General features: G+C 58.0%; 57 protein-coding genes and 1 tRNA gene (1 of these 58 running past the window's edge). 27 read left to right on the top strand and 31 right to left on the bottom strand.

The window, feature by feature from the left end:
- From Q1A75_RS15430 to Q1A75_RS15395, 8 genes are all read left to right on the top strand, one after another.
- Positions 1-93, top strand: partial view of an ABC transporter substrate-binding protein gene (locus Q1A75_RS15430; RefSeq protein WP_299547429.1) — the end only. It extends 1,107 nt beyond the left edge of the window; only the last 93 of its 1,200 coding nucleotides appear in the window; the start codon falls outside the window, past its left edge; it ends in the stop codon at positions 91-93.
- Positions 94-181: 88 nt separating this feature from the next.
- A complete protein-coding gene (locus tag Q1A75_RS15425; protein WP_299547426.1) occupies positions 182-964 on the top strand; it encodes an ABC transporter ATP-binding protein in 783 nt (260 codons plus the stop codon).
- Entirely contained in the window at positions 961-1,506 is a 546-nt protein-coding gene (locus Q1A75_RS15420; RefSeq protein WP_299547423.1) for a hypothetical protein, read from the top strand. Before Q1A75_RS15425 ends, Q1A75_RS15420 begins: the two co-directional genes overlap by 4 nt.
- A gap of 109 nt (positions 1,507-1,615) precedes the next feature.
- Positions 1,616-2,335 (top strand): ABC transporter ATP-binding protein, encoded by a 720-nt coding sequence (locus Q1A75_RS15415; RefSeq protein WP_299547420.1) that lies wholly within the window; start codon positions 1,616-1,618, stop codon positions 2,333-2,335.
- Between the two features lie 144 nt (positions 2,336-2,479).
- Positions 2,480-2,737 (top strand): hypothetical protein, encoded by a 258-nt coding sequence (locus Q1A75_RS15410; RefSeq protein WP_299547417.1) that lies wholly within the window; start codon positions 2,480-2,482, stop codon positions 2,735-2,737.
- Positions 2,737-3,747 (top strand): branched-chain amino acid ABC transporter permease, encoded by a 1,011-nt coding sequence (locus Q1A75_RS15405; RefSeq protein ID WP_299547414.1) that lies wholly within the window; start codon positions 2,737-2,739, stop codon positions 3,745-3,747. The genes Q1A75_RS15410 and Q1A75_RS15405 overlap by 1 nt, the downstream gene beginning before the upstream one ends.
- Positions 3,744-5,048: a branched-chain amino acid ABC transporter permease gene (locus Q1A75_RS15400; protein WP_299547411.1), complete on the top strand. Its 1,305-nt coding sequence runs from the start codon at positions 3,744-3,746 to the stop codon at positions 5,046-5,048. The genes Q1A75_RS15405 and Q1A75_RS15400 overlap by 4 nt, the downstream gene beginning before the upstream one ends.
- Before the next feature lies 1 nt (position 5,049).
- The gene (locus Q1A75_RS15395) at positions 5,050-5,733 is read left to right on the top strand and encodes a DUF2306 domain-containing protein (protein WP_299547408.1); all 684 of its coding nucleotides are present in this window, start codon (positions 5,050-5,052) and stop codon (positions 5,731-5,733) included.
- Here the strand turns inward: Q1A75_RS15395 and Q1A75_RS15390 are convergent.
- Both Q1A75_RS15390 and Q1A75_RS15385 read right to left on the bottom strand, forming a co-directional pair.
- Positions 5,723-5,962 carry a Dabb family protein gene (locus Q1A75_RS15390; protein ID WP_366142211.1) on the bottom strand — a complete coding sequence of 80 codons (240 nt, stop codon included), beginning with the start codon at positions 5,960-5,962 and terminating at the stop codon, positions 5,723-5,725. The two genes, Q1A75_RS15395 and Q1A75_RS15390, sit on opposite strands and share 11 nt — an antisense overlap.
- A 120-nt stretch (positions 5,963-6,082) precedes the next feature.
- Complete coding sequence (locus Q1A75_RS15385) at positions 6,083-7,624, bottom strand: helicase HerA-like domain-containing protein (RefSeq protein WP_299547402.1); 1,542 nt, start codon at positions 7,622-7,624, stop codon at positions 6,083-6,085.
- Positions 7,625-8,041: 417 nt separating this feature from the next.
- On the opposite strand from Q1A75_RS15385, the gene Q1A75_RS15380 reads away from it, so the two are divergent.
- Positions 8,042-8,701 (top strand): invasion associated locus B family protein, encoded by a 660-nt coding sequence (locus tag Q1A75_RS15380; protein ID WP_299547399.1) that lies wholly within the window; start codon positions 8,042-8,044, stop codon positions 8,699-8,701.
- A 46-nt stretch (positions 8,702-8,747) separates the two neighbouring features.
- On the opposite strand, the gene Q1A75_RS15375 is transcribed toward Q1A75_RS15380, so the two are convergent.
- The 4 genes from Q1A75_RS15375 to Q1A75_RS15360 are packed head-to-tail and all read right to left on the bottom strand — an operon-like array spanning position 8,748 to position 12,958.
- Positions 8,748-9,956, bottom strand: a complete 1,209-nt coding sequence (locus Q1A75_RS15375; RefSeq protein WP_299547396.1) for a beta-ketoacyl-[acyl-carrier-protein] synthase family protein — start codon at positions 9,954-9,956, stop codon at positions 8,748-8,750.
- Entirely contained in the window at positions 9,956-10,216 is a 261-nt protein-coding gene (locus Q1A75_RS15370) for a phosphopantetheine-binding protein (RefSeq protein ID WP_299547393.1), read from the bottom strand. Before Q1A75_RS15370 ends, Q1A75_RS15375 begins: the two co-directional genes overlap by 1 nt.
- 33 nt (positions 10,217-10,249) lie before the next feature.
- Complete coding sequence (gene lpxD / locus Q1A75_RS15365; protein ID WP_299547390.1) at positions 10,250-11,341, bottom strand: UDP-3-O-(3-hydroxymyristoyl)glucosamine N-acyltransferase; 1,092 nt, start codon at positions 11,339-11,341, stop codon at positions 10,250-10,252.
- Between the two features lie 36 nt (positions 11,342-11,377).
- Positions 11,378-12,958: a L,D-transpeptidase family protein gene (locus Q1A75_RS15360; protein WP_299547472.1), complete on the bottom strand. Its 1,581-nt coding sequence runs from the start codon at positions 12,956-12,958 to the stop codon at positions 11,378-11,380.
- Positions 12,959-13,297: 339 nt separating this feature from the next.
- Here Q1A75_RS15360 and Q1A75_RS15355 point away from each other — a divergent pair, with 339 nt between their 5' ends.
- From Q1A75_RS15355 to Q1A75_RS15345, 3 genes are all read left to right on the top strand, one after another.
- Positions 13,298-13,867, top strand: a complete 570-nt coding sequence (locus Q1A75_RS15355) for a DUF882 domain-containing protein (protein WP_299547387.1) — start codon at positions 13,298-13,300, stop codon at positions 13,865-13,867.
- Between the two features lie 232 nt (positions 13,868-14,099).
- Complete coding sequence (locus Q1A75_RS15350; protein ID WP_299547384.1) at positions 14,100-16,058, top strand: bifunctional 2',3'-cyclic-nucleotide 2'-phosphodiesterase/3'-nucleotidase; 1,959 nt, start codon at positions 14,100-14,102, stop codon at positions 16,056-16,058.
- A gap of 79 nt (positions 16,059-16,137) precedes the next feature.
- A tRNA-Arg gene (locus Q1A75_RS15345) sits at positions 16,138-16,214 on the top strand.
- A 143-nt stretch (positions 16,215-16,357) separates the two neighbouring features.
- Here Q1A75_RS15345 and Q1A75_RS15340 read toward each other — a convergent pair.
- Genes Q1A75_RS15340 through Q1A75_RS15325 form a run of 4 tightly spaced genes read right to left on the bottom strand, consistent with a single transcriptional unit; the run spans position 16,358 to position 20,549 of the window.
- Entirely contained in the window at positions 16,358-17,332 is a 975-nt protein-coding gene (locus tag Q1A75_RS15340; protein WP_299547381.1) for a sugar-binding domain-containing protein, read from the bottom strand.
- Positions 17,333-17,334: 2 nt separating this feature from the next.
- Positions 17,335-18,000, bottom strand: coding sequence for a class II aldolase/adducin family protein (locus Q1A75_RS15335; protein ID WP_299547378.1), 666 nt, complete (start codon positions 17,998-18,000; stop codon positions 17,335-17,337).
- A complete protein-coding gene (locus tag Q1A75_RS15330; RefSeq protein WP_299547375.1) occupies positions 17,993-19,039 on the bottom strand; it encodes a zinc-binding dehydrogenase in 1,047 nt (348 codons plus the stop codon). The genes Q1A75_RS15335 and Q1A75_RS15330 overlap by 8 nt, the downstream gene beginning before the upstream one ends.
- Position 19,040: 1 nt before the next feature.
- Positions 19,041-20,549 (bottom strand): FGGY family carbohydrate kinase, encoded by a 1,509-nt coding sequence (locus Q1A75_RS15325; RefSeq protein ID WP_299547371.1) that lies wholly within the window; start codon positions 20,547-20,549, stop codon positions 19,041-19,043.
- A 112-nt stretch (positions 20,550-20,661) separates the two neighbouring features.
- On the opposite strand from Q1A75_RS15325, the gene Q1A75_RS15320 reads away from it, so the two are divergent.
- The 4 genes from Q1A75_RS15320 (at position 20,662) to Q1A75_RS15305 (ending at position 25,166) form a co-directional block, all read left to right on the top strand.
- Positions 20,662-21,633, top strand: a complete 972-nt coding sequence (locus Q1A75_RS15320) for a sugar ABC transporter substrate-binding protein (protein ID WP_299547368.1) — start codon at positions 20,662-20,664, stop codon at positions 21,631-21,633.
- Positions 21,634-21,700: 67 nt separating this feature from the next.
- The gene (locus Q1A75_RS15315; RefSeq protein WP_299547365.1) at positions 21,701-23,224 is read left to right on the top strand and encodes a sugar ABC transporter ATP-binding protein; all 1,524 of its coding nucleotides are present in this window, start codon (positions 21,701-21,703) and stop codon (positions 23,222-23,224) included.
- Complete coding sequence (locus Q1A75_RS15310) at positions 23,214-24,188, top strand: ABC transporter permease (protein WP_299547362.1); 975 nt, start codon at positions 23,214-23,216, stop codon at positions 24,186-24,188. The genes Q1A75_RS15315 and Q1A75_RS15310 overlap by 11 nt, the downstream gene beginning before the upstream one ends.
- Positions 24,189-24,191: 3 nt before the next feature.
- Positions 24,192-25,166, top strand: coding sequence for an ABC transporter permease (locus Q1A75_RS15305; RefSeq protein ID WP_299547359.1), 975 nt, complete (start codon positions 24,192-24,194; stop codon positions 25,164-25,166).
- Here Q1A75_RS15305 and Q1A75_RS15300 read toward each other — a convergent pair.
- Both Q1A75_RS15300 and Q1A75_RS15295 read right to left on the bottom strand, forming a co-directional pair.
- Positions 25,163-27,424, bottom strand: coding sequence for a molybdopterin-dependent oxidoreductase (locus Q1A75_RS15300; protein ID WP_299547356.1), 2,262 nt, complete (start codon positions 27,422-27,424; stop codon positions 25,163-25,165). The two genes, Q1A75_RS15305 and Q1A75_RS15300, sit on opposite strands and share 4 nt — an antisense overlap.
- A gap of 4 nt (positions 27,425-27,428) precedes the next feature.
- Positions 27,429-28,487, bottom strand: a complete 1,059-nt coding sequence (locus Q1A75_RS15295; protein WP_299547354.1) for an alcohol dehydrogenase catalytic domain-containing protein — start codon at positions 28,485-28,487, stop codon at positions 27,429-27,431.
- Between the two features lie 80 nt (positions 28,488-28,567).
- Between Q1A75_RS15295 and Q1A75_RS15290 the strand changes: the two genes are divergently transcribed.
- Complete coding sequence (locus Q1A75_RS15290) at positions 28,568-29,494, top strand: transketolase (RefSeq protein ID WP_299547351.1); 927 nt, start codon at positions 28,568-28,570, stop codon at positions 29,492-29,494.
- A gap of 11 nt (positions 29,495-29,505) precedes the next feature.
- A complete protein-coding gene (locus Q1A75_RS15285; protein WP_299547348.1) occupies positions 29,506-30,510 on the top strand; it encodes a transketolase C-terminal domain-containing protein in 1,005 nt (334 codons plus the stop codon).
- Positions 30,511-30,986: 476 nt separating this feature from the next.
- Here the strand turns inward: Q1A75_RS15285 and Q1A75_RS15280 are convergent, their stop codons facing one another.
- The 12 genes from Q1A75_RS15280 to Q1A75_RS15225 form a co-directional block, all read right to left on the bottom strand.
- Entirely contained in the window at positions 30,987-32,207 is a 1,221-nt protein-coding gene (locus tag Q1A75_RS15280) for a cysteine desulfurase (protein ID WP_299547345.1), read from the bottom strand.
- On the bottom strand, positions 32,200-32,805 hold the full coding sequence (locus Q1A75_RS15275; protein ID WP_299547343.1) for a Yip1 family protein: 606 nt from the start codon (positions 32,803-32,805) through the stop codon (positions 32,200-32,202). Before Q1A75_RS15275 ends, Q1A75_RS15280 begins: the two co-directional genes overlap by 8 nt.
- Positions 32,802-33,284: a YIP1 family protein gene (locus tag Q1A75_RS15270; protein WP_299547340.1), complete on the bottom strand. Its 483-nt coding sequence runs from the start codon at positions 33,282-33,284 to the stop codon at positions 32,802-32,804. Before Q1A75_RS15270 ends, Q1A75_RS15275 begins: the two co-directional genes overlap by 4 nt.
- Before the next feature lies 1 nt (position 33,285).
- A complete protein-coding gene (gene sufD / locus Q1A75_RS15265) occupies positions 33,286-34,560 on the bottom strand; it encodes a Fe-S cluster assembly protein SufD (RefSeq protein ID WP_299547338.1) in 1,275 nt (424 codons plus the stop codon).
- On the bottom strand, positions 34,560-35,315 hold the full coding sequence (sufC, locus tag Q1A75_RS15260; RefSeq protein WP_299547335.1) for a Fe-S cluster assembly ATPase SufC: 756 nt from the start codon (positions 35,313-35,315) through the stop codon (positions 34,560-34,562). The genes sufD and sufC overlap by 1 nt, the downstream gene beginning before the upstream one ends.
- Positions 35,316-35,347: 32 nt before the next feature.
- Positions 35,348-35,662, bottom strand: coding sequence for a heavy metal-binding domain-containing protein (locus Q1A75_RS15255; protein ID WP_299547332.1), 315 nt, complete (start codon positions 35,660-35,662; stop codon positions 35,348-35,350).
- 10 nt (positions 35,663-35,672) lie between these two features.
- Positions 35,673-36,005, bottom strand: coding sequence for a hypothetical protein (locus tag Q1A75_RS15250; protein WP_299547330.1), 333 nt, complete (start codon positions 36,003-36,005; stop codon positions 35,673-35,675).
- Positions 36,006-36,009: 4 nt separating this feature from the next.
- Positions 36,010-36,363, bottom strand: coding sequence for a hypothetical protein (locus Q1A75_RS15245; RefSeq protein WP_299547327.1), 354 nt, complete (start codon positions 36,361-36,363; stop codon positions 36,010-36,012).
- Positions 36,360-36,551: a hypothetical protein gene (locus Q1A75_RS15240; protein WP_299547324.1), complete on the bottom strand. Its 192-nt coding sequence runs from the start codon at positions 36,549-36,551 to the stop codon at positions 36,360-36,362. Before Q1A75_RS15240 ends, Q1A75_RS15245 begins: the two co-directional genes overlap by 4 nt.
- Before the next feature lie 3 nt (positions 36,552-36,554).
- Positions 36,555-38,078 carry a Fe-S cluster assembly protein SufB gene (sufB, locus tag Q1A75_RS15235; RefSeq protein ID WP_299547321.1) on the bottom strand — a complete coding sequence of 508 codons (1,524 nt, stop codon included), beginning with the start codon at positions 38,076-38,078 and terminating at the stop codon, positions 36,555-36,557.
- 19 nt (positions 38,079-38,097) lie between these two features.
- Complete coding sequence (locus Q1A75_RS15230) at positions 38,098-39,141, bottom strand: aminotransferase class V-fold PLP-dependent enzyme (protein ID WP_299547318.1); 1,044 nt, start codon at positions 39,139-39,141, stop codon at positions 38,098-38,100.
- Between the two features lie 63 nt (positions 39,142-39,204).
- On the bottom strand, positions 39,205-39,666 hold the full coding sequence (locus Q1A75_RS15225; RefSeq protein ID WP_299547469.1) for an Rrf2 family transcriptional regulator: 462 nt from the start codon (positions 39,664-39,666) through the stop codon (positions 39,205-39,207).
- Positions 39,667-39,823: 157 nt separating this feature from the next.
- Between Q1A75_RS15225 and Q1A75_RS15220 the strand changes: the two genes are divergently transcribed.
- From Q1A75_RS15220 to Q1A75_RS15205, 4 genes are all read left to right on the top strand, one after another.
- Positions 39,824-40,477 (top strand): alpha/beta hydrolase, encoded by a 654-nt coding sequence (locus tag Q1A75_RS15220; protein ID WP_299547315.1) that lies wholly within the window; start codon positions 39,824-39,826, stop codon positions 40,475-40,477.
- Positions 40,477-40,716, top strand: coding sequence for a hypothetical protein (locus Q1A75_RS15215; RefSeq protein WP_299547312.1), 240 nt, complete (start codon positions 40,477-40,479; stop codon positions 40,714-40,716). The genes Q1A75_RS15220 and Q1A75_RS15215 overlap by 1 nt, the downstream gene beginning before the upstream one ends.
- On the top strand, positions 40,713-41,291 hold the full coding sequence (locus Q1A75_RS15210) for an HD family hydrolase (RefSeq protein ID WP_299547310.1): 579 nt from the start codon (positions 40,713-40,715) through the stop codon (positions 41,289-41,291). Before Q1A75_RS15215 ends, Q1A75_RS15210 begins: the two co-directional genes overlap by 4 nt.
- A gap of 97 nt (positions 41,292-41,388) precedes the next feature.
- Entirely contained in the window at positions 41,389-42,603 is a 1,215-nt protein-coding gene (locus Q1A75_RS15205; protein ID WP_299547308.1) for an NADP-dependent isocitrate dehydrogenase, read from the top strand.
- Between the two features lie 39 nt (positions 42,604-42,642).
- Here the strand turns inward: Q1A75_RS15205 and Q1A75_RS15200 are convergent, their stop codons facing one another.
- Complete coding sequence (locus tag Q1A75_RS15200) at positions 42,643-42,849, bottom strand: DUF6356 family protein (protein WP_299547305.1); 207 nt, start codon at positions 42,847-42,849, stop codon at positions 42,643-42,645.
- A 112-nt stretch (positions 42,850-42,961) separates the two neighbouring features.
- On the opposite strand from Q1A75_RS15200, the gene Q1A75_RS15195 reads away from it, so the two are divergent.
- The 3 genes from Q1A75_RS15195 to typA are packed head-to-tail and all read left to right on the top strand — an operon-like array spanning position 42,962 to position 45,644.
- Positions 42,962-43,420 (top strand): Lrp/AsnC family transcriptional regulator, encoded by a 459-nt coding sequence (locus Q1A75_RS15195; RefSeq protein WP_299547301.1) that lies wholly within the window; start codon positions 42,962-42,964, stop codon positions 43,418-43,420.
- An 11-nt stretch (positions 43,421-43,431) separates the two neighbouring features.
- On the top strand, positions 43,432-43,767 hold the full coding sequence (locus Q1A75_RS15190) for an SMR family transporter (protein WP_299547298.1): 336 nt from the start codon (positions 43,432-43,434) through the stop codon (positions 43,765-43,767).
- 59 nt (positions 43,768-43,826) lie between these two features.
- The gene (typA, locus tag Q1A75_RS15185) at positions 43,827-45,644 is read left to right on the top strand and encodes a translational GTPase TypA (protein ID WP_299547295.1); all 1,818 of its coding nucleotides are present in this window, start codon (positions 43,827-43,829) and stop codon (positions 45,642-45,644) included.
- Positions 45,645-45,700: 56 nt separating this feature from the next.
- Here the strand turns inward: typA and Q1A75_RS15180 are convergent, their stop codons facing one another.
- The 3 genes from Q1A75_RS15180 to recA form a co-directional block, all read right to left on the bottom strand.
- Entirely contained in the window at positions 45,701-45,988 is a 288-nt protein-coding gene (locus Q1A75_RS15180) for a DUF1330 domain-containing protein (RefSeq protein ID WP_299547292.1), read from the bottom strand.
- A 1-nt stretch (position 45,989) separates the two neighbouring features.
- Positions 45,990-48,644, bottom strand: a complete 2,655-nt coding sequence (gene alaS, locus Q1A75_RS15175; RefSeq protein WP_299547289.1) for an alanine--tRNA ligase — start codon at positions 48,642-48,644, stop codon at positions 45,990-45,992.
- 155 nt (positions 48,645-48,799) lie between these two features.
- Positions 48,800-49,879, bottom strand: a complete 1,080-nt coding sequence (recA, locus tag Q1A75_RS15170; protein ID WP_299547286.1) for a recombinase RecA — start codon at positions 49,877-49,879, stop codon at positions 48,800-48,802.
- Positions 49,880-50,077: 198 nt separating this feature from the next.
- On the opposite strand from recA, the gene Q1A75_RS15165 reads away from it, so the two are divergent.
- A complete protein-coding gene (locus Q1A75_RS15165; protein ID WP_299547283.1) occupies positions 50,078-50,677 on the top strand; it encodes a gamma-glutamyl kinase in 600 nt (199 codons plus the stop codon).
- A 5-nt stretch (positions 50,678-50,682) separates the two neighbouring features.
- Here Q1A75_RS15165 and Q1A75_RS15160 read toward each other — a convergent pair whose 3' ends face one another.
- From Q1A75_RS15160 to guaB, 3 genes are all read right to left on the bottom strand, one after another.
- On the bottom strand, positions 50,683-52,887 hold the full coding sequence (locus Q1A75_RS15160) for an ATP-binding protein (RefSeq protein WP_299547467.1): 2,205 nt from the start codon (positions 52,885-52,887) through the stop codon (positions 50,683-50,685).
- 252 nt (positions 52,888-53,139) lie between these two features.
- Positions 53,140-54,300, bottom strand: coding sequence for an RsmB/NOP family class I SAM-dependent RNA methyltransferase (locus Q1A75_RS15155; RefSeq protein WP_299547280.1), 1,161 nt, complete (start codon positions 54,298-54,300; stop codon positions 53,140-53,142).
- Positions 54,301-54,344: 44 nt separating this feature from the next.
- Positions 54,345-55,793, bottom strand: a complete 1,449-nt coding sequence (gene guaB / locus Q1A75_RS15150) for an IMP dehydrogenase (RefSeq protein ID WP_299547277.1) — start codon at positions 55,791-55,793, stop codon at positions 54,345-54,347.
- Positions 55,794-55,908: 115 nt separating this feature from the next.
- On the opposite strand from guaB, the gene speB reads away from it, so the two are divergent.
- Positions 55,909-56,865 (top strand): agmatinase, encoded by a 957-nt coding sequence (gene speB / locus Q1A75_RS15145; protein ID WP_299547274.1) that lies wholly within the window; start codon positions 55,909-55,911, stop codon positions 56,863-56,865.
- The last annotated feature ends 116 nt before the right edge of the window (positions 56,866-56,981 follow it).

Genomic DNA, 56,981 nt, shown 5'->3' with positions numbered 1-56,981 from the left:
GCGGTCGAATTGATCGGTGCGGGCGAAAGCGCGGGCAACTACCGCCAGATCGTCATCGAGAGTGGCGAAATCACCACGGCCAAGTACCGCTAAACGGGCTTCAGAACCAATGGACAGCCCGGGTTCTCTCGGGCTGTTTCAATATCTTGAAGATCACTCTTAAAGTGACGCGGGGAAAGACATGATCGTCGTAGACGATATTCACAAACACTTCGGCGGGTTTCACGCGGTCGATGGTGCGTCGCTATCGATTCAACCCGGGTCAATTACTGGTCTAATTGGTCCGAACGGCGCCGGAAAAACCACTCTTTTCAATGTTATCGCTGGCGTTCTTCCACCAACGTCGGGACGCGTGACCATGGATGGCGATGACATCACTGGCCTGCCGCCCCACACGCTGTTCCACAAGGGTCTCCTGCGTACTTTCCAGATCGCGCATGAATTCAGTTCAATGTCCTGCCGCGAGAACCTTATGATGGTACCTGGCACGCAATCGGGCGAAACCCTTTGGAACACGTGGTTTGGACGCAAGCGGATCGCGGACGAGGAACGCGCACTCGCGGCCAAGGCTGACGAAGTGCTTGAGTTTCTGACCATCGAACACCTCGCCGACCACAAGGCCGGTCAGGTCTCTGGCGGGCAAAAGAAGCTTCTGGAACTTGGCCGCACCATGATGGTCGACGCCAAGATTGTTTTTTTGGACGAGGTTGGTGCAGGCGTAAACCGCACCCTACTCAACACCATCGGTGACGCGATCCTGCGTCTGAACAAAGAACGTAACTACACCTTTGTTGTTATTGAACACGACATGGATTTTATCGGGCGCATCTGCGACCCAGTGATTTGTATGGCCGAGGGCAAAGTACTTGCCGAAGGTACGCTGGACGAGATCAAGGCGAACGAGCATGTGATCGAGGCGTATCTGGGCACCGGTCTAAAGAATAAGGACAAAGTGGGCGCATGAAGGTCATTGCCTGTCTAGCCCTTGCGGCTCTGTTGCCCGTTGCCGCGATAGCTGATTGCAAACCCATTGTTGCGGACATCACCTATTGCTCGGACTTGCGCGAGAGAAACGCCTTTGCCACGCGCGCGGCGATGCCTGATCTGGTGACAACCTTCGTACTCCAGGACGACCCGCTTGTATCGTCCCATATCGCTGTCATGCCCATCGACCGGGACATCGCCTCTTGGGACGATGTCTTTGATATGGTGACATTTCAGATCATGGGCAAAGGCACGGCACGCTTCCATGAGCTGTCTGATTTTGTGAGTGGACCAGGCAAGATTGTTGGGGCTGATACGATGCGAACCGAAATGCTGGGCCGTCACAAAGATGGTGATGTAATGGCCGCCATCATGGTCGATGCACTGCCACTGCAAAACAACGTACTGTTGGTCTACACCGTCCAGGAAAAGCGCAGTAAGTCTGAACGCGTCGAGGTGGTGGAACAGCCCTTGCGCGACCTTCATATCGGGTCTCTGGCCCAGTTCAGGAGCGCCGAGTGACCACCTCCTCGAACAATCCCATCAGGACGCGCGCGGTAACAAAGACGTCTCGATTGCCAATCCCAAAGGGGCTGGCACGTTGCAGCATGTTCCCGGAACCGGAAAGACCATGAACACAGACACTGCCTTTTTGATCGGTGACACGATGACCAGCGGTTACGGCGCCGGACCGGATATCCTACACGATTGCACCATCGCGGTGAACCCGGGTGAGATTGCGGTGATCGTGGGCCCCAACGGTGCAGGCAAGTCGACCGCGATGAAGGCGGTGTTTGGCATGCTCACTGTCCGTCAAGGCTCTGTCCGGCTCGACGGCGAGGATATTACAGACCTGTCGCCACAGGACCGGGTGGCCAAGGGCATGGGTTTTGTCCCTCAGACCTCCAACATTTTCAGGTCCATGACCGTCGAGGAAAACTTGGAAATGGGTGCGTTCATCCGGCGCGACGACTTTCGCGAGACGATGGCACAAGTGTACGAGTTGTTCCCAATCCTCAAGGAAAAGCGGTATCAGGCCGCCGGAGAGCTGTCAGGCGGCCAGCGCCAGCAGGTCGCCGTTGGGCGTGCGCTGATGACCCAGCCCAAGGTGCTGATGCTGGACGAACCCACTGCGGGCGTCAGCCCCATCGTCATGGATGAACTCTTTGACCGCATCATCGAGGTGGCTCGCACCGGCATCCCGATCCTGATGGTCGAACAGAACGCCCGCCAAGCGCTTGAGATTGCAGACAAAGGTTATGTGTTGGTGCAAGGCCGGAACGCGTATACGGGGACCGGCAAGGAATTGTTGGCCGATCCAGAAGTGCGCAAGAGTTTTTTGGGGGGGTAAGACATGAAGACCTTTACCGTTCTGTCGTTGCCGGCGATTTTGGCTTGTGCAATGCCCGCCGTTGCTCAAACGAACCAAAAGATGGCGTGCCTGTTCACGACAGAGTGCGTGGACACAGACGGTTGCACTGCGACTGACTATGAGATGACGCTTACCTACTTGCTGAAGCCGCTTGGCCCAAAAGGTATGATTTCCCGTGCTCTCAAATCAGATTTGGCGGGCGAAACCCGTGGCTTAATGGCTGTGCGGAACGAGATGGCACAATATATCGCTGGCGACATATTCGAAGAAAACGAGGAGCGGCTCTTGGTGACTGAAACAGGCGATGCACGCTTCGTGGTCACATTGCCCGAAATACCCATGGTCATCACCTATTCTGGTCGTTGCGAGGTGATCGAATAATGGACCTCCTCAACGCCTTCATCACCCTCTCGAACTTCGTCCTGATCCCCGCCATCGCCTACGGCAGCCAACTGGCCCTCGGCGCGCTTGGGGTCACATTGATCTACGGCATCCTGCGCTTTTCGAATTTCGCCCATGGCGACACAATGGCCTTTGGCACCATGGCAACGATCCTCATCACCTGGGCCTTCCAGGCGGCAGGGATCAGCGCCGGCCCGCTGCCAACCGCCCTACTCGCCCTGCCCTTTGGCATCGCAGTCTGTGCGCTTTTCGTGCTGGCAACCGACCGCGGCGTCTACCGCTTCTACCGCGAACAAAAGGCGAAACCGATCATCTTCGTCATGGTTTCCCTTGGCGTCATGTTCATCATGAACGGCCTTGTGCGCTTTATCATCGGCCCCAACGACCAACGCTTTGCCGACGGCGAACGCTTCATTATCTCGGTGCGTGAGTTCAAGGCGCTGACCGGACTCAAGGAAGGTTTGGCAATCAAGACCACCCAGGGGCTTACCGTTATCACGGCCATCATCGTCGTGGCGCTGCTGTTCTACTTCCTGAACCGCACGCGCACGGGGAAGTCCATGCGGGCTTACTCAGACAACGAGGACCTGGCACTCCTGTCCGGCATCAACCCCGAGCGGGTGGTGATGGTCACATGGCTGATCGTGGCGGCATTGGCGACGGTTGCGGGAGTTCTCTACGGCCTCGACAAGTCGTTCAAGCCCTTTGTCTATTTCCAGCTTCTGCTGCCCATCTTCGCCTCCGCCATTGTGGGTGGGCTCGGCAACCCGCTGGGCGCCATAGCCGGCGGCTTTACCATCGCCTTTTCCGAAGTGATAATCACCTACGCTTGGAAAAAGGTGGCAGGCTACGCGCTACCCGACGCACTGGCCCCCGATGGCCTCGCCCAGCTTCTATCCACCGACTACAAATTCGCCGTCAGCTTCGTGATCCTGCTGATCGTGCTTCTGTTCCGGCCCACGGGCCTGTTTGCGGGGAAATCCGTATGACCGACACGACACGAAACTTCGTCTATTTCGGCTTCATCGCCGCTCTCATCATTGGCACCGGGATGATGACATCGTGGAACCTCGCCATCACCATTGTCAATTTCGGGCTGATCTCGGCCATCATGGCGCTGGGGGTGAACTTGCAATGGGGGTTCGCGGGTCTGTTCAACGTGGGCATCATGGGTTTCGTCGCCCTTGGAGGACTCGCCACTGTGCTGATCTCGATGCCGCCGGTGGGTGAGGCCTGGGCCGCCGGTGGGTTGCGCGTGATCCTTGCGTTGATCCTTGGCGCTGCTACGATTGTGGGCGCCATCCTCGCCTACAACGCGTTGCCCAAGGGGTACGTTCGGGCGCTTGGGATGATCGTGATCCTGATCGCCGGTTTTTTTATCTATCGTGGCGTCTTTGACGGTGGCGTGCAGGCCGTTGAGGCGGTGAACCCGGCCAATGCAGGCTATTTGGGGGGGCTTGGTCTGCCCGTGTTGATGGCGTGGCCCGTGGGTGGCGTGCTTGCCGCCGGGGCGGCCTGGATTATCGGCAAGACAGCTCTTGGCCTGCGATCGGACTATCTGGCCATTGCTACGCTGGGCATCGCCGAGATCATTATTGCAGTGCTCAAGAACGAGGATTGGCTGGCGCGCGGTGTGAAAAATGTAGTCGGACTGCCACGCCCAGCACCGTACGAGATCAACTTGCAAAAAAGCGAAACCTTCGTGGAGCGGGTCATCAACCTCGGCCTTGATCCGGTCACAGCCTCTACCCTCTGGGTCAAGACGATCTACGCGGGCCTTTTCACCGCAGTCCTTCTGATCCTGTTCCTATTGGCCCAACGCGCTCTGCATTCGCCATGGGGCCGCATGATGCGCGCAATCCGCGACAACGAAGTGGCCGCCGAAGCCATGGGCAAGGATGTCACGGCCCGCCACCTGCAAATCTTCGTGTTGGGTTCCGCCATCTGCGGCATCGCAGGCGCAATGATGACCACACTGGACGGACAACTCACACCGGGTACCTACCAACCGCTTCGTTTCACATTCCTGATCTGGGTCATGGTGATCGTGGGCGGGTCGGGCAACAACCTTGGCGCAGTTCTTGGCGGCTTCCTGATCTGGTGGCTCTGGGTCATGGTCGAACCGATCGGCCTATGGGTCATGCAAATAACCACCTCGGGCATGGCCGAAGGTTTCTGGCTACGCGAACATTTGCTCGATAGCGCCGCCCATATGCGACTTTTAACCATGGGGGTTGTCCTGCTTCTGGTGCTACGGTTCAGTCCGCGAGGGTTGATACCGGAGAGATAGCATGCAGCGCAGCGCGACCCGCACCAAATGGACGATTGCGGGGCTCTTGCTGCTGTTCGTGTTGATCCAGGGCTTTGTTTGGTACTCCGCCGCACGAGGCACACGTGGTCTTGCTGGCGATCCCTTAGCCATCGAGCGGCTGACCGGCCCAGGCACCAGCCTCATGGCACTCTTTGCTCATATGATATCAGGCGCCCTCGTCACACTGCCATCCGTCGTACAACTCGCGGAGCCAATCCGCCACCGCTGGCCGCGTGTTCACCGCATCTCTGGCCGCGTGCTTGCCGTAACAGCCTTGCTCACCGGAATGGGCGGTCTGACTTATATCGCACTCAGCAGCACTGTTGGCGGGCCACTGATGTCGGTTGCATTTGGCCTCTACGGCATCCTGATGATCGTGGCCGCGATTCAAACCCCGCGCCTTGCCATTTCCCGCGATTATACGCACCATCGCCGCTGGGGTTTGCGGCTCATTGTTCTGGGTTTGGGTTCATGGCTTTATCGGCTGCATTATGGCTTGTGGTACGGCATAACCTGCACACTCGGTGAAAACGTCTGCGGGCGAGCGGCGGAGCCGGACTTTTCCGGCCTGTTCGACCAAATCAATATGTTTGCCTTCTACCTGCCATATCTGTTGGTGCTGGAATGGTGGCTACGGCGCACGCCGGTTCTGGTCAGAACGTGATATCCGCCGCAACCCGCAGGTCGCGCAAGGGTCGCACGATGTCGATGGACTGCTGGTAGAGCGGATGTACCTTATAGGCGGCCAGCGCATGGTTGTCCTTGAACTCGGCATAAACGACCACATCGATTTCATCCGACAGTTCATCATTATGCGTGTTCTTCCGGACCGAGGTCACATCAGCATGCGGGTTTGCCTCCAGAATGGACAAGCCATCAAACACACGGTCCACATCCGCGCGATCCTTTGCCCTGAAGAATACAACATGTCTCAATCGATGCGCATCAGGCATGGCTGTCCGGGCCTCACATGGACAAAGGCGAAATGCCTTCCTGATTGATATGGTACACTGTCAACGACCTTTGAAGAGGCCGCCCAAAATGCCGCGCACCATCCGGCGACCCGTGGTTCCGGTCAGTTCTTTGACCACCATCTTTGTCATTGCCTCGCCAAAGCTTGCGCCACGGCGCGTGGAACGAGAGGTCGAACGGGTCACCCGCTTGCCCGAATAGCGGCGACCTGCATTGAACTCGCGCAAGACAGGTTCCATCTCCTCGGCCTTTTCCTCTGCTTCTGCCGCATCCTTTGCGGCGGTGTCAGCACGCGCGCTTAGGATTTCGAAGGCAGACTTCCTGTCCAACGTCTTATCGTACTTTCCAGCCATATCACTGGCCGTCAGATGAGCTTTGCGCTCGGCGCTCGTGATCGGCCCCAATTGCGACGAAGGTGGGCGGATCAAAGTGCGCTCGACAATCCCCGGCACACCTTTCTTTTGCAACATAGAGGTAACGGCTTCACCCACCCCCACTTCGCGAATGGCTTCTTCCGTTTCAAAGCGCGGGTTCTCACGGTAGGTTTCGGCAGCCATGCGCAATTCCTTGCGATCCTTGGCGGTAAAGGCGCGCAACGCGTGTTGGAACCGGTTGCCCAACTGGCCGAGGATATCCTCCGGAACGTCCGCAGGGTTTTGAGTGATAAAGTAGACGCCAACCCCCTTGGACCGGATCAGCCGCGCCACTTGTTCCACTTTGTCCACCAACGCCTTCGGGGCATCTTCGAACAGCAAGTGCGCTTCGTCGAAAAAGAAGACCAGCTTGGGCTTGTCCGGGTCACCTACCTCGGGCAGTTCCTCGAACAACTCGGACAACAGCCATAGCAGGAACGTGGCATAGAGCTTGGGCGCACCCATCAGCTGATCGGCAGCAAGGATGTTCACCATCCCTTTGCCTCCTGCGTCCGTTCGCATCAGGTCTGACAGCTCAAGCGCCGGCTCGCCGAACAATTGGCTCGCGCCCTGATTTTCCAACACAAGCAGCCGCCGTTGAATCGCGCCGATCGATTGTGACGACACGTTGCCATACCGCAAACTAAGATCCTTGGCATTCTCACCCACCCAGACCAAAAGCGCCTGAAGATCCTTCAGATCCAGCAGCGGCATGCCCTCTTCGTCCGCAAGGCGGAAGGCGATGTTCAGAATACCCTCTTGCGCCTCGGTCAACTCAAGCAGCTGAGCCAGTAAAAGCGGCCCCATCTCTGATACTGTCGTGCGCACCGGGTGCCCTTGCTGACCGAACATGTCCCAGAAGGTGACCGGACAGGCGTGGTAGCCATAGTCGGTAAACCCGATCTTCGCCGCACGCTCCGTGAATGGCTCGTGCAGCTTGTGATCCGAGGTACCCGATTTGGCCAGCCCGGACAGGTCGCCTTTGACGTCCGATAGAAACACCGGCACCCCGGCATTCGAGAAACCCTCGGCAAGGATTTGAAGTGTGACGGTCTTGCCCGTTCCCGTTGCCCCGGCGATCAGCCCATGGCGATTGGCGTATTTTAGCGTCAAGCCCTGCTTGTCAGCGTACTCAACACCGCCACCGCCGATAAAAAGACTGTCATTCATTGCCGTTAACCTTTTGTCCATTGGGCCTGCCGCGCTGACCATACAAAGTTAACAATTGGGTGCCATAGTGTTTTTGTTCCCGTCGAGATGTCCTCCTGGCGTGGAACACTTCCTCCCTGTCAGACTTGGCCGCGCTTCGTGCGCGGCCTTTTTTCAAACTGGACCGATCGGTTTAATTGTTGATTTCACAGTGGATTTATTTTCCAATATTCACTGTTGACCCTCGTCAAGCGCTCTCGTAACTTCCTGCACATAAGTCGGCCAGTCCGACGGGGAGAGAAAAGACACTGAAAGAGGGGGCTTTGGGGTCCCCTTTTTTGCTGTTTGTTGCCTGTCACGAAAACTTTGCCCTTTGGCCCTGACACTGCCCTTTGTCCGTGCTAGCAGTCAGGCAAATGCAACAAGAGCGGACCTGATATGCGCACTTCACTGATTGCCCTCTCCGTGGCTCTTTTGATGCCACTTGGTGTTATGGCCCAGTCTACGGACACAACAACCGAAGAAACAACAACCGAAGATACGACGACGGAAGGCACAACAACCGAAGGCACAACCGATGCCCCGTCCGTTGGCGATGCAATCGAAGATCAGTTGAGCTTGGGTGAGGACGCTTCGCTACCGCAGATTGGCCAGACTTACACCGCTGAAACCAACGATGCATGGGATTTGCGCTGCATAAAGGCGGAAGAAGGCGAAGAACCTTGCCAGATGTACCAGCTGATGTCTGATGACGAAGGTACACCGGTTGCTGAAATCTCGATCTTCCGCCTGCCGGAAGGTGGTCGTGCGGTTGCTGGTGCAACCATCATCGTACCGCTTGAAACATCGCTGCCCCAGCAGCTGACGATGGAAGTCGACGGCGGCCAAGCACGTCGCTATCCGTTCGCATTCTGCAATCAGATCGGGTGCTATTCACGCGTCGGTCTGGTGGCCGAGGAACTGGCGCAATTCCGTCGCGGCTCAAATGCCAAGCTGACAATCGTGCCGGCGCTCGCCCCCGACCAGAAGGTCGAGCTGAATATGTCGCTGAAAGGGTTCACCGCCTCTTTCGACAAGACATCGATTGCACAGTTTTAAGTTCGGTCCAAAACCGGACTTAAAAGGCCGTCTTTCGGGGCGGCCTTTATATTTTGCGTAGAGCCAGTACAGCGTTCATTCCACCAAAGGCAAAGGCGTTGGACAGAACCACGTCGACATTTGCCTCCCGCGCCTCGTTCGGAACAACATCAAGCGCACATTCCGGATCAGGTTCTTCATACCCAATGGTAGGCGCAATCACCCCTTCGCGGAGGGCCATAATACACGCCAACAATTCCACAGCGCCGGTACCACCAATCAGATGCCCATGCATCGACTTCGTGGATGAGATCATCAACTTGTCGGCATGCGGCCCAAAGACGTCCGCAACAGAAGCACATTCCGTCTTGTCGTTGGCCGCAGTGCCCGTTCCGTGTGCATTGATGTATCCGACATCATCCGCGTCAACGCCCGCATCAGCCAACGCGCCGGACATGGCCCGCGCTGCGCCATTCTTCGATGGCATGACGATATCAGCAGCATCCGACGACATGCCAAAACCTGCAACTTCGCACAGGATCTCTGCGCCGCGTGCACGAGCATGCTCGTATTCCTCGAACACGAAGATACCAGCGCCCTCGCCCTGCACCATACCGTTGCGGTTCGCTGAAAATGGGCGGCATGCATCCTTCGACATCACGCGTAGCCCTTCCCACGCCTTGATCCCGCCGAAGCACAGCATGCTTTCGGAACCGCCCGTAATCATCACGGGGGCCATGCCGGTGCGCACCATCTGAAAGGCCTGCGCCATGGCGTGATTGGACGACGCACAGGCCGTGGCAACGGTAAAGGACGGCCCCTTAAGGTTCCACTCCATGGAAACATGGCTGGCCGCTGCATTGTTCATCAGCTTCGGCACGACAAAGGGATGAACGCGGTTCTTTCCCTCTTCATAGACCAGACGATAATTCTGGTCCCACGTGCTGACACCTCCCGCAGCCGTGCCCAGGATGACACCGGACTTGGCAGCCTCATCGCCCGAAAAGATCAGGCCGGATTGCTCAATCGCCTCCTTTGCGGCGGCAAGGGTGAACTGCGTGAACCTGTCATACAGGCTCATCTGCTGGCGGTTGTACCGGCCCTCAGCCTCGAAACCACGGACCTGTCCACCGATCTTGATGGCCAGACGGTCAACATCCTGAAACTCCAAGGCGCCAATACCACATCGCCCCTCGCGCATGGCAGTCAGCGTTTCCGACACATTGTGGCCCAGGGCATTCACCGTGCCCGCCCCTGTAATGACGACGCGATGCATCAGATCTTCTGTTCTGACACCAGCTTTTCGATGCCGGTGATAATCGACTGTACGTTCGAAATATCGAAATCGCTTGCCTTGGGTTCATTAGCGTTGAACGGGATCTGGATGTCGAACTCTTCCTCGATGGCAAAAATGCTTTCCACGAGGCCCAGACTGTCGATCCCAAGATCCTCTAGCGTGTTCTCCAGAGCCACGTCGCCGCGCTCAAGCATCGCTTGCTCCGCAACAATCTCAATGACCTTGTCCTTGATGCTCATGACGCCCGCCCCCTTGCCTGACTTGGCGTTGATTTAGTCATTGGCACCGGACTTGAAAACCGCTTTCTTCAACTCCGCGACGTCGCGCAGAACGCGGGACAGCCGCCGTGTGTTCTTGAACATGTCCAGGTTGGTTTTCATTTCAGTGGCGGGATATCCAAGCATGACCTTCCCATCGCGCACAGAACTCAACACCTTGCTGGCCGCGCCCAATACCACGTTGTTGCCGATTGTCAGGTTGTCGGACACGCCGACCTGACCTGCCATCACAACGAAATTGCCAACCGTCACCGATCCGGCCAGGCCAACACAGCCACACAGCAGGTTGTCGTTGCCGACAACGCAGTTGTGGCCAATATGGACGAGGTTATCGATCTTGGTCCGGTCACCAACGGTCGTGGGACGAATCGTGCCATTGTCGATGACAGAGTTGCTGCCCACTTCGACGTCGTCCCCAATGACAATAGCGCCAAGGCTGGCAATGCGCGCCCAGGGTTGGCCGGTCGCCTCGCCCTGATCGCCCAAGGATTCTCGGACCGCCTCGACGCCGCTCTTTTCGGGTGTAACAAAGGAAAACCCGTCGCCACCAATACGTGCGCCCGGATTGGCGATGAAATTGGCGCCGATCCTGACGCCTGCGCCAATGCTCACATGTTCACGCAGATATGCCTTGGGACCAAGCGACACACGCCAGCCAACAAAAGACAAAGGACCAATGATGGCTCCGTCGCCGATCTGTGCCTCGGGTCCGATCACCGCGCCCGCGCCAACCGTGACATCCGCACCGATACGCGCACTGGGATCAACAATGGCGCTGGGATGGATGCCTGTCCCAAACCCCTGCCCTGCATCCGCAAGGGCCGTCAGCCGCGACATCGCAAAGCGGGGGCGTTGTGGCAGGACGGCAGCACGCAGGCCCAACGCCTCCCAATCGGCACCGTCCCAAAGCAGCGCAGCTTTCGCCTTACCTCCCGCTAGCGTGTCCGCGTATTTGACATTGCTAGCAAGGGCCAGATCCTCTGGCCCCGCCTGACCAGGCTCTGACAAGCCCGTCACCACCATGCTTGTGTCGCCAACCGCCTCCGCCTCAAGTGCATTGGCAATCTCGGCAATGGTGTATCGCATGACGGTCCCCTTTGGCTGCAGCCTCAGGGGCTGGATTTACCCCTGAACGGCACGCAGGGCCACCCCTGCATTCGCAAGTGCGCTCCAGATCTTGGCGTCACGACCGTAGATGTCGCGACGGTACTGGGTATGCCCCTTCGCAGTGGTAAAAGCCGTACGGTAGATCAAGTGAACAGGCACGGGTGCTTTCAGATCCACGCGGGTTTCCCGCCCCGTAGCCAGAACCGACTGGAAGTACTTTTCAGGCTGCGCTTCCTGTTTGGCCAGCAAAGCATAGGCAAAGTCGAACGGGTCGGCCAGGCGCACACACCCATGGCTATAAGCGCGTACTTCGCGTCCAAAAAGGTTTTTGGCCGGTGTGTCGTGCAAATAGATGTTGTGCACATTGGGGAACATGAACTTGACCAACCCTAACGCGTTGCCCTTCGAGGGTGGCTGACGCATGGCAAACGGGAATGTCTTTTCCGTGTACTGCGAGAAATTCACGGCACCACGATTGACCTTGCGGCCACGCCTGTCGGTGATCTCGATATGGCGCACGGCGTTGCGGTTCCGCTTGAGCGCCGGCAGATATTCCTTGGTTACGATCGAACGCGGCACATACCAGCTGGGATTGATGACCATGAATTCCATCACGTCCGAGAACTCGGGCGTCGGGCGGTCATCCTTGTTGGCGCCCACAACCGAACGGGTCTGGAAGGTCACCTTGCCCCCATCAATAATCTTGGCTGTGAAGTCCGGGATGTTGACCAGAATGTGACGCTTGCCGCGTTCCTGGTTGACCCACCGCTCACGCTCCATCGCAACGATGATGGATTGCAGACGTTGCTGCACGGATTTGTTCAGCTCGGTGATCGTCCCCTGCCCGGCCACGCCATCGGCGTCCAGACCATGTGCCAGTTGGAACTGCTGCACCGCAGATTGAATGCTCGCATCATAGGTCTGCGTGTTGGTGCGTTTGAGGAACCCCATGGTGATCAGGCGGTTACGCATGATGGCAACTGCGTCACCCGATTGGCCAGGTTTCAGCGCGTTCACAGGCACCTTCTGCCCCCACCCTCCCTTGTTGAGAAGGCGCTCCATCCGCAGCTTTTCCTTCATCAGGGCATTGTACTCCATAGTCTTCGGCGCCAGCGCTTTGAAGAAGCCGGACGGGGATGATTTCGAGAAGTTCACAAGATATGATGTGCGGTCGCGGTACGGCACCTGACGCACAATGGCTCGGTCCACACGCGACGGGACCAGAACGCCGGTCTGTAGATCGCGGGCGTATTGCAGGAAGGTGCGGCTCATCTCGACCTCGACCAGACCACGATCCCGCTGGGTCTTGGCAGCCTTCATCTTGGCCTGCAACCTCGCAGCGTCATAGCGCGCGACGGGTAAACCGTGATTGCCTGCATTGGACAATGCCTTGAACAGGGCCGCACGACGCTGGCGTTCACGACCCGTTCGGCCTGTCCACAGACTTTCGTAAGCGTTCGCCTTGTAAAAAGCCGAGATATCCGCGTCACGTGCTGCCGCTTCGGCCACTGCCTGTTTGAAGGCCGTCACCTGCGCCGAAGCTGATTGCGGCGCTGCGACGAAAAAAGCCGCAACGGTCATGGCCAAAGCCACCATCCAAATCCGAGAAAAAATCACCGTCATATCGCACCTATTATTACTGCACGCCAACTGCCGAGAACTATCCCAAAGCGGCGTGAACCCTGTCTATTCACATTGATGGCATGGCAGCAAGAAGCACTTGCATGATGCCTGCATGCATCGCCTTGGGGCGTTTGCGCCACAATGGCCAGAGTTTGCGCAAAAATCTGCCCAAATGACTTGCGACCCTCGTTTGACCCGATTCAGCACTTGGTAAACGAATCAAGCTATGTCATAGAAATGTTGCATCTGGGGATGAGATGGCAAACTCCGTGTAACATCACGGACAGGCAGACGTACGGGACGCGCAGTGACATGACAAAAAATACCTCTACGGGCATGACCCGCCGGGCAGTACTTGGCGCATTCGCGGCAACAACGCTTACAGCGGCACCAACTTTCTCAAACGCAGCAGGTTTCCTTCGAGGTGCAGGCGATATTCGCAGGCTTCGGATGTATTCCGGTCGCACCGGCGAACGGATCGACATGATCTATTGGATCGAAGGTCACTACATCAAGGACGCGGTCAAAGAAGTGAACCACTTCATGCGTGACTGGCGGACGGATGACGTGAAATCCATGGATTTGCGCAATGTTGACATCATGGCAGCGGCACATAACCTGCTCGATGTTGATGAGCCCTACATGCTTCTGTCGGGCTACCGTAGCCCGAAAACCAACGCCATGCTGCGTTCGCGCAGCCGCGGCGTGGCCAAGAACTCCCTCCACATGAAGGGTCAGGCAGCAGATCTGCGCCTGTCCACCCGATCAGTGAGCCAGATGGCACGAGCGGCCCAAGCGTGTCGAGGTGGCGGCGTCGGCAAGTACTCCGGCTCGAACTTCGTGCACATGGATTGCGGTGTCGTGCGCTCGTGGGGCGGCTAAACCTGCACGCCCATAATTCGAGTTAAGGCGCCAGTGGCGCCTTTTTTTGTTTAAAGGGGCCGCTATTTCTTAATGAATGAGACCTGCTTGGCGGCGTCGACGGATATTTGGTCAATACCTATACGTACGCTCTGCAAAAATGCGCGGTCTTCTGCCAGACCGGACATGAAACTGTGACACAGCAGCGATACGCGCCTAACGTCAACGACAGAACAACTCCCGGGGGATCCTCATGACACATCTCATTTCACGTCGCACATTTCTGGCCACCACGGCCACCTTTGCGGCCATGCACCCATTCTCCCTGCGCGCCAGCACCAATCAGGCGCACCTACGCATCATGGAAACCACCGACCTGCACGTGCATGTCTTCCCCTACGACTACTACGCCGACAAACCCCGCAACACGGTGGGCCTGTCACGCACGGCCTCGATCATCGAAAGCATCCGGGCCGAGGCCACGAACTCAATGCTCATCGACAACGGCGACTTCCTGCAGGGCAACCCGATGGGCGACTACATCGCCTACGAACGGGGCATGAAGGAAGGCGACAGCCACCCGATCATCACCGCCATGAACACCGTCGGCTTTGACGCGGCCACCTTGGGCAACCACGAATTCAACTACGGCCTCGATTTCCTGATGAAGTCGCTTGCAGGCGCCGACTTCCCGGTGGTTTGCGCCAACGTGTCCAAGGAACAAGGCGCAGATGCAGCCGCCGACACCACGCTGGTGCCGCCCTTCGCTATCCTTGATCGGACGGTCACGGATGGCTCCGGTGAAACGCACCCGATCAAGGTCGGCCTCATCGGCTTCGTCCCACCCCAGATCATGAACTGGGACCGCCGCCACCTCGAAGGCAACGTGCAGGCCCGTGACATCGTCGAAACGGCCAAAACGCTTGTTCCACTGATGAAAGAACAAGGCACCGACATCATCATCGCGCTCAGCCACTCAGGCATCGGGGCCGCAGACCACTCGGACGGTATGGAAAACGCTTCCGTCCCCCTCGCCGCCGTGGACGGCATCGATGCGATCCTGACGGGCCACCACCATCAGGTCTTCCCCTCGCCCACCTACGCCGACATGCCTGCGGTCGACGTGGCCAACGGCACAATCCACGGCAAACCCGCCGCCATGGGCGGCTTCTGGGGTTCGCATCTCGGCGTGATCGACCTGATGCTGGAACGCGATGGCTCAAGCTGGCGCATCACCGGCCACGGGTCTGAAGCTCGCCCCATCTCCAAACGCAACGAAGACCGTTCTGTCACAGCCCTCGTGGAAGACCACCAACCGGTCCTCGACAGCGTGCAAGCCGACCACGACGCCACACTGGCCTATGTCCGCCGCGCCGTGGGCAAGACCGACGCACCGCTGCACAGCTACTTTGCACTCGTGGCCGACGACCCCTCGGTCCAGATCGTGTCGATCGCCCAAAGCTGGTACATCGCCCAGATGATGCAGGGCACCGAATACGAGGAGCTGCCGATCCTCTCCGCCGCCGCGCCCTTCAAGGCGGGCGGCCGTGGTGGCCCCGAATACTTCACCGACGTGCCAAAGGGCGATGTCGCAATCAAGAACGTGTCGGACCTTTACCTCTATCCCAACACCGCCCGCGCCGTGCTGGTCACAGGGGCCGAGGTCAAGGATTGGCTGGAACGCTCTGCCGGCATGTTCAACCAGGTCGAGGCGGGCAGCACCGATGCGCCGCTCCTGAACCCCGAATTCCCGTCTTACAATTTCGACGTGATGGACGGCGTGACCTACCAAATCGACCTGAGCCAACCTTCGAAATTCGACACCAAGGGCGAATTGATCAATGCGGACGCCAACCGCATCGTTGACCTGAAGTTCAACGGAGAACCTATTGACCCTGAACAACAGTTTATCATCGCAACCAACAACTATCGTGCGGGTGGCGGTGGCAACTTCCCCGGTGCCAAGGGCGACACGATTGTCTTTGAAGCCCCCGACACAAACCGCGATGTAATCGTGCGCTACATCGTCGAACAGGGCACGATCAGCCCCCGCGCCGACGCCAACTGGTCCTTTGCTCCGCTCGACGGAACGTCAGTCCTGTTCGAAACGGGTCCCAAGGCGCAGGACTATATCGACGATGTCAAAGGGGTAACAATCGAGCCTGCAGGCGACGGCCCGGAAGGTTTTGCGCAGTTCCGTATCTCGCTTTGACGTGCGGGGCGCAGGGCACCTGCGCCTTACGATTTTGCAATTGCAGGGCGCGGATGGCACCGCTATACCGCGCCCCAGTGGACCATTAGCTCAGCTGGATAGAGCGCTGCCCTCCGAAGGCAGAGGCCAGAGGTTCGAATCCTCTATGGTCCGCCATTTTCACCAATGCTAAAGCACAACGTCATCGTGCAGCAAACCATCCGCGCACAGCGTTCATTTTGACGTCCCTGGAAAACAGAGAAACAGTACCCAAAAATCTTCGCAATACTGGTATGGAACTGCTTCCCGGTTTGGCGAATTCAGGCACTCAGCAACGCTTTGCCCAACGCAGCGTCGATGCACAGATGGGTGGCCAAACCTCCCATTATGGCAGCCTGAATGGCATCAAGACGATCTTCACCACAGACGACCAACATACGTTTCTTTGCGGCACGCAGGTCGGCAAGCTCGGAGGCGATTATGCGGTCGGTTGGTGGCAAAGAGATCCCGCGCCCGTCAGCGTCGATAAACCTGCAGCAAATGATGCCCCGCGCGCCTTTCGCCTGGGCTGCGTGCAGTTCTTTGACTGTTGTCATGCCTGCCGCCGCCATATGTGTCTCATCCGACAGGTTGCCGATCGAATAGGCCACCATGTCGAGATTTTGCAGCCGCTCCAGTTGGGTTGCAATTGTGGGTTCATCGCGGAAAAGCTGTGCAAGCTCAGGGGTCGATGCCAAGGCCGGTGCATGCAGGGTATAGCATACGGCACCGATCTGGCTGGCGATACGGATGGTGCAGTTTTCCGATGCCGGGACCCTTTTGGAAATCATGGAACCGATTAGCTGACTGACCTCTGCCCCTTCGACCCGCACACGCGGCAAGGCGTCGGACATCGCCATGATTGTCTCGCCCCACGCGATCCCGATCCGGTCGCCCGGTTCGACTATGTCGAGAAAAGCCATGCTGGCCACCCGCCCCAACTGGCGCAACACTGCAGCCCGGTCCACGGCCTGTGTGTCAAAAACGTCCGAGACATAGACATCCTCAAGGTCGAACTTCGAGGCCAACTCGCGCGCCAGCGTGCTCTCTTTCAGCTGTTCGCCGTTCACATGGATTTCGACAATGCCTTGATCGCGCGCCTCGCGCAGCAGGTTGACCACCGTCACCCGCGAGACTTGCAAACGCTTGGCAATCTCGCTTTGGGTCAGTCCCTCGCCGTAGTATAGCAGCGCGACGTTGGACAACCGCGCCGTGCGATCGTGGTCTTTCGAAAATGTGCCACCGGTCTTGTTCATCCTTAGCTTTTGACGTCTTTCTTGCCGCTTTGTCCATAATTCACATGAAACCATTTGTAGCAGCGTTCGATTTCTTCTTGTGGCAGCTCTTCAACGGGGCCACGGCACATGGCCAAATGCGTCGTCATCGCCGCCTCCTCCAGATACATAGCAAAACTCGTAGCCATGGTCGCAGATGTGCCCATGGTGAAAACACCGTGGGCCTTGACCAGCACAGCCCAACCGCCGTCCGCTGCATCGATGATGGCTTGGCCGGTATCGACCTCGCCCGGTGTGGCATAACGCGAACACGGCACGTCACGTCCAAGCATGTGTGTGATCGGGGTCATCACCGCAGGGATCCTCTCGCCACGTGCGGCAAAGCTGGATGCGTAGGGCGAATGGGTGTGAGTGATGCCAAAGACATCAGCGCGATGTCGGTAGATATAAAGATGGATGCCGGTATCGACTGAAGGTTTCATTTCACCCTCGACCACGTTGCCGTCGAGATCCACCACGACCATCGTTTCCGGTGTCAGTTTGGCAAATTTCACACCGGAGGGCTTGATAACGATCAGACCAGTCTCGGGGTCCCTTCCTGAAACATTGCCGCCGGAGCCTACAACCAGGCCGTTATTCGGCAGCTCGTGGTTCTGCGCACAGACTTCCTGTTTCAGCGCTTCAAGCATTGGACACACCGTGGGGATAGACCACGATTTTGAGAGACCTTTCCGCCTCAACCAGCATTCTGAACGCCTCCGCACTGTCAGCGATGTCGAAGCGGTGCGAGATTGCATCGCCTGCATTGATGCGACCCGCCTCAAGGAGGCGGATGTAGCTGTATGTGTCGGTATGATCTGACGAGTAGCGCGAGGTAATGGTAATCTGGTCAAAGTAAGCCTTGTGGCCGTTCTGCACCCAGTCAGCGTCCGGTGGCAACGGTGCGCCGAGGTGAAGACATCCACCCACTTCAACCAATTTAAGCGCCTGATCCCAGGCAGATGGAAAGGGCGCGATGACAATCACGGTATCGGCCAAGCGACCATTGTTGAGGGCGCGCATGGCTTCTACCGCATCCTCTGACTTTGGGTTGATCGTGTGGGTTGCGCCGAAGTGGCGGGCTTTCTCAAGCCGCCAATCCGAGAAATCAAGTGCCACAACCCTGCCCGCACCGAACAGTGGCGCCATGTGCACGAAACCCTGTCCCATGAAGCCGGCGCCGACCACGGCCACGGTGTCTCCGGGTTGGATGTTGCAAACCTTGAGGCCGGACAGAACACAGGACCATGGCTCAATCGTCACGGCCTCTTCATCGCTGATATTGCCCGGCAGCTTATGGGTATCCATTGCGAGGTGTTGCGTCGTGACTTTGTAGTAATCACAGACCCCACCGGGATCGAGCCGCATGGTCTTGTAGAACGGGTCGCGTGTAAAATGACCTCGCCGGGACAGATGGCTGTCGATGCGGCCAACATGGTGGTTCACGAAAACGCGGTCGCCGACGTTATAATCGGTTACGCCAGCGCCGACCTCAAACACCTCACCTACCGGTTCATGCCCGAGCACCTTGGGTTCTGTCTTGTACCAGGCCATCGTTTCGCCACCACAAAGGCCGCAGGCGCGGGTTTTCAATAGCATTTCACCGGGCCCAACCTCGGGCACTGGAACATCCTCCAGTCGGATATCGTCGATCGCATATTGGACCGCAGCCTTCATCATGTTCGTCATGTCATAACCCTTGTACAGGTATGGAAACAGATCGCAGCGCCTCGGACAGCGCGACATACTTTTGATAGAGCGGGCCGTAGGCCGCGTGGCGTTCCGGGTTGGCAGAATATGTCGTGAGTTCGTTGCTGGTGCGGTTGGCCATCGTAATGGCGTCTTCACCATTGACCGCAGCTGCACCAAGAACGGCTGCGCCCCAGAGCCCCAGATCAGACGCGGGGTTCACCAAAACGTCCTGCCCAATAACGTCCGCAACAATCTGGCACCACACGGGATTGCGCGATCCCCCACCGGTCAATTGCACAGGCTGTGTCGGCAGTCCGTTTTCAGACACGAAACAGTGGCGCAGGCTGAATGCCGTGCCTTCCATAACCGCACGCCCCAATTCACCTTTTGTTGTCGCCCCTGACATGCCAAGAAAACCTGCCCGAATGGCGGGATCAACGAAGGGCGCGCGTTCGCCGTTCAGATATGGCAGAAAGATCACCCCGTTCGCGCCGACCGGAATATCCTGCACCAACGTGTTCAGCTTGGTTGCAACTTCGTCAGTGCTCTCGCTTCCAAGACTCATCGGGTGAAGACTGGCGAACCAATCAAAGGCTGCCGCCCCGGTGGACGGCGCCAAAACTCGGATTGCCACACTGCTGGTCGGATGCAGAACAGTCGCGCCCATCGGATCGCTTGTCGGAGCAATCTGATCGGTGAGGATGTTTACGACCGCCGTCGTGCCTAAGATCATCATTGTTTCACCGGCGCGCGCCATGCCCAGCCCGACAATCATCGCCGCAAGATCAAGAGTTGCAACAGACACTGGAAGTCCAACGGGCAATCCCGTTTGCGTGGCGGCCTCTTCGGTCACGTACCCTAGAACGGATTGTGCAGATCGCGGCTGGGGCAATTTCTCGAGCGCGTCCAAACAATCAAGCGCCTTTGCGGCGGCGCCGTAGTGCCTGGTCTGCACGTCAAGGAACGGAATCGTCGCGTTTGATACATCCGTCGCGATCTGACCCGTCAGTTGCCGTGCAATCCAATCACCACACGTCACGATATGTGCAACCCGCGCCGCCCGGTCCGGGTCAGCTTTGCGTAACCATCGCCACCCCATCACCGATGTGCCTGGCCAAAGGTCCGTATTGCAGCCAAGCGACACCGCTTTCAAAGCGCCTTTCGACCTAAGTCCGGCCAAATCTGATGCGATGTCTGTCCGCGTGTCAGACCACAGGATCGCGTTCCCGACAGGCGCGCCATCATGATCCAAAGGCCAAAATCCGTCGCCTTGCGCGCAGACGCCCAAGGAGGAGACCCTGTTGATCTCAATATCCTTACTCACAGTCTTCAGGCAGCTTGCCGCCGCAGTCCAGACGTCATGGGGATCCTGTTCCGCGCTTCCATCCGGTCCGCGCAACACATCTGTCGACGCGGACGCACTGGCAAGAATGACACCATTTTGCGCGTAGGCTGCCGCCTTGATGGCCGTCGTACCCACATCCAACGAAATCCAAATCTGCGACACCGGCTCCTCCCGTCGATCTAAACATCTGATTTAAAAATTGACATTTGTAAACTCGTTTGTTTTTCTCAACCCATAAAACAAATTCGGGTCGCAGAACTCTAGGGAGGAAACTATGCGTCTATCAATGAAGGCCATTCTGGCCGCATCATGTGTAGCATTTGCTTCGCCAGCGCTGGCTGATGACGATTTGTCACTTGACGGCAAGACAATCGGCGTCGCCGTTGTAGGCACCCAGCATTTCTGGGACCGCGAAGCGTTTAATGGTGCGACCAGCACAGTGGAAGAACTTGGCGGCACAGTGGTTCCTGTGGATGGGGGCCGTGACAACCAAGTACACGCTGACAACCACGATATTCTCTTAAACAATGGCGTCGACGCGGTTATTTCAATTCTTGGCGATGGTGCAGTCGAGCCAAAGTTTGAAGCCCTGAAAGAGGCGGGCATCCCTGTCTTCACAGTTGATCACCCCAGCCCACATGCGGTGAACAATACGACCTCCGACAACTACTACATGGGCACGACGATTGGTCGCTATATGGCGGATGCGATTGGCGGTGAAGGTAAGGTTGCGGTCTTCAACGCATTCCAGGAAGCGCTGCGGATTTGCGATATTCGCGCTGGTCTTTGGAAATACGTGCTAGAGGACTATCCAGGCATCGAAATCATCCAGCCTGAACTCGCCGAAGAGTTCGCCAATGCTCCCGAAGATGCGCGCAAGAAGACGCTTGATCTGCTCAGCCAGTATCCAGAAGGCTCAATTGACGCGATCCATGTCGGATGCTGGGATCAGCCTGCAATTGGTGTTGTGCAAGCGCTTGAGGAAGCGGGCCGCACCGATGTTCTGGTGACGGCGTTGGACGGCGGTCCGGACACTTTGGAAATCATGGCCGAAGACAATTCCCCCTTCGTGGCCAATGTCGCACAGCAACCAAACCTGATCGGGTCAACCTCTGCGATGAACGTGGCACGCCACTTTGCTGGTGAGACCCTTTTGCCGCAGACCTATGTTGACGTCGTTCCAGTCAATGGTCAGGCTGAAGCGAAAGCCGCTTACGAGACGCTCGGCTACGGATCACTCGACTGAGTGCGAAAAACCTTTTGGGGCGGCGACCTATCGGGTGGCCGCCCCTGACTTTGGGGAGGTGACAAGCGTGGAACCAAGCGCTTTTTCATTGTCGGGCGTCGTCAAAGAGTTTCCAGGCGTCCGCGCATTGGATCACGCATCGCTCAATGTGCGCCCCGGCGAAGTACATGGTCTTGTTGGCGAAAACGGCGCAGGCAAATCGACTGTGATCAAAGTGCTGGCTGGTGTTTACCAACCCGAGGCCGGTGAAATCATTGTCGGCGGCACCCGCCTCGAGCCGGCCACCCCCAAAACCGTGCACGCGGCGGGTGTGCGGTTTATCCATCAGGAATTGCACCTTGTGCCCCACTTCACGGTCACGGAATCCGTGTTTATGGGGCAGGAAGTCGGCGGTCGCCTTGGCCTCGCAAAGCGCCAAATGCGCCAGCGGGCAGAAACGTTTTTGCGCGAGAACCTGGGCCTCGACATTTCAGGCAATCGACTGATCCGTGATCTTGGGACTGCCGAACGCAAATTGGTTCAGATTGCACGGGCGCTGATTGACGGCGCCGCAAAGGTTGTCGTTTTCGACGAACCTACTGCCCCTTTGGCCAGCGAAGAAGTCGACACCGTCATGCGGGCGATTGCCCGGTTGAAAGAGCAAGGCATCGCGATCCTTTACGTCTCGCATTATCTCTCCGAAATCACCGATATCTGCGACCGTGTCACCGTTTTCCGCCAAGGTGAAACGGTGGGCGTGTTTGATGCCATTACGGACGCTTCTGCTGCGGATCTGATCTTTGCCATGGTCGGGCGTGAGATTTCAGACATGTTTCCCGCAAAAAGGCACCGCAAGACCAGCCTAGGGCTGGCGGTTACCGGGCTTAGCGATGCTGACAAATTCACCGACGTGTCCCTCAATGTCGGCGGCGGCGAAATCCTGGGTATTGCCGGGCTGATTGGATCGGGCCGCGAAGAGCTTGTCGATACGCTCTATGGCCTGCGGCGCACCAAGTCTGGCAGCGTGTTCTTCGACGGAACATCGCTTCGCATTGCAACAGCGGCGCAAGCCGTCAGGCAAGGCGTGGCATTGGTGCCGCGTGATCGCCGACACGATGGCTTGGTGCTACCGATGACGGTCACGGAAAATGCAACGCTTGCCACACTGCAAGACACAGCGCGCGTGGGACTGATTGACCGCAAGGCAGCCAAATCTGCGACTGAGGACCAAATCAAGGCGCTGGATATCCGCCCCCCAAATGCGGACAACGTGACACGTTTGCTGAGCGGCGGAAACCAACAAAAGGTCGTTCTAGCGCGATGGCTATCCACAAACGCGCGCCTGTTTATCTTTGATGAACCCACAGTAGGCGTGGATGTTGGAGCCAAGGCCGAGATCTACCAGTTGATCGAAGATCTCGCGGCCAAGGGTGCCGCAGTGATCGTATCTTCCTCTGACCCGGTAGAGTTGCAGGGTGTGTGCGACCGGATCATCGTCATGATGCGAGGCCGCAATGTGGGCACTTTGCCTGCAACAGGCTTGAGCATTGACACATTGGTCGCCGCCACGACGGGCGCCGCCAAGGTAGAGGATTTAGCCAATGCAGGCTGATGTCCGCGGTGGCCCGCGCTTGTCTGAAATTGTTGGCTTTCTGCCTTTGGTCATCTTTGTGGGTGTACTGGTCTATATCAGCTTGAACGCGCCGAACTTCGTTACTGTTCGCAATCTTGAGCTGGTGCTGATGCAAAGCTTACCCGTGGTTTTGGTCTGCGTGGGTCTGGCGGCCGTCGTTATGGCTGGTGGAGACGATGTGGTTTCCGGTGGCATAGACCTATCAATCCCGGCGACTGCAGTTCTTTCTGCGGGCATCACGGCGCAAATGCTGTCGCTTGATTATTCCCTGCTCAGCTGTGCATTGGCTGCCTTGCTTGCCTGTCTTGTTGTTGGCGTGATCAATGCTCTGCTTGTGACACGCGTTGGAATGACGCCACTTTTGACAACATTGGCGATGTTTGTCGCAGTCGTCGGTGTCAACAATGTGATTACCTCCAGTCGCCGGATCAACGTCGATCATCCGTGGATCATAGCGCTGCGCGGGACCGAAATTGGAAGCATTCCTCTGGGCATCATCCTCGTGGCGGCGATTGTCATCATCGGTTACTTCGCCATGCACCACACCCGATGGGGCCTGAATTTACAAGCAGCGGGCGGCAGCAAGGACGCCGCCGAAATCTCCGGGATCGGTGTGAACCTCCTGATCTCTCACAGCTTTGTCGTGGCCGCGCTGACCGGCTATGTCTGCGGTTTTTTCCTACTGGCGCGAGGTTCGGGAAGCTCGCCAGGCGTGCAGGACAACCTGATGCTTGAGATGGTGCTGGCAACCTTTCTGGGGGCCGCATTTTCGCCCCGGCGGGTGGTCACGATGTGGGGGGCTGTCTTGGGCGCTGTGCTGGTTGCCGCGATCTCGATCGGGTTCAAGTCGATGGGCGTGAACGTGTTCTGGACGGGGCTGATCAAAGGCTCGCTCATCGTTGTCGTCGTCGCTTTTTCCGCAATTTCGCAAAGAGTGCGTTAGTCCATGTCCAGCAGTGCTACGCGCCAAAACCACCTTGTGCAAATCTTTCTGCGCTTCGGCTTCCTGATCGTTTTTGCCGTGTTCTTCGTCTTGTTTGCTGTATGGAACCCGGTGTTCCTGCAAGGTGGAAACCTTCTCAATATTGTCGAAGGGTCAGCCATTCTGCTGATCATGGCGCTTGGCCTAACACTGATCGTGGCCACCGGCGGAATCGATCTGAGCATTGGCATTGCCTTGGATTTCGGCGCAGCCTTCGCTGTTGTCGCCATGAGCAGCTATGGTTTGGACTGGTTCAGTGCCGCCTGCGCCGGGATCATTGGCGGTTCTCTGGTGGGGCTGTTCAACGCGCTATTGGTGGTTGGGTTGCGGATCAGCCCGTTTCTGGCAACGCTCAGCACGTTCTTTATCGGCTCGTCCGTGCAACGGATATTCACCAATGGCGGTGGCCCGATCTCATACCGCCGCATGCCGGAAGAATTCCGCAACCTCGCCCTTGGCGACGTCTTGGGTGTACCAACCGAAGCTGTGATCGCGACCGTTTTGGCCCTGATCTATTTTCTGGTGCTGGAGCGGTCGATTTGGGGACGGCAAATCCATGCTATCGGGATGCAACGATCGGCAGCGATTGTTGCGGGCATCCGGGTGAACAGGATTTTGATCCTTTGTTTCGTGTGCGCGGCCATGACCTGTGCCGTTGGTGGTTTGATCGCGGCGGCCAACATTCGCATGTTTACCCCGCTATCGGGCTTTTCTTACCTTCTGGATGCGATTGCCGCCGTGTTCATCGGTGCAGCCTTGCACCCGCGTGGGCGTCCCAATGTTCTCGGTACCGTTGCCGGTGTTCTGTTTCTTGGCATGATCGCCAACGGGCTGAACCTGATGGGCCTGAACTTCAATACCAAAGACGCACTGCAAGGGATCATTCTGGTGTCGGCCTTGGCCCTGGCCGTGGCGCAACGCCGTGCGCGCAGCAGCTAAGCGGGATCAATCCGAGGTGGTTTGGTCACTGTCAACGCAGGCAAATCCCCGCGCCACTTTTCGGCGCGTACCACACAGGTATGGGCGATATTGCCTTGACTGAGCGCCGAGCATCCCTTGTCCAACGTCAAAGCATTTGGATTGCCGTGAACCTCAATTCGCTCTCCGTTGATAATCTGTGCATTAAACCAAGCCCCTGTTGGCAGTGACAGACAATCGGCGCGAATGTGATCGGCGATACGCGCGGCGCACAGGCAAGCACCGCGCGCGTTCGACAGCTTCAGGATATCCCCCTCGTCGACACCTATGCGCGCTGCGGCATCGGGGTGAAGCGTGCAGACCTCTCGCCCCCTGTGCTTTGAGGTTGCGGCCTCGCTCCCTTGATCGTTTTGCCCATGCAATCGGGTTGCAGGCTGACCGGATATCAGATGGAACTGGCCATCGGTCAGGGGTCCGCCTTCTGCTGGCGGCAGCCACATCGGGTGCGATGGGCAATCGCTGTGCCCCATGGTCGCAATGTTCGCGTTGGTCAAGGTCAGGCGTCCACTATGGGTATCAAGCGGATTTCGATCCGGGTCTTTGACGAATTGATCGAAGGCGACACACACTTCGCCCGCTGCGGGTACATCAAACCGCCCTGCAACTTTGAACGCGTCAAAGGATGGCATAGCGAAGCCAGCGTCAGTCCCGATGGTCTGCGCCCGTTCCCACATGTGGCGCAACCAGTCCGCGCTGGTGCGTCCTTCGGAAAAGGCATCGCCAATGCCAAGGCGCGTGGCGATGCCTTGGCAAATATCGTAGTCGTCACGCGCCTGTCCCAAAGGCTCATGAAAGCGTGACATGTAGAACAACGCACGATCACGACGGTTCATCATCAGGTCGTCACGTTCCAACGGGGTGGTGGACGGTAGCACAAGGTCGGCACGCCGCGCGGTCGCTGTCCAACTATGTTCGCTGACGATGACCGTCTCAGGCCGAGTCCAGGCGCGTTCCAACCGGAACAGGTCCTGATGGTGATGGAAAGGGTTTCCGCCACTCCACCAGATTAGTTTGAGGTCGGGATATTTCCGCGTCTGACCGTTGTAGCTGTATGCCTCATTTGGATACAGCAGCGCGTCCGCGATCCGTGCGACGGGGATAAAGTCAGCAATCGGGTTCGGTGCTTTGGGCAGAGAGGGCCATGGGATCAATCGGGCCGCACGACCAACGGGCGTGGTCGACCCGTAACCAAAACTGTACCCTGTGCCACGTTGCCCGATTTGCCCCAGGACACAGGCCAGTGCCAGCCCTGCCCAGATTGGTTGTTCTCCATGATCTGATCGCTGCATGCCCCAAGCCATGCTGATCATGACACGCTTGCGCGGCAACTCATCAGCCAACGCCCGTATAACACTCGCCTGGATATCACAGATGGGAGCGGCCCATTCGGCGGATTTGGTTACGCCGTCTGACGTGCCCATGACGTATGACTTCAACGTTTCCCACCCGCTGGTGCAGGTTTGCAGGAATTCCTCGTCCTCAAGGCCCGCCGCAACGATCTCATGAATCAAAGCGAGGATCAGTGCGGTATCTGTCCCCGGCCTGATCGACAACCATTCGCCCGTTTCTCCTCGTTCAGGCGCAATCGAGACCACGCGCACGCCCTTTGCGGACAGGTCCGCCAACCAAGGGCCAACTTCGTGCGTTGACGTGCCTGATGAGGTGATCTGCGCTGTGCGAGCAGAGATACCGCCAAAAGCCAGCATAAGCTCGCAATGCTCGGTGACCAGTGGCATGGTCGTCATCTGATCCTGAAAGGCGCGGATGGATAAGCCCAGTATATGGGGAAACAAAACCTCTGCCGCTGCATGCGAATAGGTTTCTCGGGATGAGGTGAAGCCACCGGCCAACGCAAGCAGTCGGCGCATCTGGCTTTGTGCGTGATGGAAGCGGCCCGCGCTGGACCAACCGTAAGAACCACCAAAGATCGCCTGATTGCCATACGCCTTGGACACGCGCGTGATCTCTTCTGCCGCCAGATCAAGGGCGCGCTCCCAAGAAATCTCCACAAAGCTGTCATCGCAACGGTTTGCGCCCCGGTCGCCATCCAGCCACCCTTTGCGGGCCACTGGTGCCAATATCCGCGCATCGCTGTTGCGAGACGCAGAGACCCAACCTCGCCCGATGCGCGATGGCAGCGGATCATCGGCGAGCGGCGTGAGGTCCGCGTCACCAGGATTGAACGTGTAGGTGCCCCAATGAGCCGCAGTATATTTCATAGCGTTACATCCTTGGGTCGAGGATCACTTTGATCTGGAGTTCACCCGGTTCGGGGCGGCGCGTCAATGCGGCTTCGAACGCGTCCAGCGCCGATACGTGCGTCACACATGCATCCCCATTGATCTTGCCCCGCACCATCAGGTCCAGAGCTGTGGAATAAGTGAATGGCGCCAGATGGCCGCCGCGAATGTCCAGTTCTTTGAATTCACCAAAGATGTTCAGATCCACCTGTGCGGGCTGCTTGTAGACCCCGAACACCACGATCCGCGCGCCTTTGCGCACTATCTGCAAACCTTGCTCAAAGGCGGCGGTCTGACCGGATGCCTCCAGGAATACGTCCGCCCCGCGCCCGTCTGTCAGGTCACCAATCGCGGCAGCAAGTTGCGGATCATCTGGGGCAAAAGCCAAATCCGCCCCCAGTTTCAAGGCGGCGTTGCGTTTTGACTGTCCGGGATTGATCAAGATGACTGTCCGCGGGGTTTTGAGCGCCGCCGCTTGGACCATGCCCATGCCAATCGGGCCTGCGCCGGACACGACCACAACATCATCGAACTGGATGTCGGCGCGCTGGACACCATGAATCGCATTGGCCAAAGGCTCGGTATAGCAGGCAGCATGGTCGCTTAGACCCTCTGGCACTTTGTGGATCACAGCCTCTTTGGGATAGATCATGTACTCAGCCCAACCACCGTCCAATGTGGCTCCAAGCACCTGCATGTTGTCGGTCAAATGATAGCTGCCACGCTGCCGATAAAAATCACTGCCATATGTAATGTTCAACTCGGCGATGGCGCGGTCGCCAATACGCAGCCCGTGCAGCTCGTCTGCGCCATCCCCCAGTTCAACGACTGTGCCGGTAAACTCGTGTCCCGGCGTGAACGGAAAGCTGAGCTGCCAGGGGCCTGTCGCATCCCACATCGCACGGTCTGCCGCGCAAATGCCGGAGGCGTCCACTCGCACCAATACCTCACCGGGTCCCGGCTCCGGCACGGGCATGGCTTCCAGTTTATGCTGCCCCCCAAAGCCATGGCAGCGTACCGCTTTCATCGTTTTACTCGCCATGGGCTCCGCCTATCGTCATTTGATGTTGAGTTATACATTTGACTACTTTAATGACGTTTGTAAAGATTTGGAGGGATAGGATGCAGAACCAAAAGACGACCGAAGATGTCGCCCTTGGCATCAGACGTCGTGTCTTTGAACACGCCATGCGCAACAATGGTGGCTACCTGTCCCAAGCCTGCTCTGCTGCCGAACAACTGGCCTGGCTTTATAACGAAGAGCTGAAACTGGGCGACCCGACCCTGCCAATGATCCCCAAACCGTTTGAGGGTGTGCCATCCCCGTCAAATCCAGACTATCACACAGGTGCGGGTTACAACGGCCCTGTTGAACCGCAGTTTGACAGATTGTTCATCGCGCCCGCCCACTACGCACTTGTCGCTTACGCAACCCTGATCGAGGTCGGGCGCATGGCTCCAGAAGGTCTGGAGATGTTCAATCAGGACGGATCCAGCGTTGAGATGATCGGGGCGGAACACTCGCCCGGGATGGAGGTGCATAACGGGACGCTTGGCATCGGCCTGTCCACGGCAGCAGGCCTTGCCTACGGACGGCGAAGGTGTGGTGATAAAGGTCGGACATGGGTGTTTATGTCGGACGGCGAAGTGCAGGAAGGCCAAACCTGGGAAGCCGTGCAGGCCTGTGCACATCACGGCATCGACACAGTGATGGCGATCATGGACGTGAACGATCAGCAGTGTGATGGCGCCATGTCATCGGTCATGGAGGTCGGCGACATCAAGACCAAGTTCGAAAATTTCGGAGCCGCTTGCATAGAAATTGATGGTCATGACCTGTCAGCCATCCGCGATGCAGCCCGGACATCGCATGTGGGAAAACCCCTGATTATTTTGGCGCGAACCAACCCGTTCCATACGATGTCGATCCTCGAAGAGCGTTTCCCGAGACTTCATTATGTGCGCTTCAAGTCCGAGGATGAACGGACCCGCTTCAACACTTCGATCGCCGCCGATCTGGGCGTCGATCCGATTGACTACGCCCATTAAGGATCTGCACTATGGTTGAAATGGTCTCCCGTCCTTATGCGTCTGCGTTTGAGAAATTCGCGGCAGGCAATCCAGACATCCTGTGCCTCAGCGCTGATTTGACGTCATCTTGTGAGATTGATGGCTTTCGAGACCGCCATCCCGATCAATTCGTTTCTCTGGGTATGGCCGAGCAAAACATGATGAGCTTCGCGGGCGGTCTGGGCCTTGCCGGGTTCCGACCGTTCATCCACACATTTGGCGTTTTCATGTACCGGCGTCCTTACGATCAGCTGATGGCATCCATCGCTTATCCTCGCCGCAAGGTACGCCTCATGGGGTTCTTACCCGGTGTCACGACGCCTGGCGGCATGACGCACCAATCCATCGAAGACATTTCCGTCATGCGCTCCATCCCCAACATGACGATCCTCGAAACCGGTGACGCCACCGAAGTGGAAAGCATTTGCGAAGCGGCAGATTCCATCGACGGACCTGTCTGGTGCCGCGTGCTGCGCGGTTCCGTACCGCGCCTTTTTGATACGCCAATCAAGGTCGGCGAGATGCGAGAGCTATCCCAGGGGGATGACATTCTTGTCGTCACATCCGGCATTTGCACCGAGGAAGCCATGCGTGCCCGGGCAGCTCTTGCCGCCGCAGGTCTCAGCATCCGCCACTTGCATCTCCATACGATCAAACCATTCGATGCCAAAGCGCTGCTCGATCATATCGGGTCCGTGAAACACGGCGTTGTGACGTTGGAAAATCACGTCACAGAGGGCGGCATCGGCAGCTTGGTCGCAGAAACGATGGCGGACGCTGGTATCGGTAAGCGACTTATCCGACTGGGGCTGAAAGACACCTACGCACATGGCGGGTCTCGACCGTACCTCATGCGCTACTACGGGCTTGATGCGCTGGCACTCGTGCGCGGGATCGAGGATCTGATGGGCGAATGCTACAACATCACCGAAGATGATCTGGCAGAGGCACGCTTTGACGATGTGCATTCGCTTGTGAAGGCTGAGGCGCTCTAGACTGCGGCTTACCAGGCAACAGTAAATCTTCGATACATCTGGAAATAAGGGGGATCCCGTGACGTCGCCCCTACAGAATGTGCCCGAGTTCCATTGTCCCAGAAATCGGGACGCGCCCGATCGCAAAGTGGCAATCATAGAACACTGGTGTCGAAGAGGTGCTTTGCCAGCCGCACATGTAAAAATCGCCTTGACTGGGTTAAGCTTCATCTCGTTCTAAATGCGCGCTGTGCGCTGTCCAGCCAACCGGCAGCAGGTTGGGTCCTGTCTTTCTGAAAACGAATTATGTCACAGGGTAAACACCTGGGAACACCCGATACACCAAGCCGCCCGCCTTCGGGCAGCAGCATCTCATAAGGCTGGTTAATTATGGTGAAATGCTGCGTACGGTCCGCAAGCTATTGGTTTCAAAACCGTTTCAGAACCCCGTCAATATATCGCGAACCGGTCGCGCGCCCTGTCCCCGCGGGGACAGATCAGGCAAACAGGTCGTGCGCCAGTTCCAATGCGTCCACAAGCACGTCAACTTCTTCCTTGGTGTTGTACATGCCGAAGGACGCGCGGCAGGTTGCGTTCAGGCCCATATGCTCCATCAGTGGACCCACACAATGCTGCCCCGCACGCACCGCGACACCCTTCTTGTCAAGGATGGTCGATATGTCATGCGCGTGCCCTGCCCCGTCCAATGTGAACGAGAAAATCGCGCCCTTGTCCGAGGTCGTGCCCTGCACTTGCAACCAGTTCAGCCCGCCCAGCTTTTCGACAGTATAGTCCCGCAAGGAATCCTCGTGCGCAGCAATGGCCTCCATCCCATGGCCCATCATGTAGTCCAGCGCCACACCAAGGCCGATCATCTGAACGATACCCGGAGTACCCGCTTCAAATTTGTGGGGCGGATCGTTGTAGATCACTCCAGCCTTGCTGACCTCCTTGATCATGTCGCCCCCGCCGATAAACGGGCGCATCTCGGCCATCCGTTCGGCTTTGCAATAGATGGCCCCAGACCCCGAAGGACCATACAGCTTGTGACCTGTGATCGCATAGAAATCGGCGCCTAAATCCTGCACATCAACCGGCATGTGGACCGCAGCCTGAGACCCGTCGACAAGCACCGGCACGCCCTTGGCGTGGGCGCCCTCGCAGATCGCTTTCACGTCCACCTTGGTGCCCAGCACATTGGACATATGCGTTACGGCCACCAGCTTGGTCTTGGGTCCAATCGCATCAATGACCTTCTGCGGATCAAGCGCGCCTGTCGTGTCCACATCGACCCACTTCAAAACGACACCCTGCCGTTCACGCAGGTAGTGCCAGGGCACGATATTGGCGTGGTGTTCCATCACGGACAGCACAATCTCGTCGCCGGCCTCCATCCGTGGCATGGCCCACCCATAGGCCACCATGTTGATGCCTTCGGTTGTGCCCGAGTTCATCACGATCTCATTCTCGGAGCCTGCATTCAGGAAACGCGCCAACTTGCCTCGGACGCCCTCGTAATTTTCGGTCGCTAGATTAGAAAGGAAATGCAAGCCTCTGTGAACATTTGCATATTCTTCGGAGTAAGCCTTGGAAATGGCGTCAATCACGACCTGCGGCTTCTGAGCCGATGCGCCACTGTCCAGATAAACCAGCGGCTTTCCATTCACCTCACGGCCGAGAATGGGGAAATCCGCCCGGATGGCGTTCACATCATACATTCGCAAGTCCTCCTGCCGTCACGCCCGTTAGCGTCACAAGCATCATCATTCCAACAAACAGGCCTGCCAGCACGATGATAAGCAGGCCAAAGGCACGAAACAGCGAGTCAAAGCGCAAGGCCGCGCTGACAAAATGCAATAAAAGCCAAAAGGCGACGATGGCAACAACCAGCGCCACAAGGCCCGCGATGCCCGGCACGATCAAGCTCAGCACAAGCACAAGCGCCTGTGCAGCCGCACGCAGGGCCTGCAACCAGGTCAGCAGCGCCAGCATGTCGGTGAGTTCACCATGTCCGCCAAGGGCCCGTCCGGCCCAGACAAGCCCGTGCACCATGACCAGAAGCCCGCCCGCGATCATCGCAAACAGCGCAAAGGGCCGTTCAAGCAGGGCCAGAAGCGGTATCGCCGCCCGTGCGGCAGGATCAATCGAACCGGGGGCAAGCACCGCGGGCGCTGAGGCCAGAATGGTATTGACCGCAGCCACCGCAAATAGCGCAAAATACAGGGTCTGCCGGTCCAGATGCCACCCGATGATCCGCTGTGCTACCTCCTTGGGATTGCGCAGCGTGTCGACCGCCAGGTCCGCGACGGCGTTCACGCTGCCCGCTCCTGCGCGATGGATCCACCGATCCAAAACCACATGAACACCACGAACCAGACCAGGCCAACGGTTTGCAGCCCGATCCCCGGGCCGATGAAACCCGCTATCAGACCATGCAGCAGGATCAATGGCGATGACGCAAGCAGCGCCCAAAACAGTGCCAGCCGCGCGCCATAAGATGTGCCCTGCCCGCGCAGAAGCCGCCCAATACCATGCGCAGCAAATGCGATCACGTAGAACAACAGCGGGGCCACAAAAATCCACGCCAGAAGCGATGCACCCATCAGCATGTTCAGATCCTGACCGGTTAAATGCGCCTCTCGGGCCAGTCGCGGCAGTTGCGCGATGAAGACCAGGGCACATGACGCCATGAGATAGGCCAGCGCACGATCTTCGCGTTGGCCAAGCTCAAGCAGGCGCCGTATGACGCGCCCTGGACCACGATATGTGGCCGAAATGTTCCGCGTGATGGCCATCTTAGCCCCGGTGACGCTCCAGCCAGCCTTGCAGGCGTTCAACCAATGCGTCGCGCAAAACTTCGTCCTCGATCTCTTCCACAGCCTCGGCGAGGAAGGCCAACGTCAACAGATCTGTTGCGATCTCAGCCGGGACACCGCGCGAGCGCAGGTAGAACAACGCATCTTCATCAATGGCACCGGACGTGGACCCGTGGGAACAGGCCACATCGTCGGCATAGATTTCAAGCTCGGGCTTGGCGAGGAACTGGCTGTCATCATCCAGCAAAAGCGACTGGCTGATCTGATAACCGTCTGTTTTCTGGGCACCTTCCTTGACCAGGATCTTGCCCTGGAACACACCAACAGCACCGTTGCGCAGCACCTTCTTGAACACCTGGCGGCTTTCGCAGCGCAGCGCGTCATGGGTGACAAACACCGTGTCGTCGTGGTGGAAATCGCCATCGCCCACGCAGGCCCCGGCCACATGCGCGACCGCATCGTCGCCGGTGATATCGATCACGCATTCGTTGCGGGTCAGGCGACCATTCACGGTCAGTGTGAACGACTTGAACACGGATTCGGCACCCAACCGCGTAAAGATATGCGTGGCTGCGCGGCGTTCGTGGTCCCGCCCCTGCGCACGTACATGATGGAAGGTCGCGCCATCGGCCACATCCACTTCCATTACCTTATTGAAACGTGCAGCGGCCGGGCCGGTTTCGAGCAAGGTCACCTCGGCACCCGGATCAAGCTTGATCACGTGGTGCAAGATCGCGTCCGACGTTTCGTTTTCATGCAAGTAGATGAAATTGATAGGCTTTTCAGCCCTGTCCGTGACATGAATCAACACGCCATCGGTGGCATAGGCGGTGTTCAACGCTGCCAACGGCCTTGGCACGTAGTGACCGTTCCCCTCAAGCGCACCGTAAAGGTCGGACGCCCAGTGAATATCTGCGCTTTCGGCCAGCCGGTCGATGCGTACACCAGACAAGGTCAGATCATCAGACTGATCGGCGTCGAATACACCATCGACAAACACGATCTTGAGCCGGTCAAGGTCGCCAAACAACGGCCCCTCTTCGTTGTGGAACAGCGCGGCGACGGGGGCTGTGGACTGCACAAGGCTGTCCGGCCGTGTGAACTTCCAATACTCGTCGCGACGTCCGGGCAGACCCATTTCGCGCAGGCGAGCCAACGCCGCCTTGCGCGTCGCATCCGCCCAGCCGTTCTGCGGCATGGCCAGGGTGTCCAACCGATCCTCGGTCGGGTTCGACTTGGGTGCGGGTTCAGCCATTATGCCACCTCGGCCAGGATGTCGGCATAACCGTTGTTTTCGACTTCAAGCGCCAGCTCGGGGCCACCCGTTTTCACGATCTTGCCGTCTGCCATGATGTGCACGACATCGGGTTTAATGTGGTCCAGAAGACGCTGGTAGTGCGTGATCACCAGGAACCCACGCCCTTCATTGCGCAGCGCGTTCACACCTTGGGCGACCAGTTTCATCGCGTCGACATCGAGGCCGGAATCTGTCTCGTCAAGAATGCACATCTTGGGCTCAAGCATCGCCATCTGCAGGATTTCATTGCGTTTTTTCTCACCACCCGAGAAGCCAACATTGACGGGACGCTTGAGCATGTCGGCGTCGATTTTCAATGCTTTGGCGCGTTCGCGAATAACTTTCAGGAAGTCGGCGGCGCTCATTTCATCCTCGCCCCGTGCCTTGCGTTGCGCGTTCACTGCGGTGCGCAGGAAGGTCATGTTGCCGACACCCGGGATTTCCACCGGGTATTGGAACGCAAGGAACAGGCCCGCAGCGGCGCGTTCTTCCGGTTCCATCTCGAGCAGGTCTTCGCCATCAAGAGTGGCTTGACCGCTCGTAACCTCGTATCCGTCGCGACCCGAGAGGACATAGGACAGAGTTGACTTGCCCGACCCGTTAGGACCCATGATCGCGTGCACTTTGCCCGCTTCGACCGTCAGATCGACACCCTTCAGGATTTGCTTGTCTTCTTCTTCAAGTTGCACGTGCAAGTCTTTGATGTTCAGCATTTTTCTTTTCCTCGTCTCGCGCCTGTCGCGCGCTATTGCAGAATGACGGCAGTGCCCGAAACACTGACCATCAACATTGAATCTCCGACCACCTCGTAATCGAGGTCGATCCCGATCACGGCATTGGCCCCAAGGGCTGCCGCGCGCTGTTCCAGTTCGGCCATCGCCGTGTCGCGGGCGTCCTGCAGCTTGGACTCGTACGCCCCCGAGCGGCCACCGATGATATCCGTAACCCCGGCAAAGAAATCACGGACAACGTTGGCGCCCATGATCGCCTCGCCCACGACGATGCCGCGGTAGTCGGTGACCTTGTGGCCTTCGACCGTATTGGTGGTAGTCAAGATCATCTTGCGCCCTTCAGTCATTTCCATGCGGCTGACTGCAGTCTCGGCACAGGCCGTCACCGGCACGGGCACACCGCAGAATTGTGACGAACCGAAGTGTCAGCGCGCCCCAGCAGATGAAAAGGACAAGCCCCATCAAGATATCGAACCGTTCTGCGTATTTTGCAATGAACCAACCGTCTTCGACCATCTCGGCAACAATTTCGTCATGCGCGATAGACAGCATGAACACGATCAGGTGGACGAGGATCACCAAGGTGAGTTCGCGCGTTTCCGGCAAGAGCCGACCGGGGTGTCCGAACCGAACCTGCAGGCCGCTTGGCTTGCGTGGTGTATCAGGTGCCATCGAATTACCCTCCCTGCACAAGCGCAGTCTGCTGCCGACCACGGACCTGTCCATCGGTGACGTCGACGCAGGGCGCTGTTGTTTTGCAGTTCATTCCACATCCTCCGACGTAGCGCGGGCGAACAACCGTTGGGTTCCCATGGCCACCGCAACAGACAACATCAGAAGCGCAAGCCACACCCAGAAGGACGTCAGCGCCCCCGGCGCAAGTGACGCAGCCAAGTGACGCAGCCACAATCATTCCACCGATCACGGTGATGACAAAGGCCAGCCCGCCCTGCTGCGTGCCGTCCAGGTTAGAGACCACGTGACGTTTGATCCTGGCGTCGGTCCGCTGTGTGTTGGACAGATCTGTCATCGATCCGCCCCGGCAAAAAGAAAGAACGCCGCCCCGATTGCGCCACCTGTCATGGCCCCGCCGATGGCGAGCGCCGACGCGAAGTCAGGCAACAACAGCACACCCACGCCACCGCCGATTGCCGCGCCCCCAAGGACGGACAAGGCCATGATCGCAAAGGCGGACCGGGATTCCTTCTGGTCAGACATGGATCAGCCCACCGACCCTTCCAACGAAATGGCAACCAGCTGCTGCGCTTCCATGGCGAACTCCATGGGCAGCGCCTGCAGCACGTCCTTGCAGAAGCCGTTGATCACAAGGGCCACCGCCTCTTCCTCGTCCATGCCGCGGCTGCGGCAATAGAACAATTGGTCGTCGTCCACCTTGGAAGTCGTCGCCTCGTGTTCGACACGGGAAGAGTTGTTCTTCACCTCGATATACGGCACCGTGTGGGCACCGCATTTGTCACCGATCAACAAGCTGTCACACTGCGTATAGTTGCGGCTGTCCTTGGCTTTGGGGTGCATGGACACAAGGCCCCGATAGGTGTTCTGGGCCTTGCCCGCGCTGATGCCCTTGGACACGATGCGCGACTTGGTGTTCTTGCCCAGATGCACCATCTTGGTGCCGGTGTCGGCCTGCTGCATGTTGTTTGCGATGGCGATGGAATAGAACTCGCCCTGGCTGTCATCGCCGCGCAGGATGCAGGACGGGTACTTCCACGTCACGGCTGAACCCGTTTCGACCTGTGTCCACATCACCTTGGCCCGATCGCCCCGGCAATCGGCGCGCTTGGTCACGAAGTTGTAGATACCGCCCTTGCCGTTCTCGTCGCCCGGATACCAGTTCTGGACGGTGGAGTATTTGACCTCGGCATCTTCCAGAAGGACGATTTCAACAACAGCTGCGTGCAGTTGCGAGGTGTCGCGTTGGGGCGCTGTGCAGCCTTCGAGGTAGGACACATAGCTGCCTTTGTCCGCAATGATCAGCGTGCGTTCGAACTGGCCAGTATTCTCTGCGTTGATGCGAAAATAGGTGGACAGCTCCATCGGGCAGCGGACACCCGGAGGTACATAGACAAACGACCCGTCCGAGAAGACAGCGCTGTTCAGCGTGGCATAGAAGTTGTCCTGCACCGGCACGACCGATCCGAGGTACTTTTTGACCAGCTCGGGATGTTCCTTGATCGCTTCGGAAATCGAACAGAAGATCACGCCGGCCTTTTTCAGTTCCGCCTGAAACGTCGTGCCAACGGACACGGAGTCAAAGACCGCATCCACAGCGACCTTGCGGCCTTCGGCGGGGGCATCCTCGGCCCCTTCGACACCGGCGAGGATCATCTGTTCCTTCAGCGGAATGCCCAGCTTTTCGTACGTTGCCAGCAGTTTGGGGTCGACCTCGTCCAATGACTTCGGCTTGACCTCCATCGATTTGGGCCGGGCGTAGTAGTACTGATCCTGAAAATCGATCTCGGGGTAGTCGACCATGGCCCAATCGGGTTCCTTCATCTGCAGCCAGCGATCATAGGCTTGCAGACGCCATTCAGTCATCCACTCGGGCTCTTCATTCTTTTCCGAGATCAGCTTGACGATGTCTGGCGTCAGGCCCTTCGGGGCGTATTCCATCTCGATGTCGGTTTCCCAGCCGTACTTGTACGCGCCGCCCACTTCGGCAACGGCATCCACAGTTTCCTGATCGACACCTTCTTTGACGATAACATTTTCCATGTCAGACATCCTCTCGCATCTGAGCGGTTCAAGCCGCCCGCGCCTCGTGTTTCCTCAGTTTTTGCGCCCACACATCGGCAAAACGCAAAACATCTTCATCCGTCGTCTCGAGCCCCAGTGACACCCGCACCGCTGATGCCGCTTCAAGCTCTGAGTAGCCCATTGCCTTCAACACCCGGCTCGCCTTGACCTTGCCGCTGGAACAGGCCGACCCCGCCGAGATGGCGAAACCGGACAGATCCATCTGCATCACCTGCGTCTCGCCTTTCCAGCCGGGCGTAATGAAACAGGAGGTGTTCGGCAGGCGCTTCGAGTCTTTCCCGACAAAAATAGTTGTCTTTGAGGCGGCAGCAAGAGCGTTTTCTAGAATATTTCTAAGTTTCTCGACCCGGTCCCATTTTCCGCTCGCAACATCGCGCTGTGCTGCCTCGGCTGCTGCGCCGAACCCGGCGATGCCAACGACGTTCTCAGTGCCGGAGCGCCGACCCATTTCCTGCCCCCCGCCCCGGACTTGCGCCGGTACATCCAAGCCTTGCCGCAGGATCAACGCACCCACACCCTTTGGTCCACCCAGCTTGTGGCCAGAGATCAGGCCCATTTCCACGCCCACCCAGTCGAACCCGAACGGCAGCTTGCCAAAGGCTTGTGTCATATCACTAAGAGCAAGGCCTTTCGGGACGTCCTGCACAACGCCTGTTTCGGAATTGGCCATCTGCAAGCAGGACGCGACGGGTGTTTCGACGTGGATACGTCCGTCGGTGTCTGCAGCCAGAACAGGATCTATCCACGCGCCCACCGCGTCATGCTCAATAAGAGATCCATGCAGGGAGCGCCCCGCACAGGCAAGGGCTGCAGCCTCGGTCGCGCTGGCGGTGAAGACGATATCGGCCCCTGAGGCCCCGAGTGCGTCGGAAATTTGCGCGCGGGCTTTCTCGATAATGGCCTTGGATGTCCGACCCTCGGCATGAACCGACGACGGATTGCCGACCGCATCCATGGCGCGCAGCATCGCCTCGCGCGCCTCAGGCCGCAGCGGTGTTGTCGCGTTATGATCCAGATAGATGCGGCTCACCCGATCCATCCTTCATCTTGCCATATAAACTCCGGGGGTCTGGGGGCTGGCCCCCAGTCAACGCTACCCATCATCAACCACCGCGAACAGGTTGGGCACCGCCGGACACGGGGCAAGTTCATTCCCGATCACATCCGACAGACGGGTCTGGTGGAGGAAGACGTAGACATGCGCGCTCAACCCTTCCCACAAACGGTTGGTCAGCGACTGTGCCTTGGACCCGGACGCCGCGCCCGAAGCCCCGGCCCCCTTATGCATCGCGTCCACCTTTTCGTCGACCGCTGCCAGAATATCAGCCACGCGAATGTCTGATGCTGACCGCGACAGCCTGTATCCCCCGCCAGGGCCGCGGACAGAGGACACCAGATCGGCGCGCCGCAACTTGACGAAGAGCTGTTCGAGATACGGCAACGAGATGTCCTGTCGGGACGAAATATCCCCCAGGCTGACGAGCTGATCACCGGGCTGCATTGCGATGTCGGCCAGTGCCACCATCGCATAGCGCCCCTTGGTCGACAGTTTCATGGCAAAACCCCCAATTGACGTCACCGACACAAGGTCATACATCGTTGCCACTGCAGGATGTATGACCTGTCGGAAAAGTTAGAACCGTTCTAAGGTATCCGATCAATTTCGTCAAGAAATCGGAACCTAAAAAAGACGCGCGAGGACAGAACACCATATGCCCGAGGTCATTTTTCCCGGACCCGAAGGCCGCCTCGAAGGCCGCTACCACCCTCAAAAAGAACGTGATGCGCCGATCGCCATCGTTTTGCATCCACATCCGCAGTTCGGCGGCACCATGAACCATAAGGTCGTGCATGCGTTGCACTATGCCTTTTTCAACATGGGGTTCACTGTTCTGCGTTTCAATTTCCGCGGTGTCGGGCGCAGCCAGGGTGAATATGATCAGGGCATTGGCGAGCTGAGCGATGCCGCCTCGGCCCTCGATTACCTGCAGTCGATGAACAACAATTCCAAGCACTGCTGGGTTGCGGGCTTTTCGTTCGGCGCGTGGATCGGCATGCAACTGTTGATGCGGCGGCCCGAGATCACCGGGTTTATTTCGGTGTCGCCTCCGGCCAACATGTACGACTTTTCGTTTCTGGCCCCCTGCCCGTCCTCGGGTCTGATCATCAACGGAACGGCTGACCGTGTGGCACCGCCGGCCGACACAGAATCACTTGTGTCGAAGTTGCATGATCAAAAGGGTATCACCATTACGCACACGCAGGTCGAGGGGGCGGGCCATTTCTTTGAAGAGCCGCATCTGGACACGCTGATCGGCAACACGACCGACTACGTGAAACGGCGCCTGACAGAAACGACGCGCTGATGGCCGATCCCGTCGTCGTCGAAATGGCTAACAAGCTAGCCGAGGAATGCCTTGCCGTGCAGAACGAGGTGGGCAATGACCGCCTGTTTATGGAAGTGGGCGATGTACTGGGCGCATCATCCCAAACGCTGGAAGAGGCGTTTTTGACCGCGATCCGCACGCGGATGGCAAATGACGCCGGCCGTCGCTTTCTTGCTCAGAAGATCAAGGCGCATCGCGCGGAACAGGCGTCTGAGTGACGCGGCTTGATCAGCAGATCGCCTTTCTCAACGAGGCAGACAAGCTCAAGTCCATCAACCGCGCGACCACTCTGGCCGATGGCAGCCGTGTCGAAAACAGCGCGGAACACTCATGGCACCTGACCCTCTATGCACTTGTGCTGGCGGATCAGGCAGGTCCGGATGTCGACATCAATCGCGTTATCAAGATGCTGATCCTGCACGATCTGGTCGAGATTGACGCAGGCGACAATCCCATCTTTGAAGACGTGGACGCCGCTGCCGTCGCGGCACAGGAAGCGGCAGCGGCCGATCGCCTGTTCGGCCTTCTGCCCGCTGATATTGCCAGCGCCTTGCGCCCGATCTGGGAAGAGTTCGAAGCCGCTGAAACCCCGACCTCGCTTTTTGCAAAGGCGCTGGACCGGTTTCAACCACCGATGCTGAACCTTGCCTCGGGTGGTGGCAGTTGGACCGACTACAATGTCACCGAGGAAACCATTACCACCCGCGTTGGCACAAAGATCGAGCGTGGCGCGCCAGCACTTTGGGACTATGCCAGCAAACGCATCAGCGCGTTCTTTGCATCGCTTTCTTGATACGGAATTTCTGTATACCATTGCATACAGACTTTCCAAACCCGTTCTGACCCGCTAAGCGCTAAACAAGACTGACAGTGCTGCAAAGGACCCATCCATGACCAAGATCAAGGTAGAGAACCCCATTGTCGAAATGGACGGGGACGAGATGACCCGCATCATGTGGGACTTCATCAAGAAGAAGCTGATCGAACCCTACCTGGATATCGACCTGCTCTATTACGATCTGGGGATCGAAGAACGCGACCGGACCGAAGATCAGATCACCATCGACGCCGCCGAAAAGACCAAGGAAGTGGGCGTCGCCGTCAAATGCGCGACCATCACCCCGGATGAGGCACGGGTCGAGGAATTCGGTCTCAAGAAGATGTGGCGCAGCCCGAACGGCACCATCCGCAACATCCTGGGCGGCGTGATCTTTCGCCAGCCGATCATCTGCCGCAACGTGCCCCGCCTGGTCCCGGGCTGGACCCGTCCCATCGTGGTGGGCCGTCACGCCTTTGGTGACCAGTACAAAGCCACCGACATGAAGTTCCCCGGCGCGGGCACGCTGACCATGAAGTTCGTTGGCGAAGACGGCACCGAGATCGAGCACGAAGTGTACAAGGCCGACAGCGCGGGCGTGTTCATGTCGATGTATAATATCGACAAGTCGATCTACGACTTTGCACGTGCGTCCTTAAACTACGGCCTGAACCTCGGCTGGCCGGTTTACCTATCGACCAAGAACACGATCCTCAAACAATATGACGGGCGGTTCCTTGAAATCTTCCAAGAGGTCTATGACGCCGAATTCAAGGACCAGTTCGAAGCCAAGAAGATCTGGTACGAACACCGCCTGATCGACGACATGGTGGCCTGCGCCATCAAGTGGAATGGTGGGTTTGTCTGGGCCTGCAAAAACTATGATGGCGATGTGCAGTCAGATGTTGTGGCCCAAGGCTTTGGCTCGCTTGGCATGATGACCAGCCAGTTGATGACACCCGATGGCAAGATCGTCGAGGCCGAGGCCGCACACGGCACCGTCACCCGCCACTACCGACAGCATCAGGCGGGCGAGCAGACCTCGACCAACTCCATCGCGTCGATCTATGCGTGGACCGGTGGTTTGAAGCACCGGGCCAAGCTGGACGGGAACACCGCGCTGCAAACCTTTGCAGCGACACTGGAAAAGGTCATCGTGCAGACCGTAGAAGGCGGCCACATGACCAAGGATCTGGCGCTGCTTGTCGGTCCTGATCAGGGATGGCTGACCACCATGGGCTTTCTTGAAAAGATCGACGAAAACCTGAACAAGGCGCTGACCGGGTAAACAGCCGCCGCAGGATCGTGCCCGGTATGGGCGCGATCCCTACTGACCGCGATTATGTGTGCGGGCGTACATTGTCCCAATCATCCGACTGGCCGTCTTTTCAAACAGGCACGTAACAAGTGCATGGATCAGTGCCGCGCCGCCCGCCAGAAACAAACGAACAGCAAATCCGCCCGCAAAGACGGCATGTTGGGCATAGCTTTCATCCACGCTGCGGGGATGGGACAGAAACACTCGAGCCAGCATTTGATACTCCTATTTTGTTTGTGCAGAGTATGCGGACGACAGGGTCATGTTTTCCCAATTTGGCGGGGTGAGCCCCCTTGTGCTGTGACATACTCCCACCAACATTAGAGTTATGAAGACATTTGATGACATCGACATGCGAATCATGCGCGAGTTGCAACGGGACGCAGGCGTTTCGCTTGAAACCCTTGGGGACCGGGTTGGGCTGAGCCGGAATGCATGCTGGCGCCGCGTGCGCGCGCTGGAAGAGAGCGGTGCCATCACAGCCCGGGTCGCGTTGCTTGATCCTGCTGCCGTCGGGATGAGCCTGATGGTATTCATGCAGATCCGCACGCACAGCCATGATCCGGACTGGCAGCAGAAATTCAACCGGGCCGTCCGGACAGTCCCGGGAATCCTGAGCGCCTACAGGATGACAGGTGATCTGGACTACCTGATCCGCGCGCGTGTACGGGATATGGCGGGCTATGATGCCCTTTATCAACAGTTGATCCATCACGTGCCAATTGCGGATGTATCTGCGAGTTTCGTCATGGAAGAGATAAAGGACGGCACCGCGCTGCCCATCTGAAAGCCAATCCAATGCCCCTTCACTACATCTATCTTGTCCTGGCCGTTGCTGCCGAGACTATCGGCACCACCGCGCTGCAGGCCAGCAACCAGTTTACGCGCGTAGGACCGACGCTGCTGGTGGTATTGGCATATGGTGTAGCGTTTTTCTTTCTTGGGATCGCTTTGAAGTACATCCCCGTCGGCATCGCCTATGCCCTTTGGTCGGGGTTGGGGATTCTTCTGATTGCCTTGATTGGTTTTGCGGTGTTTGGGCAGCGCCTGGACCTGCCTGCCATCGTTGGGCTTGGGTTGATCATCGCAGGTATCGTGGTGATCCAGCTCTTCTCGAAGACGGCAACACACTAACCCTTTCATTCTGCATTGCGGCGCTATATGGGCCGGGCAACAACTCATGAGGCCCGTCCATGGATCTGCGCAACATCGCTATCATCGCTCACGTCGACCACGGCAAGACCACGCTTGTGGACGAATTGCTGAAACAGTCCGGCACGTACCGCGACAACCAGGCCACAACCGAACGGGCCATGGACAGCAATGACCTTGAGCGCGAGCGCGGGATCACCATCCTGGCCAAGGCGACATCGGTCGAATGGAAAGGCACGCGCATCAACATCGTGGACACACCCGGCCATGCCGATTTCGGCGGCGAGGTCGAGCGTATCCTGTCCATGGTCGACGGTGTTGTCCTGCTGGTGGATGCCGCCGAAGGACCGATGCCGCAGACCAAGTTCGTAACCTCCAAGGCCTTGGCGCTGGGCCTGCGCCCCATTGTCGTTCTGAACAAGGTCGACAAACCCGATGGAGAGCCGGACCGCGCGCTTGACGAATGCTTTGACCTCTTTGCCAACCTTGGTGCGGATGATGACCAGCTTGATTTCCCGGCGATGTACGCTTCGGGCCGCTCAGGTTGGGCAGACATGGAGCTAGATGGCCCGCGCAAGGACCTTTCGGCGCTGTTTGATCTGATCGTGGATCACGTCCCTGCCCCGGCACAAGTCGCAGCCAAGGACGAACCCTTCCGCATGCTGGCAACCACTTTGGGATCGGACCCGTTCATTGGCCGTATCCTGACGGGCCGTGTCGAATCCGGAACTCTGAAAGCAGGCGAAACCGTCAAGGCGCTCAGCCGCGATGGCACGTTGATCGAAAACTTCCGCTGCACCAAAATCCTCGCCTTCCGCGGGCTGGGCCAGCAGCCTATCGATCTGGCCGAGGCGGGCGATATCGTCACGCTTGCAGGCATGTCAAAGGCGACCGTAGCCGACAGTATCGTTGCGACATCTGTATCCGACGCCTTGCCCGCACAACCCATCGATCCACCAACCATCACCGTCACCTTTGGCATCAACGACTCGCCCCTGGCGGGACGTGACGGCAAGAAGGTCCAATCCCGCGTGATCCGCGACCGCCTGATGAAAGAGGCGGAATCGAATGTTGCCATCAAGATCACGGACACTGCGGGCGGCGACGCCTTCGAAGTGGCAGGCCGCGGCGAATTGCAAATGGGTGTTCTGATCGAAAACATGCGCCGCGAAGGGTTTGAGCTGAGCATTTCGCGCCCGCAAGTGCTGTTTCAAGAGATCGATGGCGTCCGCCACGAACCGATCGAAGAAGCCACGATTGACGTGGATGACGAGTATTCAGGCGCCGTTATCGAAAAGCTGACCGGCGTACGTAAAGGCAACCTGGTCGAGATGAAACCCGCAGGCGCGGGCAAAACGCGCATCGTGGCCCATGTGCCGTCGCGCGGCTTGATCGGCTATCATGGCGAATTCCTGACCGACACGCGCGGCACCGGTGTGCTGAACCGCGTGTTCCATGAATGGGCACCGCACAAGGGGCCGATCCCGGGACGCCGCGCAGGCGTTCTGATCTCGATGGAGAATGGCCAATCCGTTGCCTTTGCCTTGTGGAACCTCGAAGAGCGCGGGCGCATGTTCATCGGCGCGCAAGCCGACGTTTACACCGGCATGATCATCGGCGAGCACAGCCGGGACAACGACCTGGAAGTGAATCCGTTGAAAGGCAAAAAGCTGACCAACGTCCGCGCCTCGGGGACTGACGAAGCCGTGCGCCTGACCACACCTATCACCATGTCGCTGGAAGAGGCGATTGCCTATATAGATGACGACGAGTTGGTCGAGGTGACACCGAACGCCGTGCGGCTGCGCAAGCGGTATCTGGATCCGCATGAACGGAAGCGGATGGCGCGGGCGTCATAAGGGCGGACTGGGGGCCAGCCCCCAGACCCCCGAGGTATTTTTGGCCAGAAGAAGACCTATTCCGTGGTCTCTACAATCAGAAGTTCGCGCTCGGATGCACCGCGGGCGTGTTCAAGTGCGGCCTGATACGCATCGGAATGATAGCAGCGTTCGGCAGTTTCCACGTCGGGGAATTTAGCGACAACGTTGCGCGGGCGATCCTTGCCCTCTAGCTGCACATAGCAGCCGCCGCGCGCGATGAACGTTCCCCCATGATCGGCGATCGCAACCGTCGCGCCTGCGGCGTATTTCTTGTACGCCTCTTCGTCAGTGACGGTGACATGTGCAATCCAGAGTGCTGGCATCTTATCCTCCCATGACCGCTTTGGCCGCTGCGATGGCGGCGTCCGCGTTTGCTGCATCCTTGGCCCCGCCCTGGGCCATGTCCGGGCGACCACCGCCACCCTTGCCGCCCAGTTCCACCACGGCGGCCTTGACCAGATCAACCGCGTTCACACTGTCGGTCTTGTCCTGCGTGACACCGGCGGCCACGGCCACTTTGCCATCGGCATCCGCGATCAGAAGGATCGCACCGGTGCCCATGCGGCTTTTGTGTTCATCAATCAAAGCAGGTAAATCCCGGCCTGTCACACCGCTCAGCACCTGTGCGAGGAACGGCGTTCCGTTCACGTCCTCGGCCTCGGGTGCGGCTTGTCCGCCTCCCGCCATGGCCAGATCACGGCGCAGCTGCGCCACTTCGGCGGCCAGCGCCTTGCGTTCATCCATCAGCGCCTTGACCCGGGATGGCACATCCTGGGCCTGCGCTTTCAGTTCGGTGGCCGTTTCCGTCAACAGCTGATCCTGACCGCGCAGATAGTCCATGGCCGCCTGCCCCGTCAGCGCCTCGATCCGACGCACGCCGGCGCTGGATGCGCTGTCACCCAGGGTGACAAAGGCGCCAATGTCGCCCGTCTGACGCACATGCGTGCCGCCGCACAATTCAAGCGAATAGGTATCGCCGCTGATGCCTTTGCCCGATCCAGCTTCGGTACCCATGGACACCACACGCACCTCATCACCGTATTTTTCGCCGAACAGCGCTTGCGCCCCCAGGTCACGCGCATCATCGGGCGTCATGATTCGCGTCTCAACCGGTGCGTTCTGGCGGATATAGGCGTTTACCTCAGCCTCGACCGTGTTCAATTCTGCAAGGCTCATCGCCTTGCCATGGCTGAAGTCGAAACGAAGGCGGTCCGGCGCATTGAGCGACCCGCGCTGCGCCACGTGATCCCCAAGCGCCTTGCGCAGCGCTTCGTGCAGCAGGTGTGTCGCCGAGTGGTTGGCCCGGATTGTCGTGCGTCTCGCGTGGTCCACTTCAAGAACAGCTGCTTCACCCTTGGAAATGCTTCCTTTTACCACCTCAGCGATATGAACAAAGACATCGGCCGTCTTGCGTGTGTCGATCACACGCGCCTCACCATTTTCCGTGCGGATGATGCCGGTATCACCGACCTGACCACCGCTTTCTGCGTAGAATGGCGTTTGGTTGAAGGCGATATGCACCTTTGCGCCCGTATCCGCCTTGTCGACCTGCGCAGCGTCCATCACGAGGGCAACGATCTGCCCTTCGGTGGTTTCGCTGTCATAGCCAAGGAACTCGGTTGCGCCGCTGGCCTCGGCCACGTCGAACCAGACAGTTGCATCTGCCGCTTCGCCCGAGCCGGACCACGCGGCACGCGCCTTGGCTTTCTGTTCGGCCATGGCGGCGTCAAAACCGTCCGTGTCCACCCCACGCCCCTTCTCACGCAAGGCATCCTGCGTCAGGTCAAGCGGGAAGCCATAGGTGTCATAAAGCTTGAAGGCCGCTTCACCCGACAGGTCCGCGCCGTCGGCCAGCCCGGCCAACTCGTCATCCAGCAGCTTCAGGCCCCGGTCGAGGGTCTGTTTGAACCGGGTTTCCTCGGCCTGCAGTGTTTCAGTGATCAACGCCTGCGCCTGCCCCAATTCCGGGTAGGCCGCGCCCATCTGCTGCACCAACGCAGGCACCAGCCGGTACATGACCGGGTCCTTGGCCCCCAAAAGGTGCGCATGCCGCATCGCGCGGCGCATGATCCGGCGCAGCACGTATCCGCGCCCGTCATTCGACGGCATCACGCCATCCGCAATCAAGAATGAGGTCGAGCGCAGGTGATCTGCAATCACCCGGTGATGCACGTTCTGATCGCCATAGGGATCAACGCCCGTCGCATCTGCAGAGGCTTCGATCAGCGACTTGAACAGGTCCGTATCGTAGTTGTCGTGGCTGCCTTGAAGCAGGGCCCCAATGCGCTCCAGCCCCATACCGGTATCGATGGACTGCATCTCCAGATCGATCATAGACCCATCTTCGAACTGCTCGTTCTGCATGAAAACAATGTTCCAGATCTCGATAAAACGGTCGCCATCCTCCTCCGGGCTGCCGGGCGGGCCGCCCCAGATATGATCGCCGTGATCATAGAAAATCTCGGTGCACGGACCGCAGGGACCGGTCGGGCCCATTTGCCAGAAATTGTCAGACGTCGCGATACGGATAATCCGGTCTTCGGGCACGCCAACCTTCTTCCATATCTCGAACGCCTCATCATCCGTGTGATACACGGTGACATAAAGCCGTTCCTTGGGAATCCCGAATTCGCCCGTGATCAGGTTCCACGCGAAGGGGATCGCTTCGTGCTTGAAGTAGTCGCCGAAGCTGAAATTGCCCAGCATCTCAAAAAATGTGTGGTGGCGCGCAGTATATCCTACGTTATCGAGGTCATTGTGCTTGCCCCCAGCGCGCACGCATTTCTGAGCTGACGTGGCGCGGGTATAGTCGCGTCGCTCAAGCCCGGTAAACATGTTCTTAAACTGAACCATGCCCGAGTTCACGAACATCAGCGTGGGATCGTTGCGCGGGACCAGTGGGCTGGACGGCACGACCGCATGCCCTTGTTTTTCAAAGTAATTCAGAAAAGTCGAGCGGATGTCATTGAGCGATGGCATGGGCATGGTCCCGGGGCGTCAGATCAGTTGTCTTGACATAGCCCCGAGGGCGGACAGTGTCCACAAACGAAACGGGGCGCTGCAGGTGCAACGCCCCGTTCTGAATATACCTGAACCGACGGATTACCCTTGCAGGCGCGCCAGCCCTTTATGCATCACGCCTCAAGAATATCGTCGTCCCCGACCTGTTCATTTTCCGGCATATCGAAGTCGAGCCCGTGTGCCGCGCGGATCTTGTCCTCGATCTCGTAGGAGATGCGATTGTTCTCCTTCAGGAAGGTCTTGGCATTCTCCCGCCCCTGCCCGATCCGTTCGTCCCCGTAGCTGAACCAAGATCCCGACTTTTCAACCACACCTGCCTTGACGCCAAGGTCCAGGAGTTCGCCCATTTTCGAGATACCTTCACCATACATGATGTCGAACTCTACCTGCTTGAAAGGCGGGGCCACTTTGTTCTTGACGACTTTTACCCGAGTGGCGTTGCCAACAACTTCGTCCCGATCCTTGAGAGAACCGATCCGCCGAATGTCGAGACGTACGGAGGAATAGAATTTCAGCGCGTTGCCACCCGTGGTGGTTTCGGGCGAACCAAACATGACGCCGATCTTCATCCGGATTTGGTTAATGAAGATCACCATGCAGTTCGAGCGGCTGATTGAACCTGTCAGCTTGCGCATGGCCTGGCTCATCAGGCGAGCCTGCACGCCGACACTTGAATCGCCCATATCGCCTTCAAGTTCCGACTTGGGTGTCAGAGCCGCCACAGAATCAACGATGACCATGTTCACCGCACCAGAGCGCACCAACGTGTCGGTGATCTCAAGCGCTTGTTCGCCGGTGTCCGGCTGCGAAATCAGCAGCTCATCAATGTTCACACCCAGCTTCTTGGCGTATTGCGGGTCAAGCGCATGTTCTGCATCAACAAAGGCACAGACGCCGCCAGCCTTCTGTTGTTCGGCCACACAGTGCAGGGTTAGCGTGGTTTTACCCGAAGATTCGGGCCCGTAGATTTCGACAATCCGGCCCATGGGCAAGCCGCCAATGCCAAGCGCAATGTCGAGGCCAAGCGATCCGGTCGAGCTGGCCTTGATATCCTGGATGGCGTTTTCATCGCCAAGTTTCATGATCGACCCCTTGCCGAACTGCCGTTCGATCTGAGCCAGGGCACTGTCGAGCGCCTTTTGTTTGTCTGCCGATTTCTTGTTTGTCATGGTCAAAAGGTCTGCCGTTGCCATTGCTTTGGTCCTTTGTGTCATACCCGCCGGGGGGCGGCAATCACTGCCGCAACTGCTTTAATGTTCCCCTTGTGTTCCTTATGAGATCAAATCGAGAACATTTCAATAAATTTCTATACACCTACCTTTTGTCGGCACGGGTTAAGGAGTAGTTTACGATCCAAAGCAAAGTGGACAAAAAACGAAACGAGGCGGGACATGCTGGTGTTTTACAAGGCAAGGCTGGCGTTTCTGGCCACGCCCAAGACAGGCACCTCTGCTTATGAAACCGCGCTGGCACCTCACGCGGATCTGGTGATTTCGGAACCACCCGCGCTGAAACATGCACCGGTGTATCGCTACAACCGCTTCATCCGCCCCATGTTCCTGAATGTTTGCGAAGTCGAACTGGATGTAATGGCTGTTATGAGGGAACCCATCAGTTGGCTCGGCAGTTGGTGGCGATATCGGCAACGCCCATTCATGGAAGGCAATCCAAACGCCACCCATGACATTAGTTTCGATAACTTCGTGCTTGCTTACATGAAGGGCAGGAAACCCGAATTCGCGGATGTCGGAAGCCAGTACAAGTTTCTTGAACGTCAGCCGAATGGAACGGGTGTGACACACCTCTTCCGGTACGAAGATCAGGAGCGACTGCAATCTTTTCTGAGTGAACGACTTGGCGTGACCTTTGAATTGGGCCAGGAAAACGTCTCACCCACGCGCGAACTGGAATTGTCATCGGACGTTGAAAAGCGTTTTCGCCGGAAGTTCGCGGAAGAGTTCGCTCTCTATGAAAGCATTCCTGCCACCTGACCTCTTCAGTGCAATTGTTGGTGGACCGTCTCTGCAAGATCGTTGAGGGAGAACGGTTTTGGCAGGAAGACCGAGTTCGGAATCTCTCTCTGTTGATCAGTAAGCCGATCTTCGGCGTAGCCCGAGACAAAGACAACACGTACATCAGGACGTTCTTGCAGCGCTTCACGCACCCAAGATGGGCCATCTTTTCCCGGCATGACAACATCGGTCACAAACAGATCGACATTCAATGACACATCTTCGAGCGTTTTGAGCGCTGCTTCGGCTGAATCGGCTTCAAGCACTGTATAGCCTCGCAAACGCAGTGCCCGACTGGCAAAGGCGCGCACAGGCGCCTCATCTTCGACCAGCAGAATCACACCATCGCCATGTTTCGGCTCTGCAACCTGGATGGGCGCCTTTGCGACAGGTGCCTTTGATGTCGTTACTTCGAGGACAGGGAACATAATCGAAAAACAGGTGCCCTGCCCCAGCGTGCTGTCGACAAAGATGAAACCGCCCGTCTGTTTCACAATCCCGTAGGCAGTAGAAAGCCCCAGCCCGGTACCTTCTCCGGTCTTTTTCGTTGTATAAAACGGCTCGAATACTTTTTGCAGCTTGTCGGCTGAAATGCCGACGCCCTGATCTATGACGCGCAGGCAAACATAGTCGCCCGCAGGTACACTCACCTGATCGCGTTCCAGTGGTTCGGACAAGGTCATGCACTCGGTATCAATCTGTATCTCGCCGCCGTCAGGCATCGCGTCACGCGCGTTTACGACAAGGTTCATCAACACCTGCTCCAACTGCCGTTTATCGGCGCGGATAGGCTTCAGAACCGGGTCGTGTGACAGGTTCAGGGTGACTTTTTCCCCGACGAGGCGATTTAGAAGATGCGTGAGGTCGGACATCGTGTCGCGCAGGTCAAGCTCTTCCGGGCGTAACGTTTGCTTGCGGGAGAACGCCAGCAATTGACCGACCAAAGCGGCAGCACGGTTGGCATTCTGATTGATCTGCACCAAGTCACTATAGTCCGGATCGCCTTGATCGTGGCGTAACAACAGCAAGTCGCAATGGCCCGAAATGGCCGTCAGCAGATTGTTGAAGTCATGGGCTACACCGCCCGCAAGCTGTCCGATCGCCTGCATTTTCTGGCTTTGTACAAACTGTGCTTCAAGCGTCTTGAGTTCGGTCGCATCCGCCAAAACTGCGATCACCGAAACTTCGCCATCATCGTTCATGCGGTTGAGTGCGACCTGCACAAACATTTCCTTGTCTGAGCGGGTGAGCCTAAGAAATTCCGACTGTTGGACTGCTCGCCCCGATGCCGTTTCCTCAAGCCAATCGCTGATCGGTCGACCAAGTCCAGCCATCAAAGCCGAGATGTGTTTTCCTTCGGCAAGGCTTGTTCCGATCAGGTCTGACGCACAGCGATTGAATCCACGCACCTCTCCATCCGGAGAAAACCGAACCAGTGGTACGGGTAAATCCTCAAGAGATGTCCAACTGCCCGCCTTGCCCTCATCATCGGTCGGGGGTGGTAAAAGGTAATATGCATGCCGACCTGCGCCCGCATCGACTTGCGTGACAAGAACGTCCACCGCTCCATCATTGTTCGTCAAAGAGTTTACAGATCCCAACCGCACCGGGATCTGTTCAAAAACGGCTTCAAGCGTTTTGACGCGCCCGCCAACAAGTTTACGCGCGCTCTCGTTCATATAAAGTACTGCACCCGTTCGCCCCACCATCAACATGGGAAGGCCCGGACCGTCGGTACCACGGCCTTGGCCCGTGTCCGGCGCAGCTTCAAGCCGCCAGAGCAGCGTATCGTCTTTCATTTCATGTACAGCGAGACGCATGTGTCCCTTACGGGTCACGATATCCTCGCGTGCAGCTCCGTCGATTCCGGCCTGATTTTTGAGCCGAAACAGGATTCCGCCCGGATTTGCGAATGTATTCCGCAAGGTTCCTGCCAACGTCTCCCCCCGACGGGTAGCATAGGCCTGACGCGCGGCTGCATTGGCCTGCAACACTTCGCCGTCGGTGGTACAGACAAAGCTGGGGGACGCATCCTTTTCAATAAAGGCTGCGATAGTGGATATTGTGTTTTCATGGCGCGATCTGGATTTGCGCGCCAGAAACGTGGCGGCAAAGCCAAGGCCCATCACAGCAAGCGAAGCTGCGAGCAACCCCATCTGGATCAAGCGTTCGGGCGCAAGCACGCCCATAACCCCCAACAGAACCGACGCACCCAAAAGGCTGACAGCACGATGCGAGCCCTCCTTTTCAGGGTGTGTCAAACTGAATGACGATCGCGCGCTTTCGGACACCAGGCACCTCATCCTTGTCGATTCGTTGTGCCTTTCTGCGACCAAAACGGTTAACTGGCTCTTAAACAGTGTCCGTTTCTGCGTATGAGAGACACGACGCTTAAGGCGAAGTATCTCAGCACGATAAACCTGAGGTTGAGTAAGGCCTATTCAACCCTCGCGTGTCAAGCGTGCAGCAAAGAACCCATCGCCCGATGCATCAACCGGCCAACGGTTTGTCCTAAGCAGTCGAAACTGTGAAGTAGTCGCTGTGAAGTTTTGCACCCGCTTTTCGTTTTCGCTCTGCAAAACAGAGCATGTCGCATAAACAAGCGTGCCACCTGGTGCGACATGTTTCGCCGCTTGGGTCAGAATTTCACTCTGCGTTTGCGTCAGGGCATCCAGCCGGTCCTGCGTCAGGGCCCACTTTGCATCGGGCGCGCGTCGCCAAGTGCCTGATCCAGAGCAAGGGGCGTCTATGAACACCAGATCGAACTTGTCGCTTGGCATCAGGCGCTCTGGCGGACAGATCATGATCTTGTGTCCCCCTCGCGTTGCCCGGTTGGGAAGATCACCCATCCGAGCCATATCAATATCGCTTGCAGTGACAGACCAACCGAGCGCAGCCATGGCCAGTGCTTTGCCGCCGCCTCCGGCGCACATGTCCAACGCACGCCCGGGTGTTCCAAGGTCAGCAACCGCTGCTTGGCTTGAAGCATCCTGCATTTCGACCCGACCGTCGGCATAGGCTTTGGAGCTTCGAATACGTCGGGCGCCATCGGTCACGGTCAAGGCTGTCGCAGCACGTGGATTGGCTGCGGTCGTGATGCCGTCCCCGATCAAGGCCGCCTGCACGTCTGAAACAGTCGACTTCGACAGGTTCACGCGCAAGGTCACCGGCGCACGTTCTGTCAAAGCCAGCGCGGTCTGTTTGGCATCCACTTCCAGACTGCGCTCGAAGACCGGTACCAACCAGTCCGGAAGATCCCAAGCTACGCCCTTGGGTTCGAGCGGCCCGCTGCTTGCGCGTTCGAGATCAGACAGCGGCGCAGGCGCGTGTCCTTGCCCATCAAACAGCGTGTCCGGGTCGATGCCTTGGTCGCGCAATCGACCGATCAGACGCGCGCGCGCGGTTTCGGCCCCGCCGCGCGCAGCATCGCTGCGCCAGTGTCGCAGGACATCAAAAACATGATCGCGAACCGCTGCACGGTCCTTGGATCCGGCAAATCGGCTGGCACGAGCCCAGCGGGTGAGTGCACGCTCGGCAGGCTGCCCGCCTTCAATTGCATCAAGTATCTCGATGGCCGCAGCCACGCGTGCGCCGGGTGTCATGGAACTATATCAACATAAATTTCGCACCAGAACGCATTGTTTTATCACATAACTCTATAGTTAGGAGACTCGCGCGTAATCTGTACATCGTGCACGTGACTTTCCTTGAGGCCCGCGCCAGTGATTTTGACGAAGTTGCAGTTCTTACGCATCTCATCAACGGTTGCACAGCCGGTGTAGCCCATCGCAGCCCGCAAACCACCGACAAGCTGGTGGATCACTGTACCAGCTGACCCCTTGTAAGGCACCTGTCCTTCGATACCTTCGGGCACCAACTTGTCGCTGGCAGCGTCCTTTTGGAAGTAACGGTCAGCGGACCCGCGCGCCATGGCGCCGAGGCTGCCCATGCCGCGATAGGATTTGAAACTACGTCCTTGATAAAGGATGACCTCGCCTGGGGATTCGTCAGTGCCCGCAATCATACTGCCAACCATGGCGCAGGATGCACCCGCCGCGATGGCCTTGGCAAAATCGCCCGAGAACTTGATGCCGCCATCCGCGATAACGGGCACATCGCCTGCCGCTGCGGCACAATCCATGATCGCTGTCAGCTGCGGAACACCTACGCCAGCCACCATCCGCGTCGTGCAGATTGACCCCGGCCCGATACCAACCTTCACGGCATCTGCACCTGCATCGATCAGCGCACGTGTAGCTTCGCTCGTGGCCACATTGCCCGCAACGATCTGTACTTCGTTGGATAGATTCTTGGCCCGGCGCACCGCCTCGGCCACGCCTTCGGAATGGCCGTGGGCCGTGTCGATCACGATCATGTCGACGCCCGCATCCACCAAGGCCTGCGAACGTTCAAAGCCCGCGTCGCCAACGGTCGAGGCGGCCGCCACGCGCAAGCGTCCCAGGTGATCCTTGCACGCTGTCGGGTTCAAAACTGCCTTTTCGGTATCCTTGAGCGTCAGCAAACCCGTGAGCTTGCCGTCAGCATCCGTCACCAGCAGCTTTTCGATCCGACGTGCCTTCATCAGGCTGATGGCCTCATCGCGGTCAGCGGGTTCGTGCAGGATAGCAAGGTCTTTCGTGGTCATCATGACCGACACGGGCGTAGCGTCATTTTCGGCAAAGCGCATGTCGCGATTGGTTACGATCCCGACGACGCGCCGATTTTCGTCAACCACAGGAAAGCCGGAGAAGCCGTAGCGTTCTATGAGCGCGCGCGCATCGGCAAGGGTCTGATTGGCGCTGAGGGTGATCGGATTGTAGACGATCCCACTTTCGAACCGTTTCACCCGCCGGACTTCTTGCGCCTGCGCTGCGATGTCCAAGTTGCGGTGCACAACGCCCATGCCCCCGGCCTGAGCCATCGCGATGGCCATGCGCCCCTCGGTCACGGTGTCCATGGCCGAGCTGAGCAGCGGAATATTCAGGTCGATGCTACGGGTGACCCGTGTACGGGTATCTGCGGTGTTGGGCAGCACGTTGGACGCTGCCGGAACCAGAAGAACATCATCGAAGGTGAGCGCCTCGCGAATCTCCATGGGGGTCTCCTTGGGAAGGTTCGTTTGACGCCTCCCTATTTCATGGACCTGCAAAAATGGAAAGGGGGCAAATCGGGCGCTTGCCTCGGGACATAAGCCTCAGCAGAGTGCGCGCATGACGAACACATACGATACCGGCCGCCTGAACCTGCCCTTTGTCGGCATCTCAACCTTCGGCAAACGCCCCTATGTCGAAGATTGGAGCAAGTTAAGCGCCGATGTCGCCATTCTGGGGGCGCCCTTTGATGCTGGAACGCAATGGCGGTCCGGTGCCCGGTTCGGCCCGCGGGCGGTGCGCGAGGCGTCCACTCTGTTCAGCTTTGGCCATGCCGGCGCCTATGATCATGAGGACGACGCGACCTATCTGCCCGAAACCGTGCTCATCGTCGATATGGGCGACGCGGACATCATCCACACGGATACGGAAGGCAGCCACGCCAACATAGAAGCAGGCGTGCGGGCCGCCTTGGCCGCAGGTGCCCTGCCCGTCACCATTGGTGGTGATCACTCGGTCAACATCCCCTGCATCCGGGCCTTTGACGGTCAGGGTGACATCCATATCCTCCAGATCGATGCGCATCTGGATTTTGTCGACGAACGCCACGGCGTACGGCATGGTCACGGCAACCCCATGCGACGCGCGGCAGAGTGTGACTATGTGACCGGGCTGACGCAGGTCGGTATCCGCAATGTCAGCTCGACCGCCAAGGAGGGCTACGATGATGCGCGCGCGGCGGGGTCGGACATCCTCTCGGTCCGTCAGGCGCGCGCGCTTGGGGCCAAGGGAGTGATTGACCGCATCCCCGAAGGCGCGCGGCTCTATATCACCATCGACATCGATGCCTTCTGTCCCTCGATCGCGCCGGGCACCGGCACACCCAGCCATGGCGGTTTTCTGTACTATGATGTGCTTGAGATGCTGCAAGCAGCGGCCAAGCGGCACGATATCGTGGGCATTGATCTGGTTGAAGTTGCGCCGGATTATGACCCCACAGGGTCCACGACCATTCTGGCCGCACAGGTATTGATGAAACTGCTGGGCTTCATCTTTCACACTCGCGGAACCAATTGACGCGTATGGGGGCCAGCCCCCTCGGCGCAAAGCGCCTCACCCCCGAGGTTATGCGTATTCCATTGCCTCTGTTTTATTCTCTGAGAAGATAGGGGCGGTCGGTTTCCTTGATGGCC

Source organism: uncultured Tateyamaria sp. (assembly GCF_947504105.1).
Taxonomy (GTDB): Bacteria; Pseudomonadota; Alphaproteobacteria; order Rhodobacterales; family Rhodobacteraceae; genus Tateyamaria.
This window is presented reverse-complemented; position numbering and strand designations above follow the sequence as displayed.

Coding starts and splice junctions, on each gene's coding strand:
- Q1A75_RS15205 (WP_299547308.1), top strand. CDS start 41,389: ATGACCAAGATCAAGGTAGAGAACCCCATTGTCGAAATGGACGGGGAC.
- Q1A75_RS15295 (WP_299547354.1), bottom strand. CDS start 28,487: ATGGCGAGTAAAACGATGAAAGCGGTACGCTGCCATGGCTTTGGGGGG.
- guaB (WP_299547277.1), bottom strand. CDS start 55,793: ATGGAGATTCGCGAGGCGCTCACCTTCGATGATGTTCTTCTGGTTCCG.
- Q1A75_RS15370 (WP_299547393.1), bottom strand. CDS start 10,216: ATGAGCATCAAGGACAAGGTCATTGAGATTGTTGCGGAGCAAGCGATG.
- Q1A75_RS15420 (WP_299547423.1), top strand. CDS start 961: ATGAAGGTCATTGCCTGTCTAGCCCTTGCGGCTCTGTTGCCCGTTGCC.
- recA (WP_299547286.1), bottom strand. CDS start 49,879: ATGGCAACGGCAGACCTTTTGACCATGACAAACAAGAAATCGGCAGAC.
- Q1A75_RS15200 (WP_299547305.1), bottom strand. CDS start 42,849: ATGCTGGCTCGAGTGTTTCTGTCCCATCCCCGCAGCGTGGATGAAAGC.
- lpxD (WP_299547390.1), bottom strand. CDS start 11,341: ATGCGATACACCATTGCCGAGATTGCCAATGCACTTGAGGCGGAGGCG.
- Q1A75_RS15160 (WP_299547467.1), bottom strand. CDS start 52,887: ATGGGCGTGCTTGCGCCCGAACGCTTGATCCAGATGGGGTTGCTCGCA.
- Q1A75_RS15330 (WP_299547375.1), bottom strand. CDS start 19,039: ATGACGAACATGATGAAGGCTGCGGTCCAATATGCGATCGACGATATC.
- Q1A75_RS15350 (WP_299547384.1), top strand. CDS start 14,100: ATGACACATCTCATTTCACGTCGCACATTTCTGGCCACCACGGCCACC.
- Q1A75_RS15385 (WP_299547402.1), bottom strand. CDS start 7,624: ATGAATGACAGTCTTTTTATCGGCGGTGGCGGTGTTGAGTACGCTGAC.
- Q1A75_RS15270 (WP_299547340.1), bottom strand. CDS start 33,284: ATGGCCATCACGCGGAACATTTCGGCCACATATCGTGGTCCAGGGCGC.
- Q1A75_RS15320 (WP_299547368.1), top strand. CDS start 20,662: ATGCGTCTATCAATGAAGGCCATTCTGGCCGCATCATGTGTAGCATTT.
- Q1A75_RS15355 (WP_299547387.1), top strand. CDS start 13,298: ATGACAAAAAATACCTCTACGGGCATGACCCGCCGGGCAGTACTTGGC.
- sufB (WP_299547321.1), bottom strand. CDS start 38,078: ATGTCTGACATGGAAAATGTTATCGTCAAAGAAGGTGTCGATCAGGAA.
- Q1A75_RS15290 (WP_299547351.1), top strand. CDS start 28,568: ATGCAGAACCAAAAGACGACCGAAGATGTCGCCCTTGGCATCAGACGT.
- Q1A75_RS15215 (WP_299547312.1), top strand. CDS start 40,477: ATGGCCGATCCCGTCGTCGTCGAAATGGCTAACAAGCTAGCCGAGGAA.
- Q1A75_RS15285 (WP_299547348.1), top strand. CDS start 29,506: ATGGTTGAAATGGTCTCCCGTCCTTATGCGTCTGCGTTTGAGAAATTC.
- Q1A75_RS15245 (WP_299547327.1), bottom strand. CDS start 36,363: ATGACAGATCTGTCCAACACACAGCGGACCGACGCCAGGATCAAACGT.
- typA (WP_299547295.1), top strand. CDS start 43,827: ATGGATCTGCGCAACATCGCTATCATCGCTCACGTCGACCACGGCAAG.
- Q1A75_RS15180 (WP_299547292.1), bottom strand. CDS start 45,988: ATGCCAGCACTCTGGATTGCACATGTCACCGTCACTGACGAAGAGGCG.
- Q1A75_RS15300 (WP_299547356.1), bottom strand. CDS start 27,424: ATGAAATATACTGCGGCTCATTGGGGCACCTACACGTTCAATCCTGGT.
- sufD (WP_299547338.1), bottom strand. CDS start 34,560: ATGGCTGAACCCGCACCCAAGTCGAACCCGACCGAGGATCGGTTGGAC.
- Q1A75_RS15240 (WP_299547324.1), bottom strand. CDS start 36,551: ATGTCTGACCAGAAGGAATCCCGGTCCGCCTTTGCGATCATGGCCTTG.
- speB (WP_299547274.1), top strand. CDS start 55,909: ATGACGAACACATACGATACCGGCCGCCTGAACCTGCCCTTTGTCGGC.
- Q1A75_RS15255 (WP_299547332.1), bottom strand. CDS start 35,662: ATGATCTTGACTACCACCAATACGGTCGAAGGCCACAAGGTCACCGAC.
- sufC (WP_299547335.1), bottom strand. CDS start 35,315: ATGCTGAACATCAAAGACTTGCACGTGCAACTTGAAGAAGAAGACAAG.
- Q1A75_RS15410 (WP_299547417.1), top strand. CDS start 2,480: ATGACGCTTACCTACTTGCTGAAGCCGCTTGGCCCAAAAGGTATGATT.
- Q1A75_RS15165 (WP_299547283.1), top strand. CDS start 50,078: ATGCTGGTGTTTTACAAGGCAAGGCTGGCGTTTCTGGCCACGCCCAAG.
- Q1A75_RS15425 (WP_299547426.1), top strand. CDS start 182: ATGATCGTCGTAGACGATATTCACAAACACTTCGGCGGGTTTCACGCG.
- Q1A75_RS15415 (WP_299547420.1), top strand. CDS start 1,616: ATGAACACAGACACTGCCTTTTTGATCGGTGACACGATGACCAGCGGT.
- Q1A75_RS15220 (WP_299547315.1), top strand. CDS start 39,824: ATGCCCGAGGTCATTTTTCCCGGACCCGAAGGCCGCCTCGAAGGCCGC.
- Q1A75_RS15280 (WP_299547345.1), bottom strand. CDS start 32,207: ATGTATGATGTGAACGCCATCCGGGCGGATTTCCCCATTCTCGGCCGT.
- Q1A75_RS15195 (WP_299547301.1), top strand. CDS start 42,962: ATGAAGACATTTGATGACATCGACATGCGAATCATGCGCGAGTTGCAA.
- Q1A75_RS15395 (WP_299547408.1), top strand. CDS start 5,050: ATGCAGCGCAGCGCGACCCGCACCAAATGGACGATTGCGGGGCTCTTG.
- Q1A75_RS15360 (WP_299547472.1), bottom strand. CDS start 12,958: ATGGTGGCTTTGGCCATGACCGTTGCGGCTTTTTTCGTCGCAGCGCCG.
- alaS (WP_299547289.1), bottom strand. CDS start 48,644: ATGCCATCGCTCAATGACATCCGCTCGACTTTTCTGAATTACTTTGAA.
- Q1A75_RS15190 (WP_299547298.1), top strand. CDS start 43,432: ATGCCCCTTCACTACATCTATCTTGTCCTGGCCGTTGCTGCCGAGACT.
- Q1A75_RS15225 (WP_299547469.1), bottom strand. CDS start 39,666: ATGAAACTGTCGACCAAGGGGCGCTATGCGATGGTGGCACTGGCCGAC.
- Q1A75_RS15335 (WP_299547378.1), bottom strand. CDS start 18,000: ATGCTTGAAGCGCTGAAACAGGAAGTCTGTGCGCAGAACCACGAGCTG.
- Q1A75_RS15305 (WP_299547359.1), top strand. CDS start 24,192: ATGTCCAGCAGTGCTACGCGCCAAAACCACCTTGTGCAAATCTTTCTG.
- Q1A75_RS15375 (WP_299547396.1), bottom strand. CDS start 9,956: ATGCATCGCGTCGTCATTACAGGGGCGGGCACGGTGAATGCCCTGGGC.
- Q1A75_RS15380 (WP_299547399.1), top strand. CDS start 8,042: ATGCGCACTTCACTGATTGCCCTCTCCGTGGCTCTTTTGATGCCACTT.
- Q1A75_RS15250 (WP_299547330.1), bottom strand. CDS start 36,005: ATGGCACCTGATACACCACGCAAGCCAAGCGGCCTGCAGGTTCGGTTC.
- Q1A75_RS15405 (WP_299547414.1), top strand. CDS start 2,737: ATGGACCTCCTCAACGCCTTCATCACCCTCTCGAACTTCGTCCTGATC.
- Q1A75_RS15310 (WP_299547362.1), top strand. CDS start 23,214: ATGCAGGCTGATGTCCGCGGTGGCCCGCGCTTGTCTGAAATTGTTGGC.
- Q1A75_RS15400 (WP_299547411.1), top strand. CDS start 3,744: ATGACCGACACGACACGAAACTTCGTCTATTTCGGCTTCATCGCCGCT.
- Q1A75_RS15340 (WP_299547381.1), bottom strand. CDS start 17,332: ATGAACAAGACCGGTGGCACATTTTCGAAAGACCACGATCGCACGGCG.
- Q1A75_RS15155 (WP_299547280.1), bottom strand. CDS start 54,300: ATGACACCCGGCGCACGCGTGGCTGCGGCCATCGAGATACTTGATGCA.